36 protein-coding genes and 2 tRNA genes (1 of these 38 only partly in view) are annotated in these 44,256 nt (G+C 62.5%); 13 read left to right on the top strand and 25 right to left on the bottom strand.

Features of this window, described 5'->3' with window-relative positions; all coding sequences use genetic code 11:
- Positions 1-134 precede the first annotated feature (134 nt).
- The 15 genes from ACKAMS_RS26420 to dnaA form a co-directional block, all read right to left on the bottom strand.
- Positions 135-1,799: an alpha/beta-hydrolase family protein gene (locus ACKAMS_RS26420; protein ID WP_019746219.1), complete on the bottom strand. Its 1,665-nt coding sequence runs from the start codon at positions 1,797-1,799 to the stop codon at positions 135-137.
- Between the two features lie 62 nt (positions 1,800-1,861).
- Positions 1,862-2,971, bottom strand: a complete 1,110-nt coding sequence (locus ACKAMS_RS26415) for a hypothetical protein (protein WP_133728214.1) — start codon at positions 2,969-2,971, stop codon at positions 1,862-1,864.
- 270 nt (positions 2,972-3,241) lie between these two features.
- Positions 3,242-3,314, bottom strand: a tRNA-Ala gene (locus tag ACKAMS_RS26410).
- 176 nt (positions 3,315-3,490) lie between these two features.
- Positions 3,491-3,564, bottom strand: a tRNA-Ile gene (locus ACKAMS_RS26405).
- Positions 3,565-3,639: 75 nt separating this feature from the next.
- A complete protein-coding gene (locus ACKAMS_RS26400) occupies positions 3,640-5,040 on the bottom strand; it encodes a DUF3566 domain-containing protein (RefSeq protein WP_408989803.1) in 1,401 nt (466 codons plus the stop codon).
- Entirely contained in the window at positions 5,040-7,571 is a 2,532-nt protein-coding gene (gyrA, locus tag ACKAMS_RS26395; RefSeq protein ID WP_003942463.1) for a DNA gyrase subunit A, read from the bottom strand. The genes ACKAMS_RS26400 and gyrA overlap by 1 nt, the downstream gene beginning before the upstream one ends.
- Positions 7,572-7,657: 86 nt before the next feature.
- Positions 7,658-9,694 carry a DNA topoisomerase (ATP-hydrolyzing) subunit B gene (gene gyrB / locus ACKAMS_RS26390; RefSeq protein WP_003942515.1) on the bottom strand — a complete coding sequence of 679 codons (2,037 nt, stop codon included), beginning with the start codon at positions 9,692-9,694 and terminating at the stop codon, positions 7,658-7,660.
- 197 nt (positions 9,695-9,891) lie between these two features.
- On the bottom strand, positions 9,892-10,815 hold the full coding sequence (locus tag ACKAMS_RS26385) for an alpha/beta fold hydrolase (protein WP_003942581.1): 924 nt from the start codon (positions 10,813-10,815) through the stop codon (positions 9,892-9,894).
- Between the two features lie 28 nt (positions 10,816-10,843).
- A complete protein-coding gene (locus ACKAMS_RS26380) occupies positions 10,844-11,965 on the bottom strand; it encodes a PDR/VanB family oxidoreductase (protein ID WP_408989804.1) in 1,122 nt (373 codons plus the stop codon).
- Positions 11,965-12,876: a metal-dependent hydrolase gene (locus tag ACKAMS_RS26375; protein ID WP_007729174.1), complete on the bottom strand. Its 912-nt coding sequence runs from the start codon at positions 12,874-12,876 to the stop codon at positions 11,965-11,967. The genes ACKAMS_RS26380 and ACKAMS_RS26375 overlap by 1 nt, the downstream gene beginning before the upstream one ends.
- A 124-nt stretch (positions 12,877-13,000) precedes the next feature.
- The gene (locus ACKAMS_RS26370; protein ID WP_003942471.1) at positions 13,001-13,546 is read right to left on the bottom strand and encodes a DUF721 family protein; all 546 of its coding nucleotides are present in this window, start codon (positions 13,544-13,546) and stop codon (positions 13,001-13,003) included.
- Positions 13,539-14,768, bottom strand: coding sequence for a DNA replication/repair protein RecF (gene recF, locus ACKAMS_RS26365; protein WP_408989802.1), 1,230 nt, complete (start codon positions 14,766-14,768; stop codon positions 13,539-13,541). Before recF ends, ACKAMS_RS26370 begins: the two co-directional genes overlap by 8 nt.
- A complete protein-coding gene (gene gnd, locus ACKAMS_RS26360) occupies positions 14,769-15,677 on the bottom strand; it encodes a phosphogluconate dehydrogenase (NAD(+)-dependent, decarboxylating) (RefSeq protein ID WP_019746211.1) in 909 nt (302 codons plus the stop codon).
- A 44-nt stretch (positions 15,678-15,721) separates the two neighbouring features.
- Complete coding sequence (dnaN, locus tag ACKAMS_RS26355; RefSeq protein ID WP_007729165.1) at positions 15,722-16,906, bottom strand: DNA polymerase III subunit beta; 1,185 nt, start codon at positions 16,904-16,906, stop codon at positions 15,722-15,724.
- A gap of 584 nt (positions 16,907-17,490) precedes the next feature.
- The gene (gene dnaA, locus ACKAMS_RS26350) at positions 17,491-19,053 is read right to left on the bottom strand and encodes a chromosomal replication initiator protein DnaA (protein ID WP_003942491.1); all 1,563 of its coding nucleotides are present in this window, start codon (positions 19,051-19,053) and stop codon (positions 17,491-17,493) included.
- Between the two features lie 780 nt (positions 19,054-19,833).
- On the opposite strand from dnaA, the gene rpmH reads away from it, so the two are divergent.
- From rpmH to ACKAMS_RS26295, 11 genes are all read left to right on the top strand, one after another.
- Positions 19,834-19,977, top strand: a complete 144-nt coding sequence (rpmH, locus tag ACKAMS_RS26345) for a 50S ribosomal protein L34 (protein WP_003942540.1) — start codon at positions 19,834-19,836, stop codon at positions 19,975-19,977.
- A gap of 26 nt (positions 19,978-20,003) precedes the next feature.
- The gene (gene rnpA / locus ACKAMS_RS26340) at positions 20,004-20,384 is read left to right on the top strand and encodes a ribonuclease P protein component (protein ID WP_019746209.1); all 381 of its coding nucleotides are present in this window, start codon (positions 20,004-20,006) and stop codon (positions 20,382-20,384) included.
- The gene (gene yidD, locus ACKAMS_RS26335; protein WP_007729147.1) at positions 20,381-20,761 is read left to right on the top strand and encodes a membrane protein insertion efficiency factor YidD; all 381 of its coding nucleotides are present in this window, start codon (positions 20,381-20,383) and stop codon (positions 20,759-20,761) included. The genes rnpA and yidD overlap by 4 nt, the downstream gene beginning before the upstream one ends.
- Positions 20,762-20,765: 4 nt before the next feature.
- The gene (yidC, locus tag ACKAMS_RS26330) at positions 20,766-21,872 is read left to right on the top strand and encodes a membrane protein insertase YidC (RefSeq protein WP_019746208.1); all 1,107 of its coding nucleotides are present in this window, start codon (positions 20,766-20,768) and stop codon (positions 21,870-21,872) included.
- A 20-nt stretch (positions 21,873-21,892) separates the two neighbouring features.
- Positions 21,893-22,456, top strand: a complete 564-nt coding sequence (locus tag ACKAMS_RS26325) for a protein jag (RefSeq protein WP_003942504.1) — start codon at positions 21,893-21,895, stop codon at positions 22,454-22,456.
- Positions 22,457-22,579: 123 nt separating this feature from the next.
- Positions 22,580-22,906 carry a hypothetical protein gene (locus ACKAMS_RS26320; protein ID WP_020971491.1) on the top strand — a complete coding sequence of 109 codons (327 nt, stop codon included), beginning with the start codon at positions 22,580-22,582 and terminating at the stop codon, positions 22,904-22,906.
- Between the two features lie 256 nt (positions 22,907-23,162).
- The gene (locus ACKAMS_RS26315; protein ID WP_029256814.1) at positions 23,163-23,648 is read left to right on the top strand and encodes a DUF6301 family protein; all 486 of its coding nucleotides are present in this window, start codon (positions 23,163-23,165) and stop codon (positions 23,646-23,648) included.
- A 1,155-nt stretch (positions 23,649-24,803) separates the two neighbouring features.
- Positions 24,804-25,484, top strand: coding sequence for a 16S rRNA (guanine(527)-N(7))-methyltransferase RsmG (gene rsmG / locus ACKAMS_RS26310; RefSeq protein ID WP_019746204.1), 681 nt, complete (start codon positions 24,804-24,806; stop codon positions 25,482-25,484).
- A gap of 81 nt (positions 25,485-25,565) precedes the next feature.
- Positions 25,566-26,567: a ParA family protein gene (locus tag ACKAMS_RS26305; RefSeq protein WP_003942510.1), complete on the top strand. Its 1,002-nt coding sequence runs from the start codon at positions 25,566-25,568 to the stop codon at positions 26,565-26,567.
- 1 nt (position 26,568) lies between these two features.
- Positions 26,569-27,609: a ParB/RepB/Spo0J family partition protein gene (locus tag ACKAMS_RS26300; RefSeq protein WP_019746202.1), complete on the top strand. Its 1,041-nt coding sequence runs from the start codon at positions 26,569-26,571 to the stop codon at positions 27,607-27,609.
- 255 nt (positions 27,610-27,864) lie between these two features.
- Positions 27,865-28,548 carry a GNAT family N-acetyltransferase gene (locus tag ACKAMS_RS26295; RefSeq protein ID WP_408989801.1) on the top strand — a complete coding sequence of 228 codons (684 nt, stop codon included), beginning with the start codon at positions 27,865-27,867 and terminating at the stop codon, positions 28,546-28,548.
- Between the two features lie 20 nt (positions 28,549-28,568).
- On the opposite strand, the gene ACKAMS_RS26290 is transcribed toward ACKAMS_RS26295, so the two are convergent.
- The 4 genes from ACKAMS_RS26290 to nox all read right to left on the bottom strand — a co-directional run bounded on the left by ACKAMS_RS26290 (position 28,569) and on the right by nox (position 32,600).
- Positions 28,569-29,759: an N-acetylmuramoyl-L-alanine amidase gene (locus ACKAMS_RS26290; protein ID WP_020909860.1), complete on the bottom strand. Its 1,191-nt coding sequence runs from the start codon at positions 29,757-29,759 to the stop codon at positions 28,569-28,571.
- A 128-nt stretch (positions 29,760-29,887) separates the two neighbouring features.
- Complete coding sequence (gene trxA, locus ACKAMS_RS26285) at positions 29,888-30,211, bottom strand: thioredoxin (protein ID WP_003942530.1); 324 nt, start codon at positions 30,209-30,211, stop codon at positions 29,888-29,890.
- Positions 30,212-30,249: 38 nt separating this feature from the next.
- Positions 30,250-31,257 carry a thioredoxin-disulfide reductase gene (gene trxB / locus ACKAMS_RS26280; RefSeq protein ID WP_408989800.1) on the bottom strand — a complete coding sequence of 336 codons (1,008 nt, stop codon included), beginning with the start codon at positions 31,255-31,257 and terminating at the stop codon, positions 30,250-30,252.
- A gap of 131 nt (positions 31,258-31,388) precedes the next feature.
- Positions 31,389-32,600: a 4,4'-dithiodibutanoate disulfide reductase gene (gene nox, locus ACKAMS_RS26275; RefSeq protein ID WP_019746198.1), complete on the bottom strand. Its 1,212-nt coding sequence runs from the start codon at positions 32,598-32,600 to the stop codon at positions 31,389-31,391.
- Positions 32,601-32,698: 98 nt separating this feature from the next.
- Between nox and ACKAMS_RS26270 the strand changes: the two genes are divergently transcribed.
- Positions 32,699-33,265 carry a helix-turn-helix domain-containing protein gene (locus ACKAMS_RS26270; RefSeq protein WP_279163282.1) on the top strand — a complete coding sequence of 189 codons (567 nt, stop codon included), beginning with the start codon at positions 32,699-32,701 and terminating at the stop codon, positions 33,263-33,265.
- 9 nt (positions 33,266-33,274) lie between these two features.
- Here the strand turns inward: ACKAMS_RS26270 and ACKAMS_RS26265 are convergent, their stop codons facing one another.
- From ACKAMS_RS26265 to ACKAMS_RS26245, 5 genes are read right to left on the bottom strand one after another with little or no spacing between them, the layout of a single operon-like run.
- Entirely contained in the window at positions 33,275-33,991 is a 717-nt protein-coding gene (locus tag ACKAMS_RS26265) for a hypothetical protein (RefSeq protein WP_408989799.1), read from the bottom strand.
- A 53-nt stretch (positions 33,992-34,044) separates the two neighbouring features.
- Positions 34,045-34,671, bottom strand: a complete 627-nt coding sequence (sigM, locus tag ACKAMS_RS26260; protein ID WP_019746195.1) for an RNA polymerase sigma factor SigM — start codon at positions 34,669-34,671, stop codon at positions 34,045-34,047.
- A gap of 47 nt (positions 34,672-34,718) precedes the next feature.
- The gene (locus tag ACKAMS_RS26255) at positions 34,719-38,723 is read right to left on the bottom strand and encodes a lipid II flippase MurJ (protein ID WP_408989798.1); all 4,005 of its coding nucleotides are present in this window, start codon (positions 38,721-38,723) and stop codon (positions 34,719-34,721) included.
- Positions 38,720-41,074 (bottom strand): DUF6049 family protein, encoded by a 2,355-nt coding sequence (locus ACKAMS_RS26250; protein ID WP_408989797.1) that lies wholly within the window; start codon positions 41,072-41,074, stop codon positions 38,720-38,722. Before ACKAMS_RS26250 ends, ACKAMS_RS26255 begins: the two co-directional genes overlap by 4 nt.
- Positions 41,071-41,658, bottom strand: coding sequence for an NUDIX hydrolase (locus ACKAMS_RS26245; protein ID WP_019746192.1), 588 nt, complete (start codon positions 41,656-41,658; stop codon positions 41,071-41,073). The genes ACKAMS_RS26250 and ACKAMS_RS26245 overlap by 4 nt, the downstream gene beginning before the upstream one ends.
- Positions 41,659-41,769: 111 nt before the next feature.
- Between ACKAMS_RS26245 and ACKAMS_RS26240 the strand changes: the two genes are divergently transcribed.
- Positions 41,770-43,221: a CCA tRNA nucleotidyltransferase gene (locus tag ACKAMS_RS26240; protein ID WP_029256806.1), complete on the top strand. Its 1,452-nt coding sequence runs from the start codon at positions 41,770-41,772 to the stop codon at positions 43,219-43,221.
- Here the strand turns inward: ACKAMS_RS26240 and ACKAMS_RS26235 are convergent.
- Positions 43,205-44,256: the 3' portion of an MFS transporter gene (locus ACKAMS_RS26235; protein WP_070384687.1), read on the bottom strand. 256 nt of this gene lie beyond the right edge of the window; the window shows 1,052 of its 1,308 coding nt (coding positions 257-1,308); the start codon falls outside the window, past its right edge; its stop codon occupies positions 43,205-43,207. The genes ACKAMS_RS26240 and ACKAMS_RS26235 overlap by 17 nt on opposite strands.

Genomic DNA, 44,256 nt, shown 5'->3' with positions numbered 1-44,256 from the left:
TCTTCACGTTTCGATCTCCCCACGCTCGCTTGCGCTGTGGCTTGGCACACAGCGAACGCAGAGTAACACATACCTCACGTAACACTTTTTCGTGAGGTTTTCGCCTTAACAGGCTGACTTACAACCGTTTACGACTACTTCGTGGGCTCCAGATTGGAGGTCAGCAGCGAACGAAGCTTGTCGGTATCAGCCGAGGTCCAGGCCTCGGGGTGCAGGATCTTGGCCCACATGTCCGCTGCATCCTCGCCGTAATTGTGACCGTGCCCGGACGGGACGTCAGCCGAGAAGACCATGTCGAGGGTTACCTGCCAGAAGGTCACGAGAGGTACCCACGTCATTCCCGGATCCACGTCGCGACCCAGCGGTTCCTTGAGCCAATCCGGCTTGTTGAGCAGCAGGTCGAAGGACCACCATGTGATCGGGTCGCTGGCGTGCTGCCAGTACACGATGCGATCGTCGTCCCAGTCGGACTTCAGCTCCAGATCTTCCGGATCACCGGCAAACCGAATCGCCTGGCCACCGTCGATCACCGGCAGGATCTCCGGTGAGCCCGAGTCGCGGCTGTCCGTGATTTCCTGCCACTGAGCAGTGAAGTTGGGGGTTCCGACCCACAGCGCGCCGTCGACGCGCGTCATCATGTCCTGAGCGCCGGCAAATGCGGCCTGGCCACCGTAGGAGCCGAGGCTCTCACCGAAGACAACCAGCTCGGGTCGCGTCTCCACGGGCAGGTCGATCCACTTGGCGTACACCGCGTTGAACAGTGCGCGACCGGCAATCATCGGCGTCTCACGGTCGGCGATGAAGGCCAACGGACTCGGAAGGAACGAGTACTGCATCGACGCGATCGCCGTGTCCCCGCCCTCGACGTACTCGAACGCCGACGCGACGTCCTCGTTCACCCAACCGCGGCCGGTGGTCGTGACAACCGCGAGGGTTCCGCGGTCGAATCCGCCGGTGCGCTCCAACTCGTCGACGACCCGCTGTGCGACACCGTTGATCGAGTCCGAGGATTCGCGTCCGGCGTACACCCGGATCGGTTGCTTCGCTTCACGTCCGGTCAACGCGGTGATCTCGGCCGCGGTGGGACCGCTGCCCATGAAGGTGCGCCCCTCCTGGCCGAGCGAATCCCAGGCTTCGGCGGACATCGGTGAACCACTGCGCTCAGCGATCAAGGGTTGTTCGATGCCGTCCGGTGTTTCGTGATCCGCACCGGAGAAACTCCAGTTCGCGAAGGCAATCAACCCGTTGTACAGCGCACCGTTCACGATGAAGATGCCGAGGGCGAAGATGACGATCAAGCTGCCGACCTTCGCCGCTTCGAGGGGAACGAACCGAAGTGCGACGGCGGTGAGCTTGTTGGTGGTGAAACGAAGACCACGGCCCGCCTCGAGCAGGATGAACCAGATTCCGAGCGAAATCAGCAACACCAGAAGGTAATTCGCCTGGTTGGTGCGTGGAGCTTCCACCAGATCGCGAACGATCTGCTGCCACCACGAACCGAGGACCAAGAACGTCGGAACCAGAATGACGGCCGCGACCAACAGGATTCGCCAGCCGATCTTCTTGGTGCGATCCGACCACTGCGGTTCGACGCCGCACTTGCGGATCATCCAGGCAACCGTCACGCCGACGCCGTATCCCATCGCGAGCGAGATGCCCGTCGCAACGCCCTGCAAGTACCACGCGCGCGGCAACAGGGAAGGACTCATCGACCAGGTGAAGAAGACCAGAGCAAAGGCAAGCCCGACCGGGTGCAGCGTCTTGCAGTAGAGGCGCAGCCGTTCCCACACACGTTTCATGCCGGAATCGTATGCGCCCCGTGCCCGAATCAGGTCACGAAGCGCACACGCGTCCAGTCTGTTTACGGGGCGAAGCGCAAAATCGCGGCAACTGCGCCGCCGCCCGGAATGTCCTCGGCGCGAACAGCGAGGACCCGAGCACCCGTCAGGAGCGCACGACGAGCGATCTCGTCGACGACCCCGTATGTACTTCCGTTGGCCGACTCACCGGTCGTGAGAGCGCCCGTCTGGGGATCGAGACTTCCGGGCACAACGGAGTCGATGTCGATGAAAACGGTGTCGACCTGTCCGTACGTCGCGGCCGTTGCCACGTCGGCGACGTCGGTTTGAGTACGTCCCTGTTCGGTGCGCACATTGAAGGTGTCCCGCACCGCCGCCAACTGCTCGGCGTGGAAATCGTCGAGCGCCGGTCGCGAACCGTCCGCCACTTCCTGCGTCGACAAGGCTTCCGGATTTCCCTCGACGGTTTTGTCGACCAGGTGGCGGTACGAATTCACGGAGCGATACACCGACGCGATGGGTTCCGCGGCAGCCAGGATCAAGGGGACGTCGCGGCCGGCGAGGACACCACGGACCTCGTGATCGACTGCGCGGGCGTACTGATTGACGCGCAACTTTCGGCTGTCCGAACCCGAGAGCCGACCCGCCTCGGTGCGACTGTTGATCGACGACTTGCCAGCGTGATCGGCAGCGTTCTTCGGCATTCCCTGAACACGAACCTCGTCGGCCGGTTGATCGGCGGCGATCTCGATCAATCGCACCGAACCTTCGGCGAGAGCGAGAACAAACGCCGTCTGGGGGAAGGTCACCGAACGGAGCAGTGGCTTGAGATGAAACCGATCGCTGACCGTTTCGAGCGCCTGCAGACGGTTGGGGAGGCGGAAGGTCACCAGACGCTCCGGCGTCGCGTACGTGACCAATGAGCGCGACTGGAAGCGCCAGAAATCGTCGTCGTCGTCGAGCTCTGCGTATTCGGCCTCGAACAGTTTGCGCTCGGCCGGATCCTCCACCGATGCGAGTGCCGAGCGGACCTGGTCCTTGAAGGCGATGCGCGCTTTGTCATGATCCTGCGGCGCATCTTCAGTCGGAGTCACGATGGTGATGCAGGTGGGCCCTTCCACCTCCGCGAGTGCGGCAATTTCACCGTGGCTGGGAATGTCGTTGTGAAGCACTACGAACCTCCTGAAATTGGGTTCTCCTCACGCTACGCCCGGCTGGTTATGACCACTAGACTTTCCGGAGAATTCGGGACGAACGGTCCATAGTGGGCGCTGTTCTGGCCACCCCACTCCGAGCGAACGGCATGTTCATCGCCTTCAGTGCGCCGAAAGTACCGTTCGCTCAAAAGGGGAGGGCCACGAGTCGGGCACCGGCCGGCCGGCCATCCGCACATCGGCATACAAAAACACCCTCCCGGATCCCGGAAGGGTGTTTTCCTACTGTGGAGCCTAGGAGATTCGAACTCCTGACATCTGCCTTGCAAAGGCAGCGCTCTACCAACTGAGCTAAGGCCCCGTTCGGTTTTCTGACCGGAGTCAGAGTACCTAGGTTCTATCCTGTTTCCAAATCGTGCCAAACCTTGTCTCCGCGCTGACTTTTGATCAGCTTGGTGACCCCGAGAGCTACCAGAATTCCGGCCCCGACAAGCAGGAAAACCTTCATTCCAGCAACCCTTCTTCGGCACATGGGAGTGGGCCTAGGAGGACTTGAACCTCCGACCTCTTCATTATCAGTAAAGCGCTCTAACCACCTGAGCTATAGGCCCCTGAACCGATTCCAAAGATTACCCCACCGGGCCGCTGACACCAAAACGGGCCCGGCGGAGCAATGTTTTCGCAGGTCAGTCGCGGTCGGCGAGAGTTACCTCGACGCCACCAACCAGGTCGCTGCAGAGGTTGTAGATGAACGATCCGATCGTGACGAGTGCCGTGAAAAGCACCATGTTCGCGATACCGATCAGCGCGGCGTAGCCGAACACCTGGCCGGCCGTCACCAGACCGTCGGAGCCGCCGTCGGCAACGATGTCGGTGAACGCGTTGTTCAGGCGATCCCAGACGCCCATGCCGTCGAGAACGACGTAGAGCAGTCCGACGGCCACCATCCACACGAAGAACAGCGACACCGAGATCACGGACGTGATCTTGAGCGTGGACCACGGGTCGATACGACGGATCTGGACCGTTGCGCGCAGTGGCGCACCGTCCACGACCGAAGCCGATACGGCGTGAGTTTTCTCACCCTTCACCGCAGCAGGCAACGGATGCTTGGCCTCGGAGAGGTCGGGCATGTCCTTCGGCAGATCCTTGCGATCGATGTGCCGAGTCGGCCCGTCGATCGCGGCGGCTTTTGCTTTCGGATTGGCGACCGTGGGATTGGCGACCGTGGCATTCGCAGCCTTGGGATTTGCGCCCGAGGGTGCAACAGCCTTGGCTGCCGCTGCGCCGGCGACGCCACCAGTAGCTGCGGCAACTGCCGTGCCCGTCACGACAGGACGCGCCGACGGGTTGCCGGCAGGACGACCTGTCTGTGCACCGGCAGCGGGGCGACCCGCCTGTGGCTGTCCCTTCGGCGCACCACCCTGCGCTGGGTTTTTGGCCGGACCACCCTGTGCCGGACCACCCTGTGCCGGGCCGGCCGCAGCAGGACGCTGCGGACCCGCAGGCGGCTTACCCCCAGCAGGAGCTGCCGGTCGACCTGCAGGAGCACCAGCGCCGGCCGCGCGCGTGATGTTGGTCTGCGGCTGACTTTGCGGAGCCTGATTCTGCGGTGGCTGAGCCTTCGACGCCGGGGCCTTGGACGCCGGATTCTGAGCAGCGGGGTTCTGAGCTGGCTGACCCTGAGGCTGGCCTGACGGCTGGGGTCCCCGCTGCCACGGCGGTGCCTGGCTGCCACGAGCCTGATTGGCGACCGGTTGCGGCGGAGCCTGACCATCACCCTTCGCCGGGGTTACCGGCGCAGCCGGAGCCACAGAAGGAGCGGAAGGAGCCTGACCCTTGGCCGCACCCGCGGCGTCGGGAGCCGCAGCCGCCGGTTTCTGGGCCGAATCCGACGGGCCGCGAGGCGGCTCCGGTGCCTTGGGCGCCGGAGCTGCCTCGGAAGCTTTGGGTCCGCCGTCCGCTGGAGCTGCAGGTTTCGAGGTCTGCGGCCCCGCCGGAGCAGTTGCCTGCTCCGGCTTCGGTGGCGTCGAACCTGAAGTGCTTTCACTCTTCTGGTCACTGCCCGGCTGGTTGGGAGTGCTCACTAGGACTCCTTAGCTCCATCGGCATTGTCTGCGTTGTCGGTGGTCTCTGCAGCGAGCTCTTCGGGCTCGTCGGCGTTGCGCGCAATCGCGAGCAGTGTGTCGCCTTCGCCGAGGTTCATCAGACGCACGCCCTTGGTCTGGCGTCCCGCCTTACGAACCTGCTTGGCAGCCGTCCTGATGACGCCGCCGCCCGAGGTGATCGCGTACAGCTCGTCGTCGTCGTCGACGATGAGCGCACCGACCAGAGTGCCACGTTTCTTGTCGTACTGAATCGTGAGCACGCCCTTGCCGCCGCGACCCTGCACCGGGTAATCCTCCATGCCGGTTCGCTTGGAGTAACCGCCCGACGTGGCGACCAGGAGGAACGTTCCTTCACGAACGACGTTGAGCGAGAGCAGCTCGTCGTCACCGTTGAAACGCATGCCCTGGACACCGGACGTGGCGCGGCCCATCGGACGCAGTGCCTCGTCGGTGGCCGAGAAGCGGATCGACTGGCCCTGTGCCGAGACCAGGAGCAGGTCGTCTTCGGCGGAGCAGAGAACAGCGCCGACCAGTTCGTCTTCACCGCGCAGGTTGATGGCGACGATGCCACCGCTGCGGTTGGAGTCGAAGTCGGTGAGCTTGGACTTCTTGACCAGACCGTTGCGAGTGGCGAGCACCAGGTATGGCGCGTCTTCGTACGTCTTGATCTGGATGACGGACTGGATGCGCTCGTCCGGCTGGAAGGCCAGGAGGTTGGCAACGTGCTGACCGCGAGCGGTACGGCTCGCCTCGGGCAGCTCGTAAGCCTTCGCGCGGTAGACGCGGCCCTTCGTGGTGAAGAACAGCAGCCAGTCGTGCGTCGAGGTGACGAAGAAGTGCGAGACGATGTCGTCCTGCTTGAGGCCGGCACCCTGAACACCCTTGCCGCCGCGCTTCTGCGATCGGTAGAGATCGGTCTTGGTGCGCTTGGCGTAACCGGTCTCGGTGATCGTGACGACGACGTCTTCGCGGGCGATCAAATCCTCGTCGTTGACGTCTCCGTCGGCGGCGATGATGCGGGTACGACGGTCGTCGCCGTACTTGTCGACGATTTCCTTGAGCTCGTCACGAACGATCGCGCGCTGACGCTCCGGGCGAGCCAGAATGTCTTCGAGGTCCGCGATTTCGAGTTCGATCTCGGCCAACTCGTCGACGATCTTCTGACGCTCGAGGGCGGCCAGACGACGCAGCTGCATGCCGAGGATGGCGTCGGCCTGGATCTCGTCGACGTCGAGGAGTTCCATCAATCCGGCGCGAGCGATGTCGACGGTCTGCGACGCACGGATCAAGGCGATGACCTCGTCCAGAGCGTCGAGGGCCTTGACCAGACCGCGCAGGATGTGGGCGCGCTCTTGTGCCTTGCGAAGCAGGTACCTGGTACGACGAACGATGACCTCTAGCTGATGCGTCGTGTACAGACGGATCATCTGGTCGAGGCGCAGCGTGCGCGGCACTCCGTCGACGATGGAGAGCATGTTGCAGCCGAAGCTGGTCTGCAGCTGGGTGTGCTTGTAAAGGTTGTTCAGCACGACCTTGGCAACGGCGTCACGCTTGACGGTGACGACGATGCGCATGCCGACGCGGTCCGAGGACTCGTCGTGGATGTCGGAGATGCCACCGATCTTCGCGTCACGAACCTGCTCCGCGATGGAGGTGATCAGGTTGTCCGGGTTGACCTGGTAGGGCAGCTCGGTGATGACGATCGTGGTGCGGCCCTTGGCATCTTCCTCGATCTCGACGACGCCGCGCATACGGACGGAGCCACGGCCGGTGGTGTAGGCATCCTGGATGCCCTGTCCACCGACGATGAGCCCGTGCGTCGGGAAGTCGGGTCCCTTGATGCGCTCCATGACGGCCGCGAGGGTGGCTTCCTCGTCCGCCTCGAAGTTCTCGAGCGCCCAGTAGATGGCCTCGGCAACTTCACGCAGGTTGTGCGGCGGAATGTTGGTGGCCATACCGACGGCGATGCCGTTGGAACCGTTGATCAGAAGGTTCGGGATACGGCTGGGCAGGACCGTCGGTTCCTGCGTCTTGCCGTCGTAGTTCGGGGTGAAATCGACTGTCTCGTGGTCGATTTCGCGCAGCATTTCCATCGCGAGCGGCGTGAGCCTGCACTCGGTGTAACGCATGGCGGCTGCGCCGTCGTTGCCGCGGGATCCGAAGTTTCCCTGACCGTCGACGAGCGGGTAACGGAGCGACCACGGCTGGGCCATACGGACCAACGTGTCGTAGATCGAGGAGTCGCCGTGGGGGTGGTAGTTACCCATGGTCTCGGCGACCGGTCGGGCAGACTTCACGTATCCGCGGTCTGGGCGATATCCGTTGTCGTACATCGCGTAGAGCACGCGGCGGTGCACCGGCTTGAGTCCGTCGCGGACATCCGGCAGAGCGCGACCGACGATGACGCTCATGGCGTAGTCGATGTAGCTGTTCTGCATTTCCTGCTGGATGTCGACCGGTTCGATCCGGTCGTGTTGCGGACCGTCCGGTGGCAACGTGGTGTCGGTCATGAGCTCACTTTCTTAAAAGAGGGGGCAAGCCCCTGTGCGCGGAAAAGGAGTCCGGGGACTCCGCAACCGCTCACAGGGCCGCAGGCCTACACGTCGAGGAAACGAACGTCCCGGGCATTGCGGGTGATGAAGCTGCGTCGTGCTTCGACGTCTTCGCCCATCAGCACGCTGAACAGCTCGTCGGCAGCAGCCGCATCGTCGAGCGTGACGAGACGCAGAACGCGCACCGTCGGGTCCATCGTGGTTTCCCACAGCTCCTTGGCGTTCATCTCGCCGAGGCCTTTGTAGCGCTGGATGCCGTCGTCCTTGTTGATCTTCTTGCCGGATTCGAGGCCTGCCTTGACCATCGCGTCGCGCTCGCGGTCGGAGTACGCGAATTCCGGTTGCGCACCCTTCTGCCACTTGAGCTTGTACAGCGGCGGCTGCGCGAGGTAGACCTTGCCGTGCTCGACGAGCGGCCGCATGAAGCGGAACAGTAGCGTGAGCAGCAGCGTTGCGATGTGCTGACCGTCGACGTCGGCGTCGGCCATGAGCACGATCTTGTGATAGCGCAGCTTGGCGATGTCGAACTCGTCGTGGATGCCTGTGCCGAACGCGGTGATGATCGACTGGACTTCGGTGTTCTTGAGGACGCGATCGATACGCGCCTTCTCGACGTTGATGATCTTTCCGCGAAGCGGGAGGATCGCCTGGTACATCGAGTCTCGGCCGGACTTGGCCGAGCCGCCTGCGGAGTCGCCCTCCACGATATAGATCTCGGACTTCTCCGGATCGTTGGAGCGGCAATCGGCGAGCTTGCCTGGCAGGCCACCGAGGTCGGTCGCACTCTTACGACGGACCAGCTCACGCGCCTTACGCGCCGCGACGCGGGCCTGCGCCGACGAAACAGCCTTGTTCACAATGGTTTTCGCGTCGGCGGGGTTCGCCTCGAACCAGTGCGCGAGGTGCTCGTTGCACGCCTTCTGTACGAAGGACTTGACCTCGGTGTTGCCGAGCTTGGTCTTGGTCTGACCCTCGAACTGGGGTTCACCGACCTTCACCGAGATGATGGCCGCGAGTCCTTCACGGATGTCGTCACCGGTGAGCTTGGGATCCTTGTCCTTGAGCAGCTTCTTTTCGAGCGCGTACTTGTTGACCGTTGCGGTCAGTGCGGCGCGGAAGCCCTCTTCGTGGGTACCACCCTCGTGGGTGTTGATCGTGTTGGCGAAGGTGTGCACGGACTCCGAGTAGCCGGAGTTCCACTGCATTGCGACCTCGAGCTCGTGGCCGGTGCCCTTGGCGGTGAATCCCACGACCGAGTTGTGGATCGGGGTCTTGCTCTTGTTGATGTGCCGGACGTAGTCCTCGAGTCCACCGGGGTAGTGGTAGATACGGGTCTTGGACTTACGCGGCGCTGCCTGAGCAGCTTCTTCGGCTTCTTCGGCAGCAGACTTGGGAGCCTCGGCCACCTCGGCGGCTTCGTCGTCGATGACCTCGGCGCGCTCGTCGGTCAGCGTGATGGTCAGGCCCTTGTTGAGGAAGGCCATTTCCTGCAGACGACGCGCAACGGTCTCGAAGTTGTAGCGGGTGGTCTCGAAGATCTCGGGATCAGCCCAGAAACTGACGGTGGTGCCGGTCTCCTTCGTCGGGTCGCCCTGTACGAGCTCCCCCGGCTTGGAATCGGTGTACGTCTGCTGCCACCGGTAGCCGTCGACCTTGATGTCGACGTCGAGCCGGGTGGAGAGCGCGTTGACCACCGAGATACCGACGCCGTGCAGACCACCGGAGACGGCGTAGGAGTCGGAGTCGAACTTGCCGCCGGCGTGCAGCTGGGTCAGCACGACCTCGACGGTGGGTACTCCGGAGGCGTGCATGCCGACCGGGATGCCACGGCCGTCGTCGATGACGCGGATTCCGCCGTCTTCGAGGAGGGTGACCTCGACCTTGGTGGCGTGTCCGGCCATCGCCTCGTCGACCGAGTTGTCGACGACCTCCCAAATGAGGTGGTGCAGGCCGCGTTCACCGGTGGAACCGATGTACATGCCTGGACGCTTACGTACCGCCTCGAGTCCTTCGAGGACGGTGATGGACGACGCGTTGTAGTCCTTGCTGGAAGTGCTTGTATCTGACTTCTGGGCAGCCACGGGTGGGTAGCTCTCCTTCTCCGTCAATACTCGAGCGCAGCCGTCAGCAAGCCCTTGCGGGTGTCGTCGGAGCGGGTTCGAGAATGTTGCCGCTAGTTACCGTTGACCATCTTACTGGTAAGCACCGACTAGAAGCGGCCAATGACACCCCTGGCTGCGCCGCAGACGAATTTTTACGATCCCCTGAAGGTGAAACGCTAGGAACTTTGCTTCTCCGAGCGACGCTCTCTCAGGCTCGCGATAAATGCCCGCGCATGTTCGGCAACCTCGCCCGGATGTGAAAACGGCGACCAGTGTCCCGCGGCAATTTCACGTCGCTGCAGGTCGGAGACCCATTTTTCGGTGTCTTCGTATCCCACCGGACGAACGGCTTTGTCGTACTTGTTCAGAATGAGCTGAACAGGCACGTCCGTGTACCGATCCCGCGGCTTGCCGAGAGACGGCCGGATGTTCGCGCGATAAAGCTTGAGTCCGTTCACCATGTCGTCGGCGATGGTGGGCGCGGTGTTGACCACACGAGGGTCCAGACCGTCGAAGAAGCCCAGAAATGCCGGCCAGTGCTTGGAGAACCACAGACGCAACGGGAGGGTGCACAGCCCGGGAATCTGGAACAGAACGGTGTAGGCCGACGCAATTCCCTGCGCCGCCGGGCCGAGGAAACGACGCTTGGACACGCTCGCCCGGATCCACTTCCCGAGATGATCGAGATTGGGGCCCGAGATGGACGAGAACGACGCGATCTTCTCTTCGGCACCCGGCTCGCAGACCGCTTCCCACGTTTCCACGGATCCCCAGTCATGTGCCAGGACGTGCACCGGCTTGCCCGGGCTGACCGCGTCGATGACGGCAAAAAGATCGCCGGCCAGTGCGCTCAGTTGGTAGTCCTGCACCCTCGAGGGGATCGTGCTCTCACCGGCCCCGCGGCTGTCGTAGCTGACGACGCGGAAGTCGTCTGCCAGCAAAGGCACGATGCGGTTCCACAATTCATGGGTGTCGGGCCAACCATGCACCAGGACGATGGTCTCGCCGTCTGCCTTGCCCTGCTCGAACACTGCCAGGCTGACGGAACCGTTGGTCACGCGACGCGCGGTCACGGCATGGACAGGAGAGTGCTTCGACATTGTCGAACCCTTCGGAGTCGGGAAATATCTAGAGATCGAGAACGAGACGTCCACCGTCGGAACGGGATACGCAGATGAGCATCTCCGTTTCCTGTTCGGTGTCGGTCAGACGCCTTTCGCGGTGATCGGGCTTGCCCGCGAGTACCTTCACACGACAGGTTCCGCAGAAACCCTGCTGACACGAGTACCCGACACCGGGCAATGTCTTCTTGATAACGTCGAGCGCGGACTCGTCGGCGGGCACGGTGAGCACCTGACCCGAATTGACCAGCTGCACTTCGAATTCCTTGCCGTCGATCACCGGCGGAGCCCCGAACCGCTCGAAATGCAAAGCAGTGGAGGGTGTATCGCGGAATCCGCGGCGGACGGCGTCGAGCATCGGCGTCGGGCCGCAGCAGTACACGGCGCCGCCGACCGGCGCTCGTCCGAGAAGGTCTGCGGTGGTGGGCAATCCGAACTCGTCGTCCGGGCGCACGAAGACACGCTCGGGTTCCCAGCTCGCGATCTCGTCGAGGAACGGCATGGATTCACGAGAGCGGCCCGAGTACACGAAGTACCAGTCCATTCCCAATTCTCTTGCCGCACGGACCATTGCGATGATCGGCGTGATACCGATACCGCCGGCAACAAACAGTGCACTGCCTTCACCCACAAAGGGAAATCCGTTGCGAGGGCCGCGTACCGTGACGTGCTCACCCGGCTTGAGAGCGTGCATCTCGATGGAACCGCCACCGCCGTCGGGGATCCGACGAACCGCGACGCTGTATCCCGTGCGATCGGCAGGGTCGCCGCACAGCGAATAATGACGCCGCAGACCCGAAGGTAGATGGAAGTCCAGGTGCGAACCCGGATGCCACGGCGGAATCGGTGAACCGTCGGCGGATTCGAAGCGCAGGCGAACGACGTTCTCGTCGGTCGCCACCACCTCGCGCGTACTGACCACCATGTTCATGGCCGTGTCGGGGTTGTGGCCAGCGATCTCGGGGTTGTAGTCGTAGGCCGTCAACACCCGAAGGTACTTGTCCGCCAATAACTCCGTGATGCGCATGGCACGGTCGGGACGGTTCTTTCCGGACAAATCGGGTGGCGCCGGAAAACGCGGCAACCCGTCGTGCCCGGAGATGACGTCCTTGACCCTCGAGAGTGAAATCACCGTGCAGCCGCCTGAGCTGCGGGTGACGACGCCAGGTACTGCACCGCCTGGGCGGTCGAGCCCTCGTTACTGGGGTGATAGGACTTGCTGAAGTACGTCGACATCCGCTTGACCAGCTCGAACGACGTGGGAACTGTGCCACGCTTTCCGGCCGCGATGAAATCGGACAGGTGGGGTCGTCGACGGCTGGGAGCCTGAGCGGCAAGCTCGGGATCGTTGCGCATCAAGAACCGGGTACCGCGAATCCACAGCCACACGATTGCGGGCGTGACGAGGATCTGGGTACGGATCCGGCGGGTCTCACGCTTGTCGAAGTAGCGCATCACGTCGTACGCGACGGCGCGGTGTTCGACTTCTTCGGCGCCGTGCCAGCGAAGAAGATCAAGCATGGTCGGGTGCATGCCGGCTTTGTCGAGCCCCTTGGCGTTGAGCACCCAGTCGCCGAGGAAAGCAGTGATGTGTTCGATGGCCGCGATGATCGCCAAGCGCTCCACCAGGTGATTCTCGGCGCGCAGTCCCGTCATCGGGCGCGGGCCGAGCAGTTTCGAGAATGCCCACTCCATCTGCTGGGTGTACGGCGTCGGATCCAGGCCGTTTTCCTTCAGATGGACGAGGACACCCGAGTGCGCGTTGGAGTGCATCGCCTCTTGGCCGATGAATCCGACGACGTCTTCACGGAGCTTCTCGTCCTCGATCAGAGGAAGAGCTTCCTTGAAGGTCTCGACAAACCACTCCTCACCGGCTGGGAGGAGGAGGTGAAGCACGTTGAGAACGTGTGTGCTGAACGGATCGCCCGGAATCCAGTGCATGGGCAGATCGGACCAGTCGAACTCGACATTGCGAGCCTGCAACAGGATGTGATCCGGCTCGGCGAACGACGAAGCGGGTGTCGATATCTTCTGCGACATCTAGCTACTCCTTCATGCCTGCCGATCGGGATGGAACGACAGCCTTGTGACACAGTTCACTCACTAGCGAGTTTTAACTGTAACACGAAGTAATAGGTAGAACCAGGTCCTGGTTGAGTTTTCCTCAGCCGTACGTATCGCGAGGTCCGCGGCCTTTCACATGCCTTTCGCCCTTGCGCCAGCTAGGCGCACTCGGACCGGTGATGCGCAGTGTCTTCACGACGCCGTCACCGACGGCAGCAGCGATCTTGGCCAGAATCTGGGACTGCATCATGCGCAACTGGGTAGCCCACGCCGTCGACTCGGCGGAGATGCTGAGAACACCTTCTTTCAGAGAGATCGGCTCGGCGTGCGCGGAGATGTCTTCTCCGACGACCTGCGGCCACCGACCGAGGACCGTGCCCTCGGACACCTTGGGGGACCACCCACGCGATTTGGAGATAGCGCTGGTGAGAGCACCGAACGGCTGAGGGTCCCGCGCATCCGGGCCGGGGCCGGACCAACCGCTGCGTCGACGCGGGCGGCCACTTCCGTATTTGGGCGACGAGCGCCCCTGCCCGACGGCCTTGCCGTTGGCTTTGGCTGTCGCGCGTGCCTCCTCGAGGGCACGGCGCGCCAGATCGATCCCCTTGAGCTCGGGCTCCGGGGCCGCGCTGCTGTCTTCAGTCATCGAACTCGACCTCCTGATCCGTCGAGCCTACGGGCACTATCCGGGATATCCGACCGTCTCCGGTATCGGAGGCTTCGACGCCGAACTTGGCCGCCTCGAGTTCGTCCGGTACGTCCTCGGGAACGGCGGCCGTGATCAGCACCTGTTCTGCGGTAGCCGCAACGGTGGCGAGCGCACGACGCCGACGACGGTCCAATTCCGCGAATACGTCGTCGAGCATCAGGACCGGGTCGCTGCCGTCCGCGCGCAACAGGGCAAAACCTGCCAGTCTCAGCGAAAGCGCGAACGACCACGATTCACCATGACTGGCAAAGCCTTTCGCCGGACTGTCGCCGAGAACCAGCTCCAGGTCGTCCCGATGCGGACCGACCAGACACACTCCGCGATCGATTTCCTTCGACCTCATCTGTGCCAACTCGAGATGGAATCTCTCCTCGAGGTATGCAACGTCGTCGATGCCGGAAATCCTTGCAGGATCAGTGAATTCGGGACCCAACGACGAACCCAGGCTGCTCTTGTATCGAATCGACGCCGGCCGGGATTCGGGTGCGATGGAACGATACGACTCCGCCAGGTGGGGCGCCAGATCATGGACCAACTCGAGGCGCCCGGCCAACAATTGTGCGCCGTGAGCGGCCAGATGCCCGTCCCACACCTCGAGGGTTGAGAGGACGTTGTCGGACTCGCCACCACGAGAACCGCGGCGCAAAGCCGCACCAGCAGTTTTGAGTAGGGCTGAGCGCTGACGCAGCACTTTGTCGTAATCCGCACGGACGGCAGCCATTCGGGGAATCCGCGACGTCAACAACTCGTCGAGATAGCGTCGACGATCGCCAGGATCACCGCGAACCAACGACAGATCTTCCGGCGCGAACATCACCGACTGCAGAATTCCCAGTACTTCCCGCGGACGACGCGTCGGCGACTGATTTATCCTGGCGCGGTTGGACTTTCCCTCGATCAGTTCGACGTCGATGGTCAGTTCGCGCCCATTGTTGACCACAGTTGCACCCGCAAAAGCACTGGCGGAACCGCTGCGGATCATCGGTGCATCCGTGGACACTCGATGAGAGGACAGCGTGGACAGATACCCCAGTGACTCGAGGACGTTGGTTTTACCGTGCCCGTTCGAACCGAGGAAGACAGTTGTTCCCGGCGTGAGGTCCAGCGTCAGCGAATCCCAGGATCGGAAGTCCCGCAGCGAAAATCTACGAACGAACACTTAGCTCCCAGAAGCCGAATTCTTGGGCGAAGCGCTCTTGACCGCGTGACCACCGAACTGATTACGCAAGGCCGACACCGCCTTCATGGCCGGTGAATCATCCTGTCGTGAAGCAAATCTCGCGAACAGAGCAGCGGAGATGACGGGAGCAGGGACAGCGTGCTTGATAGCTTCCTCTACCGTCCAGCGGCCCTCACCGGAATCCTCGGTATAGCCCGTGATCTGCGCAAGCTCCGGATCCTCCTCGAGGGCGTCGACAAGCAGATCGAGCAACCACGAACGTACGACGGTTCCCTTCGACCAGGCTCGAAGCACACCGGGAACGTCCGCGATCAGGCTTTCCGCCTCGAGGAGCTCGTACCCCTCGGCATACGCCTGCATCAGGCCGTATTCGATGCCGTTGTGCACCATCTTCGCGTAATGACCAGCACCGACGGGGCCGGCGTGGACAAAGCCGTCTGCAGCGTCGCCGTCGGGGCGAAGGGCGTCGAAGATCGGCATTGCCTTCGCCACGTCGGGCTCGGATCCGCCCACCATCAGGCCGTAGCCGTTCTCACGGCCCCAGATGCCACCGGAGACACCGCAGTCGAGGAAACCGATCCCACGGGCGCCCAGAAGCTCGGCATGGACAGCATCGTCGGTGTAACGCGAGTTCCCACCGTCGATGACCAGATCACCGCCCTCGAGGGCATCCGCCAGCTCGGCGATGGTGCTCTGGGTGATTTCACCGGCCGGAACCATCACCCAGACGACTCGAGGTCCCTCGAGGGAAGCAGCGAGTTCGGCAAGTGACCCGACATCGGTGACTTCCGGTCGAGGGTCGTATCCGATCACCTCGAGGCCATGCGCGCGCAAGCGCTCACGCATGTTGAAACCCATCTTGCCGAGACCTACGAGTCCGATCTTCATACTGTTCTCCCTGGTCAGGCGCGAACTGAAGTGCGGGGTACCACTCAGCCCGGGAGGCGAACCGGCATCAGCAGGTACGTGTACTCGCTCGAGGGCGCAGCGAAGTTACCGGACTCGTCTGCCGTGGGCTCTTCCTCGGCCGCGGGGCGAAGAACAGCCGGACGGCTGGGAGTGGTGAAGCCGAACAGAACGTTTTCGCTGTGAAGCGAGTTCAACCCGTCGATCAGGTAACCGGGGTTGAACGCAATGGTGAGTGCTTCGCCCTGGAACGACGCGTTGAGTGTCTCTTCTGCGCGGCCGGCGTCGTCGCCACCCGCAGAGAGGAGCAGGCCGTCAGCGGAGAACTGCATGCGAACCTGTGCGCCACGCTCGGCGACGAGTGCTACACGCTTGATGGCCTCGATGAGAGGCGTGACCTCGACCGTAGCCATCGCGGTGTGCTGAGCAGGCAGCAACTGACGGAACTTCGGGAACTCGGCGTCGAGGAGGCGCGTCGTGGTGCGGCGTCCGTCGTTGACGATGCCGAGGAGTCCGTCGTTTCCGATGGTCGTACCGGAACCGAGAGCCAACTCGACCGGCGAATTTGCATTGCCGGCAAGCGTTTTCGCGGACTCGGACAGAGTCTTCGCAGGGATGAGAACAGCAGCCTGGACGTCAGGGTTTGCCGGAGTCCACTCGAGTTCACGAACGGCGAGACGGAAGCGGTCGGTAGCGGCGAGGACGATCGAATTCTGTTCGATCTCGACACGGATACCCGTGAGCATCGGAAGGGTGTCGTCCTTGCCGGCTGCAACGGCTACCTGGCTGATGGCTTCGGAGAACAGGTCGACGGGAATGGACCCGGACTGCTGCGGAAGCGTCGGAAGCTGGGGGTAGTCCTCGACCGGCATCGTGGGCAGGGAGAACTTGGCGCTTCCGCACGAGATGAGCACGCGAGTGCCCTCGAGGGTCACATCGACCGGCTTGTTGGGAAGCGACTTGGTGATATCGGCAAGGAGGCGTCCGGAGACGAGTGCCTGACCTGCAGTCGTGACATCTGCCGAGACGCGGACCTGCGCAGATACCTCGTAGTCGAACCCGGAAACGGTGAGGCCGGCTTCGGTTGCGTCGAGAAGAACTCCGCCGAGAACCGGCACAGGCGGCCTCGAGGGCAGGCTACGAGCAACCCACGCTACTGAATCAGCGAACTCTTCCCGGGAAACGCGAAACTTCAGGCTTCCAAGCTCCATCGCCGGGTTATTCCTCTCGGTAGGCATGTTCGTCTGCTGCGGATCTGCATCAGCTCACTTGAAGTCTGACACAGACCAAGCGATGCCCACCGTATGCCCTCGAGGGCGCAAGTGGAAAGCCGAAGCCGGGACGAGCGCAGCCTGAGGCGAGGTTCTCAACAGGAGTTGTCCCCAGAACTATTTTCAAAGAGCTTTTCCTAGGAAATTCTCAGTAGTAGTAATAAGTCCTGTGCAATCTGTGGAGCAACGGTTGTCGACGCTGGTAGGTCCCCTCGAGGGCCTGTGCACTTCTCGAGGACAGACTCGAGGACCAATCGACCCCCTCTGTGCACTCTCTGAAAGTTTTCGGATTCCTCCTCGAGAACTCCACAGACTTTCGGAGTTATCAACACAGTTATCCACAGATGTGAATACTTTTCACAAGAAACGAAGAGTTTGTTCTTATCGGCGTGTCCGACTCCGGCGTGTCGTCCCTCGAGGTGGACAACCGCCCTCGAGGGGACCACACGTGGAACCCTTCGAATACACCGATGCCGCTCGAGGGAACCTCTGCCTCGAGCGGCATCGATCGAAATAAGTGCAGGTCAGCGCTTGGAGCGCTGCTTGATCCTTGCGGTCAACTCCTGAACCTGGTCGTACACCTTGCGGCGTTCCGTCATTTCCTTACGGATCTTCTTGTCGGCGTACATGACCGTCGTGTGGTCACGGCCGAACGTCTGACCGATCTTCGGCAATGACAAATCAGTGAGCTCACGGCACAAATACATCGAGATCTGGCGGGCCTGAGCGAGTGGCCGGGCCTTACCCGGCCCACACAGGTCGTCGATCGACATGTTGAAGTATTCGGCCGTCACCGCCATGATCGTCGCCGCGTTGATCTCGAGGCTCGACGAATCGGGCATCAGATCGCGCAGGACCACCTCGGCCAACGTCAGATCCAACGGCTGGCGGTTGAGCGAGGCAAAAGCGGTGACGCGGATCAACGCGCCCTCGAGTTCACGAATGTTGCGCTCGATACGGCTGGCGATCAGCTCGAGGACGTCGTGCGGGACCTCGAGGCGATCCATCCTCGCCTTCTTGCTCAGAATCGCGATACGCGTCTCGAGCTCAGGCGGCTGAACGTCGGTGATCAGGCCCCATTCGAAGCGCGTCCGCAGACGCTCCTCGAGGGTTGCCAACTGCTTGGGCGGACGGTCCGAGGAGACGACGATCTGCTTGTTCGCGTTGTGCAAGGTGTTGAAGGTATGGAAGAACTCCTCCTGGATACCTTCCTTGCCTTCGATGAACTGGATGTCGTCCACCAGCAGGACGTCCGTTTCCCGGTATCGACGTTTGAACGCGACCTTGCGGTCGTCACGAAGACTGTTGATGAAGTCGTTGGTGAATTCTTCGGTCGAGACGTACTTGACCCGCATGCCGGGGAACAGTCGCTGTGCGTAGTGGCCGGCGGCGTGAAGAAGGTGCGTCTTGCCCAGGCCCGAAGCTCCCCAGATGAACAAGGGGTTGTACGCACGCGCCGGCGCCTCCGCGATCGCGACGGCAGCGGCATGAGCGAATCGGTTGGACGATCCGATCACAAAAGTGTCGAAGGTGTACTTCGCGTTGAGACTGTTCGCGCCGGACCCAGAAGCAGAAGGAGTAGCGGGCGGCTTCGTGAAGTACGACGGCCACGATTCGTGAACGCTCGCGAGTGCTTCGCGGTCGTCGTCGACTTCTTCGGTCTCGGCAGTCTCGGAGTCCGAAGGTTCGCCGTCACCTTCGGTGAATCTGCGCCGACGGTATGCGCCCGATGAGTTGACCGACTCGAACTGACGGCTGCCCGTGCGCTCCTCGACCGGTTCGGCGGGTGCGTCGGCATCGTCTTCGAGTGCGATGCGGACACCGAGTCCCTCGACCTGGCCGCCGAGGTGGCGTCCGAGTGCCTGCAGGATCGGCTCGCGTAGATCGCGCTCGATCGTCTCTTGAGCAAATGGCGATGGAACCGAGAGGAGTGCAAAACCCTGAGCAAGTGTGAGAGGCCTCACCAGACGGACAAATGCCTTCTGCTTGCTGCTCAAAGCCGGAAGATTACTTCCGGGGTCATCACTCGTGAGTTCTGCAACCACGTCGACCCAGACCCGTGCGAGCGCGTTGGGATCGTCGTTCACGTGGTTCCTTCCCGTGTTTCGCCGACAGTGGGTGTGCTGCAGCTGCCGAGCGTATGGCTGCGGCGTCGAATGATTCGGTGGATTACCACCCGGGGTGAGAACCCCGTAACAGGCTACGAATATGCCACCTGGGCTGTGTTTCCACACAATTATCCACAGATGTGGACAAACCTGCACTGAGTCGGTTTTTTCGTCAACCAAATTCGTCAAAGTGATCGAGAAATTGATCTACCTGCAACTTTGTCGGAACTCGAGGCGTTCGCCACTTGGTGTCGGGGATGCGTCAACACTCACAGCCCTGTGGATGAATGTGGAAACTCGGGATTCGGGGTCGCATCCGGCGCTCGCGCCCGTATGTGCTGATGAGGCCTTGTCGAGAGCATGCGCCGGTGGAACTGTCCGGGTTGCCTTCGGGTCACCTGCAGTCCGTAGCGGAACTGTTGCCAAGGTCACACTTGCCGCCGCGCTCGAGGTCACGGACGTAGGCACACCGCGAATGGAATCTGCGGAATTATGGAAGTATCGGCGTGTCGCCGCGGTTGCCGCGGGAGGGCTCCGAATCGGGCTGGTTTGACCTTGGCAACGGTGGTAAGTAACCTCGAACGGTCACCCGCTGGTGGTGATCGCTTCGTGCTGGCTACATATGTCAGGTCGGATCGGTCTTCCAAGCCACAACGAGTGAAGTTGATTGTTCTGTACCTGTTGGATCCAAAGGCGCCGTAAGGCGTCGATCACTGAATGACGCCGGGAGGCGTCAATGAACTTCGAGGAGTGTTGACCGTGGCCAAGGGCAAGCGGACGTTCCAGCCGAATAATCGCCGCCGCGCGCGTGTTCACGGCTTCCGTCTTCGTATGCGTACCCGTGCGGGTCGTGCAATCGTTTCGGCGCGTCGCCGTAAGGGCCGCGATTCCCTCACCGCCTGATCTGATTTCGAGTTCAGGAGCTCGGGGTGTTGCCTGAGCCGTCTCGGTTGCGTCGCCACGCGGATTTCTCCGTGGCGGTGCGACGCGGGCGTCGTATGGGAAGACGCGACCTTGTCGTGCACGCGTTCGATCGCGAGCAAGTAGAGGCGCTGGTAGTAACAAATCACGGTCCCCGTTTCGGGCTGATCGTGAGCAAGGCTGTCGGGCCGGCGGTGATTCGACATCGAGTCGCACGCCGGCTTCGTCATATCTGTGCAGATTTCGTCGGGCAGGTTTCGCCGGAGACGGACGTGGTTATCCGCGCACTTCCGGGCGCAGCTACCGCCAGTTCAGCCGAACTGGCCAAGCAGTTGCGTGGGGGCCTGACCAAAATGAACCTATTGGTGTCGGTAAGTGAAGAGCCATGAGTACTCCGCTCTCTGAGCAGATCGAGACTCCCAGAGCCTCCCGTGTCATCACGGTGTTGAAGGCTGTGCGTCGCGCTCCCGCCACTGTTCTCATCTTCTGTATCGAGTTGTACCGGACGTATGTGTCGCCCTTGAGGATGCCGACCTGCCGGTTCACCCCTACCTGCAGTGAATACGCGGTCGAAGCGCTGCGCACTCACGGGGCGATCAAAGGCCTTTTCTTGACTGTGGTGCGGTTGGCGAAGTGTGCCCCCTGGCATTCTGGAGGGTGGGACCCTGTCCCTGCCCGTCGTGACCGTGATGCGGGTAGCCGCCATAGCTGTCCGGAAGCACGCGCAGCGTGTCACAGTCCGACGGACGAACAGAGGAGTACTTAGAGCCGTGCTCAATTTCATTTACTATCCGGTATCCGCGATTCTGTGGGTCTGGCACAAGGTCTTCGGGTTCATTCTCGGCCCGGACAACGGAATAGCCTGGGCGCTCTCCGTGGTGTTCCTGGTGTTCACCTTGCGTGCGGTTCTGTACAAGCCGTTCGTGAAGCAGGTCCGCACGACCCGCCAGATGCAGGAACTGCAGCCGCAGATCAAGGCATTGCAGAAGAAGTATTCGGGCGACCGTCAGCGCCAGGCCGTCGAGATGCAGAAGCTCCAGAAGGAGCACGGATTCAACCCGATCATGGGCTGTCTTCCGGTCTTGGCTCAGGCTCCGGTGTTCATCGGTCTGTTCCACGTCCTGCGCTCGTTCAACCGCACCGGCACCGGCATGGGCCAGCTGGGCATGAGCGCCGAGGACAACCTCAACACCCCGAACTACGTCTTCTCGGCCACTGACGTCCAGTCGTTCCTGGATGCTCGTCTGTTCGGCGCGCCCATCTCGGCCGCGATCACGACGCCGGTTGCGCAGCTTCAGGCTTATGTCACCGAGAACGTTCCCGAGCTTCCGTCACGCCTGAACATCATTCTCGTGGCCGCTCCGTTGATGATCATTGCCAGCATCGCGACCCACTTCAACTCACGCGCTTCCGTTGCCCGTCAGAGCGAAGCAGCTGCCGCGAACCCGCAGTCCGCGATCATGAACAAGCTCGCGCTGTACGTCTTCCCGCTCGGTGTTCTGGTCGGTGGACCGTTCCTTCCGATCGCGATCCTCCTGTACTGGGTGTCGAACAACATCTGGACCTACGGTCAGCAGCACCTCGTCTTCCGCAAGATCGATGCCGAAGAAGAAGCGAAGAAGCAGGAAGCGATCACTCGCCGCAACGACAATGCGCCCAAGCCCGGTGCCCGTCCCGATCCCGGTAAGAAGAAGGGATCCCCGGCTGCGCTGAAGACCGCGGATTCAGCCGACGACGACGGTGACGCCCCGGAAGTTTCGCTCAAGAAGCCACAGCCGAAGCCCTCGGGTTCCAGTGGTGGTTCTACCTCGAAACCGAAACAGAACCGGCCACAGAGCAACCGCGGCAACTCCCCCAAGCGCAATAAACGGCGCTGATCCAGGAAAGAGAACGACCAATGTCCAGTGAAGCTGACATCGTTGTGGATGGAGAGAACGCAGACGTGAGCACCGAGACCACTGCGCCGGTTACCGATGTGGATGTAGACATCGACGATTCCGATGACGATTTGATCGAAGAGGGCGAGATCGCCGGCGACTACCTCGAGCAGTTGCTCGACGTGCTCGATTTCGACGGAGACATCGACCTTGACGTCGAGGGCGATCGGGCGATCGTCAGCATCGACGGCGGCGACGACCTGACCAAGCTTGTGGGACGCAAGGGTGAGGTTCTGGATGCTCTCCAGGAGCTGACTCGTCTGGCTGTTCAGCAGTCGACCGGAGAGCGCAGCCGCTTGATGCTCGACATCGCCGGGTGGCGTGCAGGCCGGCGCGAGGCACTCAGTGCTCTCGGTGCGGAAGCTGCACAGCGTGTTCTCGAGACCGGCGAACGCGAAGAGCTTGCTCCGATGACGCCGTTCGAACGCAAGATCGTGCACGACGCCGTCGCCAAGGTCGCCGGTGTTTCCAGCGAGAGCGAAGGCGCTGAGCCGTCTCGCCGAGTGGTTGTCCTCAAGGACTGACACTCCCCTTGTAAACGAAAGCGGGCCCCGGATTTCCCGGGGCCCGCTTTTGTGTCCGAGAGGTGTTTCACGTGAAACCGAATCCGGCGGCACGGTGAAGGTCCGGTGCCTATCGTTGTCGACATGTCCAACGAGCGCTCCGGATTCCCTCTCGGATTGATGACCCTTGGGGCCTTGATAGGGATGCTCGTATGCGGCCTGAGCTATTGGCCCGTGGTCTTCGAACTACAGCAGAAAATGGAAGTCCAGTCCTTTCCGCCGGGCGGTCTGAAGTATTGGCTCTGCTGGTTGTTGCCGCTGGGAGTAGTCGCCGTCGTATTCATTCCACTTGCACTGGCATGGCGATCCGGGAGACCGGTCATGCTCAGCTTCGCGATTGCCTTCTTGTTCGTCGGGGGTGCACTGTGCATGTTCGGATATTCGATCGACAACATGCCGTATTACATGTGAGCCCCTCCCCTCCCCCAGGAGGAATAGTCGGCCTTCGTTTCACGTGAAACCGGATCGATGGTTGTTGCCCCGAGCCCTCGAACTCCGCCCCAGATTGCCGCCACAATGGATCACCGACCTGATGTCGTCAGGCCTGCTGGCAAGGTCGTCACCTTCGGCGCTGGCATCCGATGACCGACAACCCGCCAGCCCTCACTTCGACGGCCCCCGGATTGGGGCGTCATCAACAACGATCAAGAAGGAGCAGCATCCGCACATGCACGTCGACATCGAAGGCGCCACCCGGATCGCCCGCCTCGCCGCAGAATTCGACTGGACCTGGGCCGTCGACGACCTCGAACCCTTGTGCGCACAAGCTGGATGGGAACTCGTCGAACTCAGGCAAGGTGGCGGCTCGATACGAACGAACCTTCATGTCAGTCGGCCGAAGGCGAACATGTTCAGGCGGAACCGTTCGATGCACTACATCTCAATCTTCGTCTCGGACCTGGCAGATCTAGGTATTCCCAAGGCAGAAGTTCGCCCGTTGCTGGTCGAGGGGTTCACCAACCTCGATGTTGCATTTACCGCACTCCTGGGGACAGCCACGAGCGCCGAACCCGGACCTGAGGCAACTATGCGGTGGGATCTGCCGAAAGCGGTCATCACACTGCACCGGGGTTTCAGTGCAATCCACCTCGCTCTGAAGAGTCCGAAGTATCAGGCATGGATGGATGAGCCCGAACCGGAGGACGAGGACTAGCGATCGAGGGCGGCGAGATCGCATCCGGTGTGGGAACAGGTTTGCGCACTCCTCACACGAATCGGACCACTCACATCGAATGGGCTTCGTCGCCACGCAAAGTCGATGATGCTGTTGCGGGCTTCGGGGTGAGATCGGCGGCGACTACTTTGCCAAGCAAACCGGAATCGACCTCATCTACACGGGCTCCGGTTCATAGACTGCGGACCGCGTCGGGGTAATCACGGGACCGCCCTGAGTTCGGTTGACTCGCGGGGTGTGCGATCGGCGTCGCGCCCACACCTGCTGCTGGTCTCGTCATGAGGGCGGATCCGGGCTGTACGAGGTGGAAGGACTTCGCGGTGCCCGGATCGAACTCGTAAGCGATCATCTTGTTGGTTCCGGGTTCGGTATGCACTAACGGGTAGTCGTAGTCTTTGCCGTCCAACAACTCCTGCACCAAGCGCGGATCTTAATCGCGCAGAGCCTGCAGCGCTTTCGAGTCCAGGCGCAGGAATTCATCCTGCGCATCGGGCAGGTCCCCTGCTCGACTTTGATCTTCCCGCCGACACCGGTATCCACATCGAAGGCGAACTCGCCATGCGCATCCTGTGATGCGAAGCTCCTTGGATTCGCGGTTTGTGATGCCAAGTCTCCGGTGTCCCGCAACAGGAGTGTCAAGCCGCCGGATGTATGGCTCGCAACAACCGGCGATGAGATAACGATGCTGTCCGGGACTTGGACTCGAAGCTCATCCGCGTCTAACAACAGATTGCGTCAGACTGACAGAGTCCGTTCGGCTGTCCGACGGCGGCAATTCTCTACAACCACTTTTCGTAAAAAATTGCCCATTTTGGGCCCGAATTCCATCCATGTAACTACCTACGGCAGTTTCGTCACTGTGATGATATTGAAAATCGACCGACTATCTCCATGCGACCTTCCGGCTATGTTTCACGTGAAACGGGTCAGATTTCGGCGAATTGTCAGCGCAATGTTTCACGTGGAACGTGAACCCCTCCCCTCCCCCACTTGAATTTTGGGCGGAATACTTCCCAAAGAATGAACGAGTCGGCAGACTCACAGCGAGTCGGTGTGCAGAAGCGAACACATGTCGGCTTCGGAGCGGATAATGATTTCGGTCTTGATTGTTGATTTCGCGGTTTACGCGGGAGGATGTTTCACGTGGAACAGAATGGTGCGGCGTCGGTTGACTGGGACGAACAAGAGACTGCGCGCGCAGTGTTCGGTGACAGATATGAGATCGCGGAACGGTACTACCAATCCCTGGCAACGGATGGTGTCGAGCGCGGGCTCATTGGTCCCCGTGAGGTTCCCCGACTGTGGGAGCGTCACCTTCTCAATTGCGCAGTGATCGGTGAACTGATCGCCGAAGGTGAGTCGGTTGTGGACGTAGGAAGCGGTGCCGGCCTACCCGGAATCCCTCTCGCGATCGCCCGCCCGGACTTGAAGGTGACTCTCGTCGAACCGTTGCTTCGACGCTCGGTGTACCTCGCGGAGTTCATCGAGTCCAACGGATTGGACGTATTGGTTGTCCGAGGGCGAGCCGAGGAATCGGGTGTTGTGAAGGAAGCGGGCGGTGCGGACGTGGTCACTTCGCGGGCCGTGGCGCCTCTGGAGAAGCTCGCACGTTGGTCCCTCCCACTCATTCACGAGCACGGTCGGATGTTGGCACTCAAAGGTTCGAGCGCTGCCGAGGAGATCGAGCGGGACCGAACGGCGCTCACTAAATTGGGCGCAGGTAAGTTGGAAATACTCGAATGTGGAGCCAAGATTCTCCGCACCCCCACCGTGGTGGTGAAGGCCGAACGTCTCCCGAAGCGTCGCCAGCGTTGATGATTTACACGCATGCAATCGAGAGCAATGTACAGATGATGAGAGCACCTAGTGATCGATTCCCAATCGAAGGAGCAGTCAATGTCGGGTCGATCTGAATCCGCCGTTTCACGTGAAACACCGAAGCAGCACACGAGCGCGGGTGCGGATCAGATCGTCAACGACGACGACAATTTCACCGCCCCCTACGCGGCGATCTCCTCGGAGGAGACTCCCATCGGGGCGGCCGCGCATCGAGCGAGCCAGGTGCTTCACCCCCATTCGGTGACACTGCCGAAGCCGGCGTTCCGCCGCGTGATCACCATCGCGAACCAGAAGGGTGGCGTCGGGAAGACGACGACCACGGTGAACCTTGCGTCGGCGCTCGCCCTTCAAGGGCTCACTGTCCTCGTGGTCGATTTGGACCCTCAGGGCAACGCCAGCACGGCTCTGGGCGTCGTCCATACCTCGGGCACCCCCTCCAGTTACGAGTTGCTCATAGGCGAAGTGAAGGCCCCGGAGGCGATCCAGACCAGCCCGCACAGTGAGCGCCTTCTCTGCATCCCGGCAACGATCGATTTGGCGGGCGCCGAGATCGAATTGGTGTCCATGGTTGCCCGCGAGAATCGACTCAAAGGCGCGCTCAACGACAAGGTGCTCGCAGAGCTCGACGTCGACTTCGTCCTCATCGACTGTCCGCCCTCGCTGGGGCTGCTGACCGTCAACGCGATGGTTGCTGCCAAGGAAGTCCTGATCCCGATCCAGTGCGAGTACTACGCCCTCGAGGGGGTCGGTCAGTTGCTCCGCAACATCGAACTCGTCCAGGCTCATCTGAATCCGGATCTGCATGTCTCCACCGTCCTACTGACGATGTACGACGGGCGTACCAAGCTCGCCGACCAGGTCGCCGAAGAAGTACGCAAGCACTTCGGCGAGGCCGTGCTGCGCGCTGTGATTCCCCGAAGTGTGAAGGTTTCCGAGGCTCCCGGATACGGAATGACAGTTCTCGATTACGACCCAGGTTCACGCGGCGCCATGAGTTACCTCGACGCCGGACGAGAACTTGCCGCCCGCTCTGCCACCACGACGACCCAGGAGCAGTGAGATGAGTCAAGCACGCAAAGGTGGATTGGGCCGCGGCTTGGCTGCTCTCATCCCCACTGGGCCGGCCACGGCACCGGGTCTGGGTTCGGCTGCAGCGGACGTCGTAATCGGCGTCGACAAGCGCAACCCCTCCCCTCCCCCACCGACGAAGGCGGCTCCGAAAACACCGAAAGCCACCAAGGCGACGGCGGCGAAGGCTCCGGTGGAAGCTGAGCCGGAGACCGAACTCGAGCCGACCGGCGCGGTCTATCTCGAGATCGAACCGAGCCTGATCGAGACGAACCCGAAGCAGCCTCGCAGCGTTTTCGACGAGGAAGCGCTCGCGGAATTGGTTCACTCGATCCGCGAATTCGGCTTGATGCAGCCGATCGTGGTCCGTCGTCACGGTGACAAGTACCAACTTGTCATGGGTGAGCGTCGCTGGCGTGCGAGCCAGGAAGCCGGGCTGGAGAAGATTCCGGCGATCATTCGTGAAACCGATGACGACTCGATGTTGCGCGACGCGCTCCTCGAGAACATCCATCGAGTGCAGTTGAACCCCCTCGAGGAGGCAGCGGCGTATCAGCAGTTGCTCGAGGAGTTCGAAGTAACCCACGAAGAATTGGCCAATCGGATCGGACGTTCGCGTCCCGTCGTGACCAACATGATTCGTCTGCTGAAGCTGCCGGTGGCGGTTCAGCGCCGCGTTGCGGCTGGAGTACTCTCGGCCGGCCATGCTCGCGCACTGCTGTCCCTCGAGGCGGGTGCCGACGCTCAGGAAGTCATGGCGGCACGCATCGTCGCCGAAGGAATGTCGGTTCGCGCGACGGAGGAAGCCGTCACTCTTGCCAACCGGGCGGACAATGAGATCGCTCCCCCGCAGAAGCGCAAGCCCATCGTGATGCCGGGTCTGCAGGATGTGGCCGAGCGGTTGTCGGACTCGTTCGACACTCGGGTGACTGTCAGTCTGGGCAAGCGGAAGGGAAAGATTGTGGTCGAATTCGGCTCGGTCGACGACCTACAACGCATCGTCGGAATGATGGAAGCGCAGAAATCGACGTAGTGAACTCGGATGCCCGTTTGGTGACGTAATGACGATGACCGGGCACACCACCTATTTTCGTCACTGTGACGAAAATAGGTGGTCCGAGCTTCTCGAAATCTTGAACCGGGACGAAAGATGTTGAACAGCAATACATTAGAGCGATCAACTCTCGCGCCACTGCCGACTCGGTACAGCTGGCCTATCCTGGAGAAGAAAAAAGCGGCGGGCGAACATCAAAACCGCTTCGGGGACCTACGGAGAGTGAGTTAGTCAGTGTCGACTCACGTCATCACCTCTCTCACGCTCGACAGCCTCGATCAGCTTTCCGCCCATGCGCGTCGATGCGTGTTCTGGGAGATGGACCCGGGCGCGCTTCACGACGCCCGAGGATTCTGCGATCAGGAATTCGAGAAGGAAGCCTGGCTGTCGATGGTCATGCTCGAGTGGGGTTCATGCGGCCAGGTCGCCGTCCGCGACGGAAAGCCGCTCGGCAGTGCGTTGTACGCCCCTCCCCGCATGATCCCGCGCGCGCAACTGTTTCCCACAAGCCCGGTCAGCTCGGACGCAGTGCTTCTGACAAGCCTTCGTCTCGAGCCCTCGGGCGTAGAGGAAGAACTGGGGCCAAGCCTGCTGGCCGCTGTCGTGTCAGATCTGGTTCGACGAGGAGTTCGTGCGCTCGAGGCATTCGGTATCCGTAGCGACGACTTGGGACCTGCTTCCGACGTGGCCAGCGCAACGGCCGCTCTGGAATGTTCACCCGCAGAATGCATGATCAGTGCCGAGTTCCTCGAGGATTACGGTTTCGAGGTCGTGGCACCGCACCATCGCTATCCGCGGCTTCGTCTCGAACTCAATCGAGATCACGAATGGAAAGTCGACGTCGAAGAAGCCCTCGACCGTCTACTGAAGGCCGCAGCTCTCGAAATGATGGAGATCAGCGAGCTCGCCAGAGTGTGAGCGGGTGCCGACCGCAGGACCTACGAAATGCGGTCGGCTACCGAAAGTTCTTCTGCGAGAAGCTCGGCGAAGGTGAAGGTACCGGTCGGCTGATCGTCTTGACCGAGCAGATACAGCCGTTTGACCGAGATCAAGATGGCTTCGGCGATGGTGTCACGCATCCGCGGATTCGTCAGTACCGCAACGTCGGACGCGTTGGACAGGTAGCCGAGATCGATCTGCACCGTCGGCATGTTGGTGAGGCGCAACAACTCCCACGTCCGACCGTGAGTTCTGCAGTCCCGCAACGGAGTTCGCGCAACGATCTCGCGCTGAACGAAACCGGTCAACACCTGCCCGATCATCGAGACCGAACCGTGCGAATTTCCGAAGTGGAAGCTCGCGACGCCGTTTGCCGACGGGCTCGAGTTGCTGTCGCAACGCAGGGAGATCATCAGATCCGCGTCGAACGCATTGGATGTCAGTGCGCGCTCGGCCTCGGTGGGATCGGCGTTGTGCGGGCGGGAGAGGAAAGTTTCCATCCCGGTTGCAGCCATCCGCCCCTCGAGGCGCATGGCCAAATCCCAGAGGATGTCAGCTTCGGAGATGCCGTTGACGATGTTGCCCGTCGACGGCCCGCCGAGGCCGGGATCGATGACGATGCGCTTACCGCCAAGCTGCGGGCCCTTACGCCGCACCAGTTCCTCTTCGCTGATCGCATGTGGGGAACCACCGGTGACGCGGGTTCCCAGAAGTTCCAGCGAACGGAGTGTCTGTGGGCCGCAGATACCGTCGGCAGCGATCCCGATTTCACGCTGGAAAGACGAGAGAGACTCGTGGGTCTGTGGACCGAAGAAACCGTCGACCCGGCCTGCGTAGAAGCCCAGATCTTGCAGTTTTGCCTGCAGCGCTGCGACGTCGTCGCCGTACAGCGGCGCGGACAACTGGTAGATCAACGTACGGGCACCCAGGCGGTACGAGGCCTCACGAAGTGACCGATAGGTTGCCGGGCCCACAATGCCGTCGACAAGAAGCCCACGCTGCTGCTGGAAGGCACGAACGGCGCTGTCGAGTTGATGATCGAAGATGGCGTCGGGTGCAACCCAGTGGGCACCGTCGGCGCTTTCACGTCGAATGCCGGAAGTTCCGTGATGGAGGTATCCCAGCTTCGTCAATGTGCCCCGAATCTCGGCGACGGCCGGGCCGTGATCGCCGTGTCGGAGTCTGTGCATGCGTGAAAGCCTCTCGGATCGGTTAACGAATTCGATCGATGTGCCTGGTCGTAGACCCGATCAGGCACATCGATCGATTATCTCAGAAATTCTGTGGATTGCGAGAATCCACGATGCTCACCCAGCCGTCAGAGAACGTCTGCGAGGTCCTTGAGCAGCGCGGCCTTGCCCTTGGCGCCGACGATCGTCTTGATCGGCTTGCCGTCCTTGAACAGGATCATCGTCGGGATCGACATGACCTGGAAATCGCGCGCGGCCGCGGGGTTGGCATCGATGTCGAGCTTGGCGACGGTCAGCTTCTCGCTGTTCTCGCCGGCGATCTCCTCGAGGACCGGGGCGACCATCTTGCACGGGCCGCACCAGGTTGCCCAGAAATCGACCAGAACGGGCTTGTCGCTGCCCAGGACGTCCTGCTTGAAGGAATCGTCGGTGATGGTGACGGTATTCGACACTGTTACTCCTCGAGGGTTGGGTACGACAGCTTGGTGAATCAGGGAGCGCCGACGACGTCGACCGTGTGGCCGGCTGCGTCGAGCGTGTTGGCGGTGATGTCGCCGCGGTCGGCCAGCCAGCGTTCGGCGTCGATTGCTGCGGAGCATCCGGTGCCGGCAGCGGTGATCGCCTGACGGTACGTGTGATCGACCAGGTCACCGGCAGCGAAGACGCCGTCGACGGAGGTCGCGGTGGAACCGGGAGCGACGCGCACGTATCCGGCGTCGTCGAGATCGACCTGGCCCTTGACGAGCTCACTGCGCGGGTCGTGGCCGATGGCGACGAACATGCCGGTGATCTCGAGTGTGGAAGTTTCACCGGTGGCGGTGTCGCGCACGACGAGGCCGGTGACGCTGTTCTCACCGAGCACCTCGACGGGCTCTGCGTTGGTCAGGAAGCGGATCTTCTCGTTGGCCTTGGCGCGCTCGAGCATGATCCGTGAGGCGCGGAACTCCTCGCGGCGGTGCACCAGAGTGACCGAGCGAGCGAAGCGGGTGAGGAAGGTTGCTTCTTCCATCGCGGAATCGCCGCCGCCGACCACGACGATGTCCTGGTCACGGAAGAAGAAGCCGTCGCAGGTGGCGCAGGCGCTGACGCCGCGGCCGAGGAGGCGTTCTTCACCGGGAATGCCCAGGTAGCGGGCTGCTGCGCCCATGGCGAGGATGATCGCGTGCGCGGCGTAGGTTTCGCCGTTCGCGACGACGGTCTTGATCGGGCCGCTGAGGTCGATCTCCTCGACGTCCTCGGTGCGGATGTCGGTGTCGAAGCGCAGTGCCTGCTCACGCATCTGTTCCATCAGATCGGGGCCCATGATGCCCTCACGGAATCCGGGGAAGTTCTCGACCTCGGTGGTGGTCATGAGGGCGCCACCGAACTGGGTTCCCTCGAAGAGCACGGGCTGAAGCTCAGCGCGCGCGGTGTAGACACCAGCGGTGTAGCCGGCCGGTCCGGAACCGACAATGATGACGTCATGGACCGCGGGCGTGGTTTCCAGCTGGGTGGTCATGCGAGCCTTCCAATAGTGAGTGCAGACCCTCCGCTTCTTGGAGAGCCGTACCGATCAACACCAGGATAAGGGGTGTTGTTCCCGCACTCCGCTGGAAAGTGGCTCACAGCCGGCAGCTCACAGCGCGGGACTCACTGGGCGGGGCGCGGTGCCTCCCGAACCACCAGCGCGTCCCGAACCACACAGCGCGTGCCGGTGTAGATGGTGGGCATGCACTTGTTGCAGTGGATACACAGACCCTCGTCGACGCTCTCGGCCTGAAATTTGTTGACCAGTTGTGGGTCCCTGAGCAGTGCGCGCGCCATGGCGACGAACTCGAATCCTTCATCCAGTGCGTGCTCGATGGTGTCGACGCGGTTGATGCCGCCGAGCAGGATCAGTGGCATCCTCAGCGCCTGTCGGAACTGACGGGCGAAGGGCAGGAAGAAACCCTCCTCGAACGGGTACGTCGGAAAGATTTTGGGACCGTAGAACTTCAGCCCGTACCCGACGAGTTTGGGTTGGGAGGCGACAAACTCAGCCAGTGGGACCTCGCCGCGGAAGAAGTACATTCCGTTGAGAAGTGAACTGCCACCGGTCAATTGCATCGCGTCCAGGTGGCCGTCGGCTTCGAGAATCTGGGCTATCGGCAGGCTCTGGTCGAGCCACAGACCTTTCGGCACCCCATCGGACATGTTGAATTTCGCGGTGACCGCCACGCTGGATCCAGCGGCCACTCGCACCGCTTCGATGACTCGACGCGGATACTCGGCGCGCTTGGCGACGCTGCCACCGTATCGGTCGTGGCGTTTGTTCAGATTGGGGCTCATGAACGAACTGAGTAGATAGTTGTGACCGAGATGGACCTCGATGGCGTCGAATCCTGCGTCCACTGCGACGCGGGCGGCCCGTTCGAAGTCGGAGACAACACCGTCGAGTTCGGCAAGTGTCGCGCCTTTGACGAGGCCCATTGCGGGCGGACTCAGCCGGGTCGACGGCGCCAGGGTCTTCGTCTTGTTGGAAAGCGTGTTGGCAACCAGTCCCGCGTGGCCGATCTGCGCCGCGGCAAGCGCGCCTTCTGAGTGGACGGCGTCGGTCAGTCTGCGTAGTCCCGGCAGCGCGCGCTCGTCCATGACAAGGGTGTCGCGGTGGACTCGTCCACCTGGTGAGACCGCGCAGTAGGCGACGGTGGTCATCGCGGCCCCGCCCCGAGCCACTTCGGCGTGGAAGTTGATCAGATCGTCCGAGACCGCTCCCCGGGGCATGACGCCCTCGAACGTTGCAGCTTTGACGATGCGGTTGCGCAAGGTCAGAGGGCCGAGACGTGCGGGTTCGAATATCGACGGTGTGGGCGCTGTGGTCATTTTCAACTTCCTGCGGCGGCCTGATCTTTACGATGCCAGTGGACTCGTAACTACGACGATATAGCGCCTACTCCCAATCTGTCCGACAATTCGACACGATGAACGCCACAGGATCAGGTCGCCCACGAGACCCACGCATCGACGACACAGTCCTCGAGGTCACCCGAGCGATGCTGCTCGAGGTCGGATGGGAGCAACTCAGCCTCCGGGCGATCGCGGCACGGGCAGGGGTCAGCCGAGCCTCGATGTCACGACGATGGCCGTCGAAGGCACATCTAGTTCTCGGGTCGATCCTGGGTGCGACACCAGACCTGACACCGTTCGAGGGCACCGATCGCGACGGCTGGATCCGTTGGGTGGTGGAGGGAAGTGCTCAGCTATTCTCGCGGCCCGAGGTTCGCGCCGCGTCACCGGGACTGCTGGCTGCGCTGCGCGACCATGACGATTTACGCAACGAATTGTGGCGCGGTTTCAGTGGGCCGAGCACGCAACTCTTCCTTCAGAATGCTGACGATCCCGAATCGGCACTGCTCGATGCCAAGGCCGTGCTGGTATTGGCGGCCGGAGCAGCGATGTTTTCGAGTCTGATAGCGGTCGAGGACGATACGGATGCGTTGCGCGGGAGAATCCTCGAGCTCCTGCTACCCGCGGCAATACCGCGCTGACCATCGAAGTCAGCCGATGTTCTTGACCGACAACGTATTCGGATTCCCGTCGCTGCAGTTGATCCCAACGGTGAGTGCAGTGATCTGGCGCGGCTGCGATCCCGCGAAGAGGAGGACTATCGCAGGTGCACCGGCGATGCGAACCTCACCCGAGCCGAGCACAGGCCTGCCCTCGTCGATGCCATTGGCGCTCAGGCAGCCGGCAAGCTTGGACGGATCATCCAGTGGTCCAAGGTTTTTGGATCCGATGAATGAAAGCAGGGACGCCGAATCCGGATCGTCGACAGCAGATGTCGCCGGTGTGCTTGGTTGAGCGACAACGCTTTCGGCAGGTTCGGAATCTCGGGTTCCGATCACAACGATCACGAAGGCCACCAACACGGCTGCTGCGGCACCGAGCACCCACGCTTGTGGGCGTCGCCGGAACGGCACGACGGTTGTCTCTGCTGATGGCTCGACCTGGCCGGACTGTAGATCCAGTGCCGAATTGATTCGCTCGGCAAGCGAATTCGGAATCCGTTCGTGGGAGGCCTCGCGCGAGTTCAGTGTCGCGAGTGATGCTGTGACGCTGTCGAGAGTAGTGACAAATGCATGGGCGTCGGCGTCTGCGTGCACCAGCGGCCACAGAGCTGCGCTGGTTTCGGGATCGAGAACCCCGGCGTGAAGATCCGCCAAGAGGTCCTCCGAAAACGGAGGCGACGGAACGCGAACAGACGGATCTGTCATGAACCCTCCCTCGGCAGTCGGTGTGGACGCTTACAAGATAGGACGCGGCCGGTTCACGAATGGTTCCCGCCTTCGCGAAAGTCCTCCAACTGGGCGGCGAGGCGCTTGCGCGCGCGGGCGCAGCGACTCTTCACGGTCCCTACGGGCACTCCCAACCTCTCGGCGGCCTCGGCCACCGGATACCCCTCGACATCGACGGCGACGACGGCAGCGCGCTGCTCAGGGGGCAGCGATGCCAGCGCTTGTTCGACGGTCAGGCTCATGTCCACTCCCGCCGCGTAATCGCGGTGATCACGGGGTTCCTCCGCATTCTCGGAAGACAGAGAGAACGCGGCCCGCGATTTGTTGCGTCGGATCCGGTCAAGGCAGGCATTGACCACGATGGTGTGGAGCCAACTACGCACCGCCGCATCGCCGCGGAACTTCGCCGCCTTGCGGTGCGCGGAGAGCAGACCCTCCTGGAGTGCGTCTGCCGCGTCCTCGTCCGAGTAACTCGTACGCCGGGCAACGTGCCACAGATGATCCTGATGCCGGACCAGTAGTTCACGGAACGCGTGTCGATCGCCCGCGACATGAGCGGTCAACAATTCGAAATCCGTCGGCTCGAGATTCTTGTTCTCGAAACTTCTGGATTCGAAATTTCCGGCTCCGCCCCCGGTGCCCCCCCGATAACTGTGCACGGGCGGATATTAGCCCAGTCGGTAGGTTTCAGAAGGGCCAAGGGCGATCACTTTGCAGCAGTGAATGCAATCTCCGAGATGGATGTCTGGTTTTGTCCGGATTCGGTGCTGAGCTGCGTAATCCAAACCAGGACATACTGACCCGAGCCGTCCGACGAGAGCGGAATGTCGGTCACACCGTTCTTCAGTACACCGGATCCGATTTCCTTGGTCTGATCCAGCGAAGTATTCGCAGAAGGGGCAGAACGGATTTCAACGACGGTTCCGGGCGAATCGGACGTGATCGCAATGTTTTTCAGGTTGGCCGCATCGGCGAGCGTCACCATCAGGCCGACGCCGTTCTTCAGGGACGGGAAGGGCTGGAAGTACGAGTCCGACGACCATGCGGTGGCCGGATTGCCGTCGATGGCGTTCTTCGCCGTTGCGGGCTGATCAGGCGTGCCCTGGGGCGAGAACACCGTTACGGCCGAGGCGGCTACCGGCACCGTTGCCGCCGCCGGTGCGGGGGCAGGTGAATTGTTCTCGGGCGCAGTAGCTTCAGTGGTCAGGCCGAAACTCTGCTCGCTGAGCGGGGTGTCGTTACTGCCGCCCGAGAGGAAGCTCGCTACCCACACCACAAGGAGAATCAGGACGATCACGGTGAAGACACCGAGCGCCGTCAGTGCCGCGAGCATCCGCGTCGACTTCTTCTTCTCGGCCTCGATGGCTTCGGGGTCGTTCAGTGCATGACCCGACGCACCCTGTTCGCGGTGGCCGAGACGAAGTGCCGGAATCATTTCCGTCTTGTCGTTGACGACGGACGCCTGATCGAGAATGTGCTGCACGGTGGCAGCAGTGCGGATTCCACTCTCCGACTGCAACGCTCGAACTGCCACGGCCGAGATGTCGAACGGAACCTCCGGACGGACGACCCGAGGTTCGACGATGTTGCCGTCGGCGCCGCGGCCGGCGGGAAGCAAACCACCGACGGGACCGGCGGACGGATCGGCGAGCGGCCAGCGCGCCGTGATGAGCGAGTAAAGCATGGCGCCGAGACCGCGGACGTCGCTGGTGGAATCGGCGTCGGCAAGCGTCGCCGGGAACGCCAGTACGGCGTCACCGTTGATGCTGATGCGAACGCGGTCCGGGTGATCGATGGACAACGCGCCGCCGGTGCGGTGGGCAGCTTCGGCAGCGGCCGCCAGGGCACGGATGGCGCGGGCTGCACCGATCGGTGACGGCGTGGTCTCGGCCATCTCACGCAGCGAGCGACCGGGAGTCCATTCGGCGACGACGATGCCACCCGAACTTCCGCGGACGACGTCGAGGACGCGAGCCAGACCGGGCGAGTTGATCCTTCCCAGGCGCAGTGTGCGCGAGAGAACCGCCTGCGGTCCGGACTGGCTGTCGTCGTCACCGCGCTGATCGGCGTCGACGAACGTCAGGGCTACTTCACGGTCGAGCTTGACGTCGAGAGCTTCCCAGAACTGCAGTCCGCGGGTTCCGCCGTGCGGAGCGAGCAGACGGTAGCGTCCGCCGGCGACAGAGGCGCCCGGGATGAGCTTGGGTCCACGGGGCATCGGTCGCTGGGCCGGTCGTGCTGCGGATCCGGCGGCAGGTGTGCGAGGCGCAGCGGGCGGCGGTGTCTGAGCTGCAGCCGTCTTCTGAGGTTCGGGTGCCTTCTTGTCCGAAGCAGGCGTCTTCGACGCGGGTGTCTTCGACACGGGAGCTGAAGGTGTCTTCGACACGGGAGCCGAAGGTGTCTTCGACACGGGAGCCGAAGGTGTCTTCGACACACTGACCGGAGGCACCGGCGGTGCGGCCTTCTGCACCGGCCGCTGCGCGGGCTGCTGTGGCCTCTGACCCTGCTGTGGCTTCTGGCCGGCAGATGCGGAGGAACTCGTGGATGCAGGTGTGCCCGACGATGCCGTTGACTTCTGTTCGGACGCTTTCACGGCAGAAGTCCCGGCACTCTTGTTGCCGGAAACGTTGTCGTCGCTCACCCTCGCTCCTTCTCCATCGATAGCCCGTCCCCGAATACGCGCGGGTTGCGATCCTGTACGCCCATGACCAGGGTACGGGAGCGCACCCGGTCGTTCTTGCTCGTTTGATTCCGTTCTGATTGCAGGAATCAGCTCGGTGACGTCGTCGTCGGTGTTGTTACGTGTGTCCGGTTCGGCGCGACCTGTCAGTGAACGAATCTTGCGGGAGACCGCAACCGTTACCGACAGAACTTCCGGAACCTTCTTGAAGTAGAGAATCGTGAAGGTGATCGCGAGCATCAGGATGCCGCCGACGGCGACGCGAACCATCGAGCCGGGTCCGCCGAAACGCTCGGTGAGTTGATCGAATCCGAGGACGCGGTCGACCGCGAGCATGGTCAGCGACCCGGCCAGCGAGGCGAGTACGACGGACCAGACTGTCTTGCCCACGTTGGCCATCTGCAGGTTTCCGAGGCTCCGGTGCAGGAGGTATCCGCCGATGACGGCGCCGGTGATGTATCCGAGACCGTTGGCCGCACCGAGCAGGATCACGACCTGATCGCTGTTGGAGGCGAAGACCGGAGCGAGCGCCGAGAATGCGATCTTCACTGCAGTGATGCCGAGAACGATCCACGTCGGCGTCCAGGCCTGTTCGCGGGCGTAGAACACACGAAGTTGGATCAGGACCAGCGCATACGGAATCAACGTGAATGCCGACCAGCTCACGGCAGTGCCGAGACGTTCGGCCTGTTCGGGTCCGAAGCGGCCGTAACCGTAAAGCGCTTCACCGACCTGCGGACCCATGAAGGTCAGGAACATGATGATCGGAACCAGCGTGATCATGGTCAGACGTGTCGCGACCGACAGATCGTCCACGACGGCCGGGGTGTCGTCGGCCGCAGCGTTGCGGCTCAGGCGCGGCATGATCGCGGTCAGAACCGTCACTCCGAGCACGCCGTACGGGAGCTGCAAGAGCAACCAGGCCTGGCTGTAGATGGCAGGGCCGGCTTCGTCGGCATGTGAGGAAATCTTGGTCGCGAAGATCATGCCCATCTGGCTGATCAGGACGTACAAGACGATGGCGACGGCCATGCCGCCGAACTGGCGCAGGCGATCGTCGAGACCCCACAGCGGCTTGAGCGAGATCTTCTCGCGGCGAAGCGCGGGGATCAGGCTGGCTGCCTGCACGATGACGCCGATGGTGATGCCGATGCCGAGGGTGAGCAGCTTGGCGTCGCCCATCGAGACCGGATCAAGCGAGATCTCGCCCGGAGTCAGGCGGTAGACCACGAGCACCACGAGGACGACGACGTTGTTGAGTACAGGAGCCCAGGCTCCGGGCTTGAAGATCTGCCTGGTGTTCAGAAACGCTGTGAACAGTGCCGACAGCCCGTAGAACAGGATCGCCGGCAGAAGTAGATACGACAGCGCCGTGGTCAGGTCGGTGCTGACCTTGCCGTCTTCGGACAGGAAGACGTATTTGGTGAGTACGGGTGCTGCCAGGGTCGCGAGTAGCGCGGCCATGCCCAGTAGGACGAGCGATGCCGTGAAGAGGCGTCGGACAAATGCTTCGCCGTGATCGGCGTCCTCCCGCTCGGCGCGGACCAGCACTGGGACGACGATCGCGGTCAGAACGGCGCCCAAGACGAGCTCCGCGATCATGTTCGGGATCTGGCTGGCCACGGTGAACGAACTGGCGATGGCCGGGCCGAGGACCATCAGGATCATCAACTGCTTGGCGAACCCCGTGATGCGGCTCGTCAGCGTCGCGATCGCGATGGAACCCGTCGCCGCGAGGAGGCGGGAGTTCGTCTCCTTACGATCACCGACCAGGGCGTGCGCGTCGGTGTCGAACTCGTCCGACTTGGTCGCCTGCCGATCGGCGAATTCCATCTCGGCTTCGCGATATCTGGGATAGTCGCGGATCACCGGGATGGTCATGGTGGGTGCGTCGTCGAAACGTGCGTCCGGGTTGACCGGCTGAATCGGGTAGCCGCGCTCCCACGGTGGCATCCGAGGATGCGAACGGGTCGTGGCACTCTTGCGGGTGATCGCCGAGCGGCGACCCTCCTCGGGTGGATTCCCGGTCATGAGCGTTCGTACCCTTCATCTGCTGGGTCCGGCTGACCCTTGAATCGATGCCACAGCCGTCGCCCTGCCAGGAACAGCAGCAACCCTCCCGCTGTCGCCGTCACGGCGGCCAGGGGACGACCGTACGCATTCGACCGTACGGTCACGCTGGTCGGCGTACCCAATTGGCGGCCATCTGTCGTGGTCAGCGAGAAGTTGACTTCCAGCTTGCGAGAATCGTTCATTTCCGCGGGCACAGTCAACTGTCGGCTACCTCGCGGCGGCAGCTGTTTGGGACCGATGTCACTGATCTGCATCTCGGGTGGGGCTTCCACACGCAGGTCGACGTTGATGGCGATGGGCAACTCGTTGCGCGCCACCAGCAGGAGCGGACTCTGCCCCGACGCGAGGGTGTAGACGCCGCCCGGCGACACCACACTGACGGCCCGGTACATCCCGTCGACGGCTTCGGTGACGTTGTCGGCGCGGATGGTCGCAGCGCGCTCCGCCCGATTGACCGATGCGGAGGCGACGTTGCGGCGATCCGCCAAGGTCATCGAGCGAAGTAGATCTTCGCGGAGCGGTGCCGTGAATCCCCGGGGGGTGAGCGAAGCCGCCGGATCGTCCACGAGCGATGCTTCGAGCCCGTCGATACGCGGAAGTTGGGTGGTTGCGGTCTCGACGACGGACGTCTGCGGACCGTCCTGGGTGGCTCGGTCCGGGTAGTCGAGCGTGGCGGCGTCAGTGGCCCCCGGTTGTCTGCCGAGTAGTGCGGGCAGGGCCTGAGGTGAGGCGAGGCCAGAGCGAATGAGGGTCGCGAGCATCGAGAGCACGGCGGTGGCGTCGTTGCTGTCCGCGGTCCACAGTTGCGGCGGCGCGAAGATCTGATTGCGCGGCAATGACGTGGGCGTCAGCGCGGCCCACGCCATCGCTCCCAGCGCGTCCTGGCGCCGGGCGCTGCGCGATTCGATGTCGATGGTCGGCGCGGTGTCGTCGGGGATGTACGACGGGACCTGCGGCTCCGAGCCGGTGGCGGCCAAGGCTGCGGCTGCCGAAGTGTCGAACGCAAGGGCGTCGAGTGAGCCGGTTATCCGCGACGACAGTTGCGGGGCTGCCGAGTCGACGGAGGTGTCAGCCACCATCGCTGTGGTGGGATTCACGCTCAGCACCTCTGCGGTGGCCGAGTCGAGGACACCCGAATCCGGCCAGACGAAATCTCGCAGTGACGTCACGCCGAGGATGTTGTCGACGATGTCTGCCGGGCGTGCGAGCGCGGTAGCCGTCAACTCCGGATTGGCCACCGAGGTGACCGCGGCGAGATCGGCCTGGGCGAACGGAACCGCCGTAGTGCACATCGAGGACGCGAGGGTCTTCACCCGGCCGAGCCATTGGTTGGCGGCGTCGCTGCCACGGCCTTCGTGCGACGGTCCGGTGGGATCTGACGAGTTGTCGGCCACGAGGTATCCGCGAGTCATGTTCTCGACGGTGATCAGAAGGTCAGGGTCGATTGCCAGGCAGAGCGCATCCGTGACGCGGCGATCGGTATCGCTCGCGGGCTTGGTGGCGTTCTCCACCGCATCGACCAACGCGTCCAGGCGCCCGCCGTCGGAAAGTTCGGTGGCAAGTTCGTCGTCGATCAGGCGCACGGGCTCGTTGACCGCGCCCGGGATTCCGCCGACGAGTCGTGGCGCGTCGGCCAGCGGCCACATGAGCGTGACGCCGATCGGGGCGGACGTGTCGGGGGGAACGACGGCCGTCGCCGACGAACTGGGTGTTCCGGATGTGGCGTTCGATTCGGCCGCGGCCGGCACACCGAGCACTGGGAGCAGGAAGCGTGCGTCGTCGAGTCGGGCGGCCCCGCCGTATTCCGGGGTGCCGTTCACGTTGACGAGCATCGGGTAGACGCCCGGTTCGGTGATGTCGAGAGACAACCCGGTTGTGCTCCGGAGCGGCAAGGTGAGTGTGAACTGCTTGGACTGGCCGGTGTCGAGGGTGGTGGCAACGGTGTCGAATTCGCCGACCGTGTCGAAAACAGCCTGGTCGAAATCGAGTGCTGCGCGCACGTCGGAACTGGAGTCGATCGCGGGAGCGCGTTGCAGCCTCACTCCGACGTCCTCGACGGGACGGTCACCGACGTTCTTCACCGTGCCCTTGACCACGACGTTGCGGTCGCTGGTTGTCGTCACGGTGGTCGGTGCGGTGGAGTCGATGGTCAGCTGCAGAAATTTGGCATCGTTGGTGTTTCGCGCCGGGGCGCGCTCACTGGGCTGGCTGGACGGAGCGGCCCAGGAGACGGCCGTCGTCGCGGGCCCGAAACCGACAGCGGCCATCACCAAAGCGGCCACCCCGGCCCGCCGCAGAGCCATTCTCATCCGGCGTCCGGTTCCTTCGGGTGCTGTACTCGCGGGATTTCAGGTCGGTGCATTTCAGGTCGCGGCATTTCAGCGATCATCTGCGATGCAAGTTCGGCCAGCTTGCGCTCGTCGGCGTATGCGAGTCGCTTGTGCAGTTCCGTCAGCGGCACCCAGGCGACTTCGGTGACCTCGATGTCCTCGTCGGAGAGTTCACCGCCGAGAAAGCGGAGGAGATAGTGGTGCACGGTCTTGTGGACGCGTCGACCTTCGGTCACGAACCAGTAGTCGATGCTGCCCAGCGGTGCCAGGACGGTTCCCTGGATACCGGTTTCTTCTTCGACCTCACGCATTGCGGTCTGTTCGGCCGTCTCACCTTGCTCGATATGGCCCTTGGGTAGCGACCAGAGCAGGCGTCCGCGGCGGTCGGTTCGGCCGATCAGTGCAGCGCAGAGGCGTTCGGGAGGTCCGCCCCAGCCATCGACGACCAAGCCGCCCGCAGAAGTTTCACGGACGGTTCGCATCAAAGGTTTATCGGGGTTGCCGACGGCAGGTCGACGCCGCGGGTTGCGGCGACTCCTGTTTGTTCGTTCGGCACCAGACACCTCATCGATACTAGTTGGCCTTGCAGCGTTGCCCGGTAACCCGCGCAAAGCGGTCTATCGCGTTCGTATGCGCGTTCTGCTATTTGCGCACCTTAAGTAAGCTCCTTTCACGTGACTGTCCCTACCTCCGATGCTGATCGCCGCCTACGACTGCTTGCCGACGCCACTGCAACGCTCGGCACGTTGTCCGACGTGTTGAACCCGCTCGGTGAGCGTTTTGCCGAGGCCGGTCACGAGCTGTTCCTGGTGGGTGGCAGTGTTCGCGACGCGATCCTGGGCCGCTTCAGTGGCGATCTGGACTTCACGACGGACGCCAGGCCGGAGAAGGTTCAGGCTCTGCTCAAGGGCTGGGTGGACAAGCAGTGGGACACCGGCATCGAGTTCGGGACCATCAGCGCCATCAAGCACGGCCAGGAGATCGAGATCACGACCTTCCGGGCCGACGCTTACGACCGTGTCTCACGTAATCCGATAGTCGAGTACGGAACGACGTTGGCCGACGATCTGGTGCGCCGCGATTTCACCGTCAACGCGATGGCGATGAAGATCGGCGCGGACGGTTCCTACACGTTTGTCGATCCGCTGAACGGCATGGACGCCCTGCTGGCCGGGGAACTCGATACGCCGTCGGCGCCGGAGAACTCGTTCAACGACGATCCGCTGCGGATGCTGCGCGCAGCCAGGTTCGTCTCGCAGCTTGGTTTCACGTTGAACAATCGCGTTTTCGAGGCCATCAAGGAGATGGCGTCGCAGATCGAGCGGATCACCGCCGAGCGTGTGCAGGTGGAGCTGAACAAAATGATGCTGGGCATGTACCCGGTGGACGGCATCAACATGATGGTCGACTCCGGACTGGCTGCATACGTGCTGCCCGAGGTTCCGCAGATGAAGCTCGAGATCGACGAGCATCACCAACACAAGGACGTCTACCAGCACTCCCTCACCGTGCTCCAGCAGGCGATCGACCTCGAAGAAGGCGATCCCGATCTCGTATTGCGTTGGGCTGCACTGCTTCACGACATCGGCAAGCCGGACACCAAGCGCAACGAACCGGGCGGCGGCGTCAGCTTCCACCACCACGAGGTGGTTGGCGCCAAGCTGGTGCGCAAGCGCATGCGTGCCTTGAAATTCTCGAAGCAGATGGTCGACGACGTTTCGCAGCTCGTGTTCCTGCACTTGCGTTTTCACGGCTACGGCAAGGGGCAGTGGACCGACTCCGCGGTGCGGCGGTACGTCACCGACGCGGGCGAGCTGCTCCCCCGGCTGCACAAGCTCGTCCGGGCCGACTGCACCACGCGTAACAAGCGCCGCGCCGCGCAGTTGCAGGCCACATACGACGACATCGAAGAGCGGATTGCGCGCATCGCCGAGCAGGAAGACCTCGCTCGCGTGCGTCCGGACCTCGACGGCAACGCCATCATGGAACTGCTCGGCATCCCGGCCGGCCCGCAGGTGGGCAAGGCATGGACGTTCCTCAAGGAACTGCGTCTGGATCGCGGCCCGCTCGAACGTGACGAGGCCGAAGCCGAACTGCTGAAGTGGTGGGCTACCCAGCAGGGTTAGTTTCTCGTTTCTTGCGGTTGATCAGCACCGCTGACAATCCGGCGGCATAGACACCCGCGCCGGCAAGGGCCAGGCCGACGCTCTTGCCGTCGGGTGCGATCACCGTCGACGCTGCCGCGATCGCACCGATGAACGCGACGTTGAACACGGTGTCCTGCAAGGCGAATACCTGGCCACGACGGTCGTCGTCGATGTCGATCTGCATGGCCGCGTCGCCGCTGAGTTTCACGGACTGCCCGGCGATGCCGAGCAGGAAGGCGGCGATCAGCAGCGATCCCTGCGTCAGGGTGGTCACGAAGACGAGCTGGACGGCCACCGCGCACACCAGGGCGTACGTGATCGTCCGTGAGCGACCGATCCGCGGGATGAGGAACGGTGTGATCAGTGCCGCGATCAGCATTCCGATGGCCGTTGCGCCGACGGCGACGCCGAATCCGGCCATCCCTCCAGGTAATTGGGAGCCGTTCGAGGTGTCGCGTAGGACCAGCACCATGATGAGGGTGTTGATGCCGAAGCAGATGCGGTGCGCTCCGATCCCGATCATTGCCGTGGTGACGCCAGGCGCCTCCCAGACAGCGGTTGCCCCGGTGCGCAGTCCGGCCGTTACCGAACGGACGGCGCTGGCACGAATCACTTCGTCGGCCACTGGACCAAGTGAGCGGGCGGTGAACCTGGCCGCGGCGAGGGCTGCGATCACCGATCCCAGTGCTGCGATGGCCACGGCGGCGCCTGACGCTCGATCCCCCACGCCGATCACGCCGATGATCGCCACCGCTGCCGAAGCACCAAGAGCGGCTACCACCGAACCAGCCGTTGTGAGAACGGAATTGGTTGCCACCAGCCACGATTGTCGGACGACCTTCGGCAGGGCTGCGGATACGCCTGCCCCGACAAAGCGGCTGACCCCGATCGCAGCAAGCGCACACGTCAACAACAGAGTGTCACCGCCGCCGGCGACCAGCAGCACCGCGGTGGTCAGGATGAAGAGCCCGCGGAGCACGCTCGCCCACAGGAGCACCAGGCGGCGGTCCCAAC

The sequence above is a fragment of the Rhodococcus sp. 5A-K4 genome (assembly GCF_046097995.1).
Taxonomy (GTDB): Bacteria; Actinomycetota; Actinomycetes; order Mycobacteriales; family Mycobacteriaceae; genus Rhodococcus_F; species Rhodococcus_F erythropolis.
This window is presented reverse-complemented; position numbering and strand designations above follow the sequence as displayed.

Coding starts and splice junctions, on each gene's coding strand:
- ACKAMS_RS26250 (WP_408989797.1), bottom strand. CDS start 41,074: ATGAGAATGGCTCTGCGGCGGGCCGGGGTGGCCGCTTTGGTGATGGCC.
- yidD (WP_007729147.1), top strand. CDS start 20,381: ATGAGTACTCCGCTCTCTGAGCAGATCGAGACTCCCAGAGCCTCCCGT.
- ACKAMS_RS26270 (WP_279163282.1), top strand. CDS start 32,699: ATGAACGCCACAGGATCAGGTCGCCCACGAGACCCACGCATCGACGAC.
- ACKAMS_RS26385 (WP_003942581.1), bottom strand. CDS start 10,815: ATGTCGAAGCACTCTCCTGTCCATGCCGTGACCGCGCGTCGCGTGACC.
- ACKAMS_RS26375 (WP_007729174.1), bottom strand. CDS start 12,876: ATGTCGCAGAAGATATCGACACCCGCTTCGTCGTTCGCCGAGCCGGAT.
- ACKAMS_RS26420 (WP_019746219.1), bottom strand. CDS start 1,799: ATGAAACGTGTGTGGGAACGGCTGCGCCTCTACTGCAAGACGCTGCAC.
- dnaN (WP_007729165.1), bottom strand. CDS start 16,906: ATGGAGCTTGGAAGCCTGAAGTTTCGCGTTTCCCGGGAAGAGTTCGCT.
- ACKAMS_RS26305 (WP_003942510.1), top strand. CDS start 25,566: ATGTCGGGTCGATCTGAATCCGCCGTTTCACGTGAAACACCGAAGCAG.
- rsmG (WP_019746204.1), top strand. CDS start 24,804: ATGTTTCACGTGGAACAGAATGGTGCGGCGTCGGTTGACTGGGACGAA.
- gnd (WP_019746211.1), bottom strand. CDS start 15,677: ATGAAGATCGGACTCGTAGGTCTCGGCAAGATGGGTTTCAACATGCGT.
- ACKAMS_RS26315 (WP_029256814.1), top strand. CDS start 23,163: ATGCACGTCGACATCGAAGGCGCCACCCGGATCGCCCGCCTCGCCGCA.
- ACKAMS_RS26320 (WP_020971491.1), top strand. CDS start 22,580: ATGTCCAACGAGCGCTCCGGATTCCCTCTCGGATTGATGACCCTTGGG.
- ACKAMS_RS26255 (WP_408989798.1), bottom strand. CDS start 38,723: ATGACCGGGAATCCACCCGAGGAGGGTCGCCGCTCGGCGATCACCCGC.
- trxB (WP_408989800.1), bottom strand. CDS start 31,257: ATGACCACCCAGCTGGAAACCACGCCCGCGGTCCATGACGTCATCATT.
- ACKAMS_RS26370 (WP_003942471.1), bottom strand. CDS start 13,546: ATGACTGAAGACAGCAGCGCGGCCCCGGAGCCCGAGCTCAAGGGGATC.
- ACKAMS_RS26325 (WP_003942504.1), top strand. CDS start 21,893: ATGTCCAGTGAAGCTGACATCGTTGTGGATGGAGAGAACGCAGACGTG.
- ACKAMS_RS26265 (WP_408989799.1), bottom strand. CDS start 33,991: ATGACAGATCCGTCTGTTCGCGTTCCGTCGCCTCCGTTTTCGGAGGAC.
- ACKAMS_RS26290 (WP_020909860.1), bottom strand. CDS start 29,759: ATGCACAGACTCCGACACGGCGATCACGGCCCGGCCGTCGCCGAGATT.
- ACKAMS_RS26300 (WP_019746202.1), top strand. CDS start 26,569: ATGAGTCAAGCACGCAAAGGTGGATTGGGCCGCGGCTTGGCTGCTCTC.
- nox (WP_019746198.1), bottom strand. CDS start 32,600: ATGACCACAGCGCCCACACCGTCGATATTCGAACCCGCACGTCTCGGC.
- gyrA (WP_003942463.1), bottom strand. CDS start 7,571: ATGACCGACACCACGTTGCCACCGGACGGTCCGCAACACGACCGGATC.